The sequence below is a fragment of the Psychrobacter sp. GTC18467 genome, from assembly GCF_055397455.1.
On sequence record NZ_AP038920.1, the window covers coordinates 1,950,290 to 2,007,960 of the forward strand.

At 46.9% G+C, this 57,671-nt stretch carries 42 protein-coding genes, 4 tRNA genes and 3 rRNA genes (2 of these 49 running past the window's edge); 30 read left to right on the forward strand and 19 right to left on the reverse strand.

Annotated elements, in window-relative coordinates; all coding sequences use genetic code 11:
• Positions 1-1,191, reverse strand: the 5' portion of a protein-coding gene (dapE, locus tag ACZ5XY_RS08670; protein WP_464740806.1) for a succinyl-diaminopimelate desuccinylase. 9 nt of this gene lie to the left of the window's left edge; the window shows 1,191 of its 1,200 coding nt (coding positions 1-1,191); its start codon is at positions 1,189-1,191; the stop codon falls past the left edge of the window.
• A 35-nt stretch (positions 1,192-1,226) separates the two neighbouring features.
• Positions 1,227-1,931, reverse strand: coding sequence for a 2OG-Fe(II) oxygenase (locus ACZ5XY_RS08675; protein ID WP_464740808.1), 705 nt, complete (start codon positions 1,929-1,931; stop codon positions 1,227-1,229).
• Between the two features lie 116 nt (positions 1,932-2,047).
• On the opposite strand from ACZ5XY_RS08675, the gene ACZ5XY_RS08680 reads away from it, so the two are divergent.
• The 12 genes from ACZ5XY_RS08680 (at position 2,048) to ACZ5XY_RS08735 (ending at position 14,551) form a co-directional block, all read left to right on the forward strand.
• Positions 2,048-2,923 carry a 23S rRNA (adenine(2030)-N(6))-methyltransferase RlmJ gene (locus ACZ5XY_RS08680; RefSeq protein ID WP_464740810.1) on the forward strand — a complete coding sequence of 292 codons (876 nt, stop codon included), beginning with the start codon at positions 2,048-2,050 and terminating at the stop codon, positions 2,921-2,923.
• Positions 2,924-2,989: 66 nt separating this feature from the next.
• Positions 2,990-3,802, forward strand: coding sequence for a CDP-diacylglycerol--serine O-phosphatidyltransferase (gene pssA / locus ACZ5XY_RS08685; protein ID WP_464743837.1), 813 nt, complete (start codon positions 2,990-2,992; stop codon positions 3,800-3,802).
• Positions 3,803-4,351: 549 nt separating this feature from the next.
• Positions 4,352-5,891 (forward strand): 16S ribosomal RNA (locus ACZ5XY_RS08690).
• 181 nt (positions 5,892-6,072) lie between these two features.
• A tRNA-Ile gene (locus tag ACZ5XY_RS08695) sits at positions 6,073-6,149 on the forward strand.
• Between the two features lie 7 nt (positions 6,150-6,156).
• Positions 6,157-6,232: transfer RNA gene (locus ACZ5XY_RS08700), tRNA-Ala, on the forward strand.
• A gap of 312 nt (positions 6,233-6,544) precedes the next feature.
• Positions 6,545-9,402 (forward strand): 23S ribosomal RNA (locus ACZ5XY_RS08705).
• A 115-nt stretch (positions 9,403-9,517) separates the two neighbouring features.
• Positions 9,518-9,632 (forward strand): 5S ribosomal RNA (gene rrf, locus ACZ5XY_RS08710).
• The 16S, 23S and 5S rRNA genes sit together here with 2 tRNA genes alongside, the layout of an rRNA operon.
• Positions 9,633-9,760: 128 nt before the next feature.
• Positions 9,761-10,174, forward strand: coding sequence for an OsmC family protein (locus ACZ5XY_RS08715; RefSeq protein ID WP_464740812.1), 414 nt, complete (start codon positions 9,761-9,763; stop codon positions 10,172-10,174).
• A gap of 1 nt (position 10,175) precedes the next feature.
• Complete coding sequence (locus ACZ5XY_RS08720; protein ID WP_464740814.1) at positions 10,176-10,646, forward strand: flavodoxin family protein; 471 nt, start codon at positions 10,176-10,178, stop codon at positions 10,644-10,646.
• A gap of 15 nt (positions 10,647-10,661) precedes the next feature.
• On the forward strand, positions 10,662-11,321 hold the full coding sequence (locus ACZ5XY_RS08725; protein ID WP_464740816.1) for a DUF938 domain-containing protein: 660 nt from the start codon (positions 10,662-10,664) through the stop codon (positions 11,319-11,321).
• A gap of 215 nt (positions 11,322-11,536) precedes the next feature.
• Positions 11,537-13,624 carry a catalase gene (locus ACZ5XY_RS08730; protein WP_464740818.1) on the forward strand — a complete coding sequence of 696 codons (2,088 nt, stop codon included), beginning with the start codon at positions 11,537-11,539 and terminating at the stop codon, positions 13,622-13,624.
• 156 nt (positions 13,625-13,780) lie between these two features.
• Positions 13,781-14,551 carry an MBL fold metallo-hydrolase gene (locus tag ACZ5XY_RS08735; protein WP_464740820.1) on the forward strand — a complete coding sequence of 257 codons (771 nt, stop codon included), beginning with the start codon at positions 13,781-13,783 and terminating at the stop codon, positions 14,549-14,551.
• Between the two features lie 85 nt (positions 14,552-14,636).
• Here ACZ5XY_RS08735 and ACZ5XY_RS08740 read toward each other — a convergent pair.
• From ACZ5XY_RS08740 to leuS, 7 genes are all read right to left on the reverse strand, one after another.
• A tRNA-Lys gene (locus ACZ5XY_RS08740) sits at positions 14,637-14,712 on the reverse strand.
• Positions 14,713-14,845: 133 nt separating this feature from the next.
• A tRNA-Lys gene (locus ACZ5XY_RS08745) sits at positions 14,846-14,921 on the reverse strand.
• A gap of 147 nt (positions 14,922-15,068) precedes the next feature.
• Positions 15,069-17,045 carry a MacB family efflux pump subunit gene (locus tag ACZ5XY_RS08750; protein WP_464740822.1) on the reverse strand — a complete coding sequence of 659 codons (1,977 nt, stop codon included), beginning with the start codon at positions 17,043-17,045 and terminating at the stop codon, positions 15,069-15,071.
• Between the two features lie 36 nt (positions 17,046-17,081).
• Positions 17,082-18,527: an efflux RND transporter periplasmic adaptor subunit gene (locus tag ACZ5XY_RS08755; RefSeq protein ID WP_464743839.1), complete on the reverse strand. Its 1,446-nt coding sequence runs from the start codon at positions 18,525-18,527 to the stop codon at positions 17,082-17,084.
• 295 nt (positions 18,528-18,822) lie between these two features.
• Positions 18,823-19,878: a DNA polymerase III subunit delta gene (gene holA / locus ACZ5XY_RS08760; RefSeq protein WP_464740824.1), complete on the reverse strand. Its 1,056-nt coding sequence runs from the start codon at positions 19,876-19,878 to the stop codon at positions 18,823-18,825.
• Positions 19,879-19,888: 10 nt separating this feature from the next.
• Positions 19,889-20,482 carry an LPS-assembly lipoprotein LptE gene (locus ACZ5XY_RS08765; protein WP_464740826.1) on the reverse strand — a complete coding sequence of 198 codons (594 nt, stop codon included), beginning with the start codon at positions 20,480-20,482 and terminating at the stop codon, positions 19,889-19,891.
• A gap of 42 nt (positions 20,483-20,524) precedes the next feature.
• Positions 20,525-23,209 (reverse strand): leucine--tRNA ligase, encoded by a 2,685-nt coding sequence (gene leuS, locus ACZ5XY_RS08770; RefSeq protein WP_464740828.1) that lies wholly within the window; start codon positions 23,207-23,209, stop codon positions 20,525-20,527.
• Positions 23,210-23,370: 161 nt separating this feature from the next.
• Between leuS and ACZ5XY_RS08775 the strand changes: the two genes are divergently transcribed.
• Entirely contained in the window at positions 23,371-23,736 is a 366-nt protein-coding gene (locus ACZ5XY_RS08775; RefSeq protein ID WP_464740830.1) for a Spx/MgsR family RNA polymerase-binding regulatory protein, read from the forward strand.
• A gap of 137 nt (positions 23,737-23,873) precedes the next feature.
• Positions 23,874-24,233, forward strand: a complete 360-nt coding sequence (locus ACZ5XY_RS08780) for a hypothetical protein (RefSeq protein WP_464740832.1) — start codon at positions 23,874-23,876, stop codon at positions 24,231-24,233.
• A 28-nt stretch (positions 24,234-24,261) separates the two neighbouring features.
• Here the strand turns inward: ACZ5XY_RS08780 and ACZ5XY_RS08785 are convergent, their stop codons facing one another.
• The 10 genes from ACZ5XY_RS08785 to ACZ5XY_RS08830 form a co-directional block, all read right to left on the reverse strand.
• Positions 24,262-24,495 (reverse strand): hypothetical protein, encoded by a 234-nt coding sequence (locus ACZ5XY_RS08785; RefSeq protein ID WP_464740834.1) that lies wholly within the window; start codon positions 24,493-24,495, stop codon positions 24,262-24,264.
• Between the two features lie 76 nt (positions 24,496-24,571).
• Complete coding sequence (argB, locus tag ACZ5XY_RS08790) at positions 24,572-25,483, reverse strand: acetylglutamate kinase (RefSeq protein WP_464740836.1); 912 nt, start codon at positions 25,481-25,483, stop codon at positions 24,572-24,574.
• Positions 25,484-25,574: 91 nt separating this feature from the next.
• Positions 25,575-27,257 (reverse strand): phosphohexomutase domain-containing protein, encoded by a 1,683-nt coding sequence (locus tag ACZ5XY_RS08795; protein ID WP_464740838.1) that lies wholly within the window; start codon positions 27,255-27,257, stop codon positions 25,575-25,577.
• Between the two features lie 81 nt (positions 27,258-27,338).
• Entirely contained in the window at positions 27,339-27,800 is a 462-nt protein-coding gene (gene dut, locus ACZ5XY_RS08800; protein ID WP_464740840.1) for a dUTP diphosphatase, read from the reverse strand.
• A gap of 42 nt (positions 27,801-27,842) precedes the next feature.
• Positions 27,843-29,876 (reverse strand): UvrD-helicase domain-containing protein, encoded by a 2,034-nt coding sequence (locus tag ACZ5XY_RS08805; protein WP_464740842.1) that lies wholly within the window; start codon positions 29,874-29,876, stop codon positions 27,843-27,845.
• A gap of 268 nt (positions 29,877-30,144) precedes the next feature.
• Entirely contained in the window at positions 30,145-31,152 is a 1,008-nt protein-coding gene (hemB, locus tag ACZ5XY_RS08810; protein WP_464740844.1) for a porphobilinogen synthase, read from the reverse strand.
• A gap of 147 nt (positions 31,153-31,299) precedes the next feature.
• The gene (locus tag ACZ5XY_RS08815) at positions 31,300-33,075 is read right to left on the reverse strand and encodes an efflux transporter outer membrane subunit (protein ID WP_464740846.1); all 1,776 of its coding nucleotides are present in this window, start codon (positions 33,073-33,075) and stop codon (positions 31,300-31,302) included.
• On the reverse strand, positions 33,072-36,344 hold the full coding sequence (locus tag ACZ5XY_RS08820) for an efflux RND transporter permease subunit (protein ID WP_464740848.1): 3,273 nt from the start codon (positions 36,342-36,344) through the stop codon (positions 33,072-33,074). Before ACZ5XY_RS08820 ends, ACZ5XY_RS08815 begins: the two co-directional genes overlap by 4 nt.
• Before the next feature lie 34 nt (positions 36,345-36,378).
• Positions 36,379-37,764, reverse strand: a complete 1,386-nt coding sequence (locus ACZ5XY_RS08825) for an efflux RND transporter periplasmic adaptor subunit (RefSeq protein ID WP_464740850.1) — start codon at positions 37,762-37,764, stop codon at positions 36,379-36,381.
• 571 nt (positions 37,765-38,335) lie between these two features.
• On the reverse strand, positions 38,336-39,352 hold the full coding sequence (locus ACZ5XY_RS08830) for a polyprenyl synthetase family protein (RefSeq protein WP_464740852.1): 1,017 nt from the start codon (positions 39,350-39,352) through the stop codon (positions 38,336-38,338).
• A gap of 372 nt (positions 39,353-39,724) precedes the next feature.
• Between ACZ5XY_RS08830 and rplU the strand changes: the two genes are divergently transcribed.
• The 16 genes from rplU to ACZ5XY_RS08910 form a co-directional block, all read left to right on the forward strand.
• Positions 39,725-40,036, forward strand: coding sequence for a 50S ribosomal protein L21 (gene rplU, locus ACZ5XY_RS08835; protein ID WP_464740854.1), 312 nt, complete (start codon positions 39,725-39,727; stop codon positions 40,034-40,036).
• A gap of 53 nt (positions 40,037-40,089) precedes the next feature.
• Positions 40,090-40,347, forward strand: coding sequence for a 50S ribosomal protein L27 (gene rpmA / locus ACZ5XY_RS08840; RefSeq protein ID WP_201532977.1), 258 nt, complete (start codon positions 40,090-40,092; stop codon positions 40,345-40,347).
• 406 nt (positions 40,348-40,753) lie between these two features.
• Positions 40,754-41,440: an outer membrane lipoprotein periplasmic chaperone LolA gene (lolA, locus tag ACZ5XY_RS08845; RefSeq protein ID WP_464740856.1), complete on the forward strand. Its 687-nt coding sequence runs from the start codon at positions 40,754-40,756 to the stop codon at positions 41,438-41,440.
• A gap of 745 nt (positions 41,441-42,185) precedes the next feature.
• Positions 42,186-42,794, forward strand: a complete 609-nt coding sequence (gene ndhC, locus ACZ5XY_RS08850) for an NADH-quinone oxidoreductase subunit A (RefSeq protein WP_464740858.1) — start codon at positions 42,186-42,188, stop codon at positions 42,792-42,794.
• A gap of 60 nt (positions 42,795-42,854) precedes the next feature.
• Positions 42,855-43,523: a NuoB/complex I 20 kDa subunit family protein gene (locus ACZ5XY_RS08855; RefSeq protein ID WP_464740860.1), complete on the forward strand. Its 669-nt coding sequence runs from the start codon at positions 42,855-42,857 to the stop codon at positions 43,521-43,523.
• 39 nt (positions 43,524-43,562) lie between these two features.
• Positions 43,563-45,332, forward strand: coding sequence for an NADH-quinone oxidoreductase subunit C/D (gene nuoC / locus ACZ5XY_RS08860; RefSeq protein ID WP_464740862.1), 1,770 nt, complete (start codon positions 43,563-43,565; stop codon positions 45,330-45,332).
• A 150-nt stretch (positions 45,333-45,482) separates the two neighbouring features.
• Positions 45,483-45,992, forward strand: coding sequence for an NADH-quinone oxidoreductase subunit NuoE (gene nuoE / locus ACZ5XY_RS08865; protein ID WP_464740864.1), 510 nt, complete (start codon positions 45,483-45,485; stop codon positions 45,990-45,992).
• A gap of 56 nt (positions 45,993-46,048) precedes the next feature.
• Positions 46,049-47,413, forward strand: a complete 1,365-nt coding sequence (nuoF, locus tag ACZ5XY_RS08870; RefSeq protein WP_464743841.1) for an NADH-quinone oxidoreductase subunit NuoF — start codon at positions 46,049-46,051, stop codon at positions 47,411-47,413.
• A 10-nt stretch (positions 47,414-47,423) separates the two neighbouring features.
• Entirely contained in the window at positions 47,424-50,444 is a 3,021-nt protein-coding gene (nuoG, locus tag ACZ5XY_RS08875; RefSeq protein ID WP_464740866.1) for an NADH-quinone oxidoreductase subunit NuoG, read from the forward strand.
• 1 nt (position 50,445) lies between these two features.
• Positions 50,446-51,489, forward strand: a complete 1,044-nt coding sequence (nuoH, locus tag ACZ5XY_RS08880) for an NADH-quinone oxidoreductase subunit NuoH (protein WP_464740868.1) — start codon at positions 50,446-50,448, stop codon at positions 51,487-51,489.
• Positions 51,490-51,529: 40 nt separating this feature from the next.
• Positions 51,530-52,078 carry an NADH-quinone oxidoreductase subunit NuoI gene (nuoI, locus tag ACZ5XY_RS08885; protein ID WP_464740870.1) on the forward strand — a complete coding sequence of 183 codons (549 nt, stop codon included), beginning with the start codon at positions 51,530-51,532 and terminating at the stop codon, positions 52,076-52,078.
• The gene (gene nuoJ, locus ACZ5XY_RS08890) at positions 52,075-52,710 is read left to right on the forward strand and encodes an NADH-quinone oxidoreductase subunit J (RefSeq protein ID WP_464740872.1); all 636 of its coding nucleotides are present in this window, start codon (positions 52,075-52,077) and stop codon (positions 52,708-52,710) included. The genes nuoI and nuoJ overlap by 4 nt, the downstream gene beginning before the upstream one ends.
• A 35-nt stretch (positions 52,711-52,745) precedes the next feature.
• Positions 52,746-53,111, forward strand: coding sequence for an NADH-quinone oxidoreductase subunit NuoK (gene nuoK / locus ACZ5XY_RS08895; protein ID WP_464743843.1), 366 nt, complete (start codon positions 52,746-52,748; stop codon positions 53,109-53,111).
• A 4-nt stretch (positions 53,112-53,115) separates the two neighbouring features.
• Entirely contained in the window at positions 53,116-54,990 is a 1,875-nt protein-coding gene (gene nuoL, locus ACZ5XY_RS08900) for an NADH-quinone oxidoreductase subunit L (RefSeq protein WP_464740874.1), read from the forward strand.
• A gap of 4 nt (positions 54,991-54,994) precedes the next feature.
• On the forward strand, positions 54,995-56,620 hold the full coding sequence (nuoM, locus tag ACZ5XY_RS08905; RefSeq protein ID WP_464743845.1) for an NADH-quinone oxidoreductase subunit M: 1,626 nt from the start codon (positions 54,995-54,997) through the stop codon (positions 56,618-56,620).
• Positions 56,621-56,622: 2 nt separating this feature from the next.
• Positions 56,623-57,671 carry the 5' portion of an NADH-quinone oxidoreductase subunit N gene (locus ACZ5XY_RS08910; RefSeq protein WP_464740876.1) on the forward strand. Its footprint extends 430 nt past the window's final position, so 1,049 of the gene's 1,479 nt are visible here — the first part of the coding sequence; its start codon is at positions 56,623-56,625; its stop codon lies off the right edge, out of view.

Consider the following 57,671-nt stretch of genomic DNA (forward strand, 5'->3'; position numbering starts at 1 on the left):
TAGCAGCAGGCGCTCTAAAATCCCTTCATAAATTTGCGCCAATTTCCCCAAATCATCGACCTCAACTTTTTCATTAACTTGATGAATGGTGGCGTTACGAACGCCAAGCTCGACCACTTGAGCGCCGGTTGGGGCAATAAACCTGCCGTCCGAGGTGCCGCCTGAGGTGGAAAGCTTAGTTTGAGTTCCGGTAACCGAGTAAATAGCGTCTTGGCAAGCGTTGACCAAATCGCCTTTTGGGGTTAAAAACGGCTCGCCGGATAACGTCCAGTCGATTTGATAACTTGCTTTGGAATTGACAAAGTATTTAGCAAAAATCGCTTGAGTTTTGGTTTTTAGCTCTTCTGCGGTCGTTTCAGTTGAAAAGCGAAAGTTAAAAATTACGGTTAAGGTTTCGGGAATGACATTGGTTGCGCCCGTTCCGCTATTGATATTGGAAATTTGCAACGTGGTTGCTGGAAAATAATCGTTACCGTTATCCCAGTTCGTGGCGGTAAGTTCAGCAAGTGCCGCAAGCATTTCATGAATGGGATTGGTCGCCAAATGTGGGTAGGCAACGTGACCTTGCTTTCCGGTAACCGTTAACACCGCGCCCAATGAGCCGCGACGACCATTTTTAATGATATCGCCTAAAGTATCGGTGCTTGACGGCTCACCAACTAAGCAATAGCTGATTTTTTCTTGCCGAGCTTCGAGCGCTTCAACCACTTTTACCGTACCATTTGTGGCTACACCTTCTTCGTCCGAGGTGATTAATAGCGCAATGGAGCCGTTATGGTTAGGATGATTGGCAACAAAGCGTTCAGCAGCTACGGTAAATGCCGCAATTGCCGTTTTCATATCCGCCGCGCCGCGACCCCAAAGGTAACCCTCATGAACGGTTGGGATGAATGGGTCAAAGCGCCAATGGTTGACATCGCCGGTTGGCACGACATCGGTATGACCAGCAAAACAAATCACGGGATTTTGGTTACCGCGCCTTGCCCAAAGGTTGGTCACTGCTGCATTTTTTCCTGATTGGCTTTCGTTGCCAAATATCATCGTTTCGCAATCAAAGCCAACGGGTTGTAACCGCTCAATCAATAGCTGTTGGCAGCCTTTATCATCGGGCGTGACTGACGCTCGTTCCATCAACTCACAGCTTAATTTTAAAGTCTCACTTTGGTAGTATTCCAAATTATTTTGCGGCATATTTTTCTTCTTATTTACATTTTTACGTTAAGAGCTTATTCAACAAAGGGCACTAAGGTATCGCGGCGCAACCAAGTCGCAATCGAGTAGCGTTTTTTATGGGCAATGGCAACTTGGTGCTGCAAATTGCTGTCAAAAATGACCAAACGATTGGCAAGTGGGCTGAGGCGATGAAGCTGATTTTGCAAATCAACCACTTCAAGCGCGCCGCCATCGGCTGCCGTCCAGTCAGCATTTAAATAAAATACCGCCGAAATCACCCGCTCATCGCGACCTAAAGGATTGTCGCTATGCCATTGATAACCAAATCCGGCAGGATAACAGGCAAAATGCGCTTCACTGTGGCGAATTCCTGCAAATAGGTAACGATTAAACAAGGCGGCAAGCTCATCAATGCTTTGTAAATAATAACTTCCCGCCTTGCAGTCTTTGGTAATCCAGCGGATATTGTCGCCGCGAATTTTGCTTTGGCGAACGCCTGAGGTGAGTTCCGCTGCGCGATAACGGATAAAGCCGCTTTCTTCTTGCAGCGCCGTTAATGCTGCATTAGAAAATACCTCATCAAGGACAATCCAGCCATTATTGGCAAGCTTATCTAACTGCTGCTCGCAAATCAGCTTGTCCCAATCTACCCAAAAGTCAGCGTGATGGGCATAAATTTCAAGTTCCTTAGCCATGATTTGCTTGTTGCTTGGGACAGATTGTGGGGTGACTGTTGCCTGATGGCTCATAGTTGCCATACGTTACTCCGAATATTATTAAGCGATACCATTCAGAATTACCAAAAGCAGCGTTATCTTTTATGGTTTGCTATGCTACCATAGATGCAATTTTTCTGAGTCAAACTTTTATCCTTATGAATTACAAACACGCCTATCATGCCGGAAACTTTGCCGACGTCGTCAAGCATATTTTACTGGTACAATTGTTAAACCAACTTGGTCAAAAAAACAAGCCTTTTTACGTTCTCGACGCTTATGGCGGTCGCGGACTGTATTCGTTAGCAAGTGATGAGGCAAAAAAAACGGGCGAGGCAAAAGGTGGTATTGAGGCGTTATTAGACGCTGAGATTGATGGCGCTCCTGCCGCAGTTCAAGAATATATCTCTGAATTAAAAGTTGCCAAAAAGACGTACGACAAGCATGTTTACCCTGGTTCGCCTTGGTGGATTGCCCATCATATCGAAAAAAATCCGGACAGTGGCGTTCGCGCGGAAGCCTTTGAAGCCAAAGCCAATGAGTTTGATGCGCTTAATTATCAGTTGCATAAGTTGCCCATTGGTATCCATCACCGCGATGCCTTTGAAGGCATTACTGCCGTCATTCCGCCAAAAGAGCGCCGCGGACTGGTTTTGCTCGACCCACCATTTGAGCAAGAGCACAAAGACTTTTCGCGACTGGTCGATTTGCTCGTAGCAAGCTATAAAAAATGGCCACAAGGCGTTTATGCGCTTTGGTTTCCGATTAAAAATATCGAAGCGGTTGAGCTGTTTTATAAAAAAATGAAGCGCACCGAGATTCGCCGGCAACTCGTTTGCGAGCTGAACATTTACCCAACCGATGTTGCCGTTGGACTTAATGGCACTGGAATGCTGATTATCAATCCGCCTTGGCAATTTGACAATCAGGCTCGTGATATTTTGCGCTTTTTACAGCCTATTTTAAAAGCTGCGGACGCGCCAAACTTATCACCGGACAGCGCCACCAATGTTCGCTGGCTTGTTGGCGAATAAGGATTTGTTATGAGCCATCAGCCATCTGACCCACATTTAGAGGTAACGCCAAAACCTGCCGCAAACGTGTCCTCTGAGCAGGATACTAATTCGCATCTTGTCGACCATGACCATCATGACGGACTTACCTTTGAAGTTATCGAAACCGAAGTTGCAGGCGGCAAGCGCGTCATCAGTCGCGGCGTTTATCTAGCGCCCAATTTGATTACCACGCTCTCCTTGCTTTCTGGGTTTTTCTCCATTTTAGCCAGCACCCAAGGCGAATTTTATAAAGCCTCACTTGCCATCTTTTTATCCGCCATTTTAGATGGTATGGATGGCAGGGTTGCAAGGCTGTTAAATGCTCAAAGCCCTTTTGGCGAGCAATACGACTCACTTGCCGACATGCTTGCGTTTGGAGTTGCTCCTGCGATTTTGATTTATAGCTTTGCCTTGCAGCCTTTAGGTCGCATTGGTCTTGGCTGCGCGTTTGTATTCACCGCTTGCGGCGCATTTCGACTTGCGCGCTTTAACGTTCAAGTTGGCACGGTAGACAAAAAGTATTTTATCGGCTTAGCAAGTCCGCTTGCTGCCATCTTAGTGACCACCGCCGTGATGGTTGCTATTGACCACAACGCTTGGGTGGGCAGCTATGACCCGCTCATCACTTTGCTGTTTGCCGCTTGGGTCGTTATCTGTGGTTTGCTGATGGTCAGTAACGTCAAATACTACAGCTTTAAAGAGTTTGACAAGAAAAAAGTGCCCTTTGTTGCCTTAATTATCGGCGTTCTTATTATGAGTATCGTCCTTTATGACATTCCGATTGGCATTTTAGCCATTGGCATCATTTACGCGCTTTCAGGAATTGTCAGCACCATCAAAAGTAAAGCGCAGTCTTAAAATCTAACAAAATCAACGTACTAAAAATTAATTAAAATAACTTTAAAATAACACTTGACCTGCTCATAAACTTCTCTATAATACGCCCCCACAAGGACGGAAGTTGGCAGCGAAAGCCGCTGATCGTTTTAAAGGGTTTAAATTGCCAAGCGTGATTTGAAACAACTTTAAAAGCAATAAAAAAACTTCTTGACTTCAAGATTTAAGCGTCTATAATACGCACCTCACAAGGCAAGCGAACTAACAAATTGGCTAGTTATGATTTTAACCTTGAGAAACAAATTAAAATAAAAGCTTGACAGAGTGTCCGATTGTGATATGATAGATGGCTTGAGCAATACTGGACGACAGATTGCTAACTATTTAACAGCGAACTAAAGAACAACTTGTGTGGATTTTTGCTAAGACAGAATGCTAATACTATTATCATTTAGTTTCAGCAAAGAACTCAAGTTAATTCATACGAATGCGAAAGTAATTTGCTAGTAATTAAATGAGCCAAGATTCGAAGTCATCTTCCTTTAAAGGTTAAAGACTTCATTTAAGATTAAACTGAAGAGTTTGATCATGGCTCAGATTGAACGCTGGCGGCAGGCTTAACACATGCAAGTCGAGCGGTAACAGGAAGAAGCTTGCTTCTTTGCTGACGAGCGGCGGACGGGTGAGTAAAGCTTAGGAATCTACCTAGTAGTGGGGGATAACTTGCCGAAAGGTAAGCTAATACCGCATACGACCTACGGGAGAAAGCAGGGGATCGTAAGACCTTGCGCTATTAGATGAGCCTAAGTCGGATTAGCTAGTTGGTGGGGTAAAGGCCTACCAAGGCGACGATCTGTAGCTGGTCTGAGAGGATGATCAGCCACACCGGGACTGAGACACGGCCCGGACTCCTACGGGAGGCAGCAGTGGGGAATATTGGACAATGGGGGGAACCCTGATCCAGCCATGCCGCGTGTGTGAAGAAGGCCTTTTGGTTGTAAAGCACTTTAAGCAGTGAAGAAGACTCCATGGTTAATACCCATGGACGATGACATTAGCTGCAGAATAAGCACCGGCTAACTCTGTGCCAGCAGCCGCGGTAATACAGAGGGTGCGAGCGTTAATCGGAATTACTGGGCGTAAAGCGAGCGTAGGTGGCTTGATAAGTCAGATGTGAAAGCCCCGGGCTTAACCTGGGAACGGCATCTGAAACTGTCAGGCTAGAGTAGGTGAGAGGAAGGTAGAATTCCAGGTGTAGCGGTGAAATGCGTAGAGATCTGGAGGAATACCGATGGCGAAGGCAGCCTTCTGGCATCATACTGACACTGAGGTTCGAAAGCGTGGGTAGCAAACAGGATTAGATACCCTGGTAGTCCACGCCGTAAACGATGTCTACTAGTCGTTGGGGAACTTGATTCCTTAGTGACGCAGCTAACGCAATAAGTAGACCGCCTGGGGAGTACGGCCGCAAGGTTAAAACTCAAATGAATTGACGGGGGCCCGCACAAGCGGTGGAGCATGTGGTTTAATTCGATGCAACGCGAAGAACCTTACCTGGTCTTGACATACACAGAATCTTGTAGAGATACGAGAGTGCCTTCGGGAATTGTGATACAGGTGCTGCATGGCTGTCGTCAGCTCGTGTCGTGAGATGTTGGGTTAAGTCCCGCAACGAGCGCAACCCTTTTCCTTAGTTACCAGCACTTCGGGTGGGAACTCTAAGGATACTGCCAGTGACAAACTGGAGGAAGGCGGGGACGACGTCAAGTCATCATGGCCCTTACGACCAGGGCTACACACGTGCTACAATGGTAGGTACAGAGGGCAGCAAGCGTGCGAGCGCAAGCGAATCTCAAAAAGCCTATCGTAGTCCAGATTGGAGTCTGCAACTCGACTCCATGAAGTAGGAATCGCTAGTAATCGCGGATCAGAATGCCGCGGTGAATACGTTCCCGGGCCTTGTACACACCGCCCGTCACACCATGGGAGTTGATTGCACCAGAAGTGGGTAGCCTAACGTTTGAGGGCGCTCACCACGGTGTGGTCGATGACTGGGGTGAAGTCGTAACAAGGTAGCCGTAGGGGAACCTGCGGCTGGATCACCTCCTTAATGAAGCATTTGATTGGTAAGAATCCACAACAAGTTGTTCTTTGGTTTAAGCGTTTTAGCTTAAGAGGCTAAGCCTAATTATATGAGAATATAAGAAGGTATTGAGCTTTTAGCCATTTCCCTTTAAGGAAATGTCTCTTGCGCTCGGAGCAAAGCAGTGCTTTGCTTTTATCCTCGCTCAGGGTCTGTAGCTCAGTTGGTTAGAGCACCGTGTTGATAACGCGGGGGTCATAAGTTCAAGTCTTATCAGACCCACCAAACATCTGGGGCCATAGCTCAGTTGGTAGAGCGCCTGCCTTGCACGCAGGAGGTCAGGAGTTCGACTCTCCTTGGCTCCACCACAACGCGAGAGTAAGCTGTAAATAACATAAATAAAGAAAGTATAAACAGAAACAAGAGATTGGAATCGATTTCTTTTTTCTGTTTGATACAGAACCTAATACCTGACGAAGGATTAGGAACTATTTAACAACATAGATATGAGTCTGGGTTAGCAATACTATTTCACGTAGTGTTGTTAACCTGATAATCACCTTTTAATGACATCAGTTGTTATCCCAAGGGGTGATTATCAAAGTAAAGAGAACTGAATCAAGCGTAAACATAGGTGATATCGTTATCATTCAAGACAAACAGACCCTTTGGGGTTGTATGGTCAAGTAATGAAGCGCACATGGTGGATGCCTTGGCAGTCAGAGGCGATGAAAGACGTGACAGCCTGCGATAAGCTTCGGGGAGGCGGCAATATCCTGTGATCCGGAGATTTCTGAATGGGGAAACCCACTTAGCAAAAGCTAGGTATCATATACTTGTATATGAAGCGAACGAGGGGAAGTGAAACATCTCAGTACCCTTAGGAAAAGACATCAAATGAGATTCCCCAAGTAGCGGCGAGCGAACGGGGAGGAGCCGATTGACTCTAGAATAGAAGAACAGCGTGGGAAAGCTGACCGTAGAGGGTGATAGTCCCGTATTTTAAATTCTAGATGAGACATATTAAGTAGAGCGGGACACGAGAAATCCTGTTTGAAGATGGGGGGACCATCCTCCAAGGCTAAATACTCCTGACTGACCGATAGTGAACCAGTACCGTGAGGGAAAGGCGAAAAGAACCCCTGTGAGGGGAGTGAAATAGAACCTGAAACCGTGTGCGTACAAGCAGTGGGAGCACCCTTGAGGTGTGACCGCGTACCTTTTGTATAATGGGTCAGCGACTTATATTCTGTAGCAAGGTTAACCGCATAGGGGAGCCGTAGGGAAACCGAGTCTTAATAGGGCGAGTAGTTGCAGGGTATAGACCCGAAACCGAGTGATCTATCCATGAGCAGGTTGAAAGTGCCGTAACAGGCACCGGAGGACCGAACCCACTGTCGTTGAAAAGCCAGGGGATGACTTGTGGATAGGGGTGAAAGGCTAATCAAACTCGGTGATAGCTGGTTCTCCCCGAAAGCTATTTAGGTAGCGCCTCGGACGAACACCATTGGGGGTAGAGCACTGTTTCGGCTAGGGGGTCATACCGACTTACCAACCCGATGCAAACTCCGAATACCGATGAGTGATATCCGGGAGACACACGGCGGGTGCTAACGTCCGTCGTGGAGAGGGAAACAACCCAGACCGCCAGCTAAGGCCCCAAATTCCTAGTTAAGTGGGAAACGAGGTGGGAAGGCATAGACAGCTAGGAGGTTGGCTTAGAAGCAGCCATCCTTTAAAGAAAGCGTAATAGCTCACTAGTCGAGTCGGCCTGCGCGGAAGATGTAACGGGGCTCAAACTAGGAGCCGAAGCTGCGGATTTGAAAATTGTTTCAAGTGGTAGGGGAGCATTGTGTAAGCCTGTGAAGGTGTGTTGTAAAGCATGCTGGAGGTATCACAAGAGCGAATGCTGACGTGAGTAACGATAATGGGTGTGAAAAGCATCCACGCCGGAAGACCAAGGGTTCCAGTCCAACGTTAATCGGGGCTGGGTGAGTCGACCCCTAAGGCGAGGCCGAAAGGCGTAGTCGATGGGAAATCGGTTAATATTCCGATACTTGTTTATGATGCGATGGAGGGACGGAGAAGGTTATGCCAGCCTAGTGATGGTTATCTAGGTGGAAGGATGTAGGTAGAGTGATTAGGCAAATCCGGTCACTTATATACCGAGATCTGATAGCAAGCTGTACTTGTACAGCGAAGTGGCAAATACCATGCTTCCAGGAAAAGCTTCTAAGCGATAGTCATAAACGAATCGTACCCGAAACCGACACAGGTGGTCAGGTAGAGAATACCAAGGCGCTTGAGAGAACTCTGCTGAAGGAACTAGGCAAAATGGTACCGTAACTTCGGGAGAAGGTACGCTGCTGATGGTGATAGAACTTGCTTCTTGAGCTGTTGGCAGTCGCAGATACCAGGCTGCTGCAACTGTTTATTAAAAACACAGCACTCTGCAAACACGAAAGTGGACGTATAGGGTGTGATGCCTGCCCGGTGCTGGAAGGTTAATTGATGGGCTTAGCGCACGCGAAGGTCTTGATCGAAGCCCCAGTAAACGGCGGCCGTAACTATAACGGTCCTAAGGTAGCGAAATTCCTTGTCGGGTAAGTTCCGACCTGCACGAATGGCATAATGATGGCAGCGCTGTCTCCAGCAGAGACTCAGTGAAATCGAAATCGCAGTGAAGATGCTGTGTACCCGCGGCTAGACGGAAAGACCCCGTGAACCTTTACTACAGCTTTACATTGAACTTTGACCTGACTTGTGCAGGATAGGTGGGAGGCTTTGAAGCAGGAACGCTAGTTCTTGTGGAGCCAACCTTGAAATACCACCCTGGTCATGTTGGGGTTCTAACTTGAGTGTGACAGCACTAAGGACAATGTATGGTGGGTAGTTTGACTGGGGCGGTCTCCTCCTAAAGAGTAACGGAGGAGTACGAAGGTGCGCTCAGAACGGTCGGAAATCGTTCAAAGAGTATAAAGGCAAAAGCGCGCTTAACTGCGAGACCCACAAGTCGAGCAGGTACGAAAGTAGGTCTTAGTGATCCGGTGGTTCTGTATGGAAGGGCCATCGCTCAACGGATAAAAGGTACTCTGGGGATAACAGGCTGATACCGCCCAAGAGTTCATATCGACGGCGGTGTTTGGCACCTCGATGTCGGCTCATCTCATCCTAGGGCTGAAGCAGGTCCTAAGGGTATGGCTGTTCGCCATTTAAAGAGGTACGCGAGCTGGGTTTAGAACGTCGTGAGACAGTTCGGTCCCTATCTACCGTGGGCGTAGGAAATTTGAGAGGATCTGCTCCTAGTACGAGAGGACCAGAGTGGACGAACCGCTGGTGTTCGGGTTGTCATGCCAATGGCATTGCCCGGTAGCTACGTTCGGATGGGATAACCGCTGAAAGCATCTAAGCGGGAAGCCCACCTCAAGATGAGATTTCCCTAAAGAGCCGTTCAAGACTAGGACGTTGATAGGCAGGGTGTGGAAGCGCAGCGATGTGTGGAGCTAACCTGTACTAATTGCTCGTTTGGCTTGACCATACAACACCCAAGTGGTTTGTTGCTGTCTAGATCAAAGATAGTATGTCTGATTCGATATCACCAAAAGTTTGATTCAATCCAAGTTCTCAACCAACCTCATATCTATACCCCCTTTGCTGACGACAACAGCGCGATGGAACCACCTGATCCCTTCCCGAACTCAGAAGTGAAACGTCGCCGCGCCGATGGTAGTGTGGCACTTGCCATGTGAGAGTAGGTCATCGTCAGCGCCCTTTTCAAAAGCCCCCAGCATGAGCTGGGGGCTTTTTTTATGCTGTTAAAATTTTGCATCTTGCTATGAGTTATCTTCTCAACTATGATTAAAGTTATTAATTAAAAACTATCATTGAGACAATTTATGACCACTTCAACCGTGACCTATCAAGGCGACCTTCGAACGTCCGCCATTCATTTGCAGTCAAAAAACGAAATTATTACCGACGCGCCAACCGACAACCACGGCAAAGGTGAGGCATTTTCGCCAACGGATTTACTTGCCACCAGTCTTGCAAGCTGTATGCTCACCATTATCGGTATCAAAGCTCGCGATATGGCGGTTGATATTTCAGGCACTAAGGCTGAAGTTACTAAAATTATGGTAGCTGACCCAAGACGTGTGAGTGAGATTCATATCGTTATTACCTTTAATGATGAGCTGGATGACAAAACGCTGAAAATATTTTATAACACTGCGCTGAATTGTCCGGTTGCCAAAAGTTTGCACTCCAACATTTTACAAAACCTAAGCTTTAGTCAAGCCAACAAGTCATAACATGACCGACCAACCAAAAACCCTACTGATTATTGCGCATTCGCCATCAGCCAACACTCAAAAGTTGGCACAAGCAGCGGTTGCAGGTGCAAGTCATCCAGATATTGCTATTAAAGTAGTTGTAAAGTCGCCGCAAGAGACATTTTTTGAAGATGTCTTGGCAGCTGATGCACTACTGCTGGGAACAACGGAAAATTTGGGCTACATGGCAGGGCTGACTAAAGATTTTTTTGACCGCTGTTACTATCCGGTATTAGAACAAAAGCAAGGGCTGCCCTTTGCCGTTTATATCCGCGCAGGATTTGATGGAACGGGAACGTGCCGAGCGCTAAAAACCATCACTACAGGGCTGCGTTGGAATTTGGTTCTAGAGCCTTTAGTTTTAAAAGGTGATTGGGATGACACTTTTTTAAAGAGCGTCAAAGAACTGTCGATGACTTTAGCAGTTGGCGTTGAGGCAGGAATTTATTAGTTTTTAGAGGTTAAGATGACGTCAAAAAGTCATTTAGGAAATACGGACGTGGATATTTTTTCCAAGCTGCCGTTTTCGCAAGCTTGTGAGAACAATAAATCTGCAATTTTAACAGTGCTACAAAAAGAGCTGCAAACAGCAAAGCGTGTGCTTGAGATTGGCTCAGGGACAGGGCAACACAGCGTTTATTTTGCGTCAAAGCTTAGGCAGCTAATTTGGCAGTGTAGCGATTTGCCGGAAAATATTAGAGCAATTCAAGCTTGGCACCAAGCCTATCCGGCGCCAAATTTGCCGCCAGTTTTAACGCTTGATTTGACCATGATAGATAGTCTTGCTCAAAATAAGACGCAACTGCCGCAATATGACGCTATTTTTACTGCAAACACCTTACATATTGTTCCTTGGTCGTTGGTTGAGCAGTTATTCAGTTTGGCAGCAGTTCAGCTTGTCAATTTCGGTAAGCTGATTATCTATGGTCCTTTTAATGAGCAAGGTCAATTCACAAGTGCAGGAAATGCAAATTTCGATGCCATGCTAAGGTCGCGTAATTCCCAAAGTGGTATTCGAGATAAAGGCAAAGTTATTACTTTAGCCCGTCAAAAAGGTTTTGCCTTGTCAGCCCAGTATGCCATGCCAGTAAACAACCAAATGTTAGTTTTCCAAAAAACAGCATAACAATATTAAGTTTGCTGGGTAAGTTTGAACTTTAAAAAAAGAAATATTCTCTAAGTCCTTGTTAAAGTATGTAATTTTTAACTAAACGTTAACAACAATCAAAATTTTTTTATTTAAGATAAATAGGTGCTAGTCACTAGCATAGGTAAGCTAGCATTTATTCCTGCCAAACAATAACAAAAATTTTGAATTAATAACAATAGCTAGGACGAATGATGAAAACAAATCCTGCTCATACTGACCCCGCCAAAACTATGAATATGTCACGCGGTAACGGTGGTGAGCCCCACCAACGCGCTGATAATGATGGCAAAGCGCTCACTACCCAACAAGGGGTAGTGATTTCCGATGACCAAAATTCGCTAAGAGCAAACCCACGAGGTCCAACCTTACTTGAAGATTTTGTCCTTCGTGAGAAAATAACTCACTTTGACCATGAGCGCATTCCAGAGCGCGTGGTTCATGCTAGAGGCAGCGCCGCTCACGGTTATTTTGAATTAACCGAGTCGCTTGCAGACTATACCACCGCTAAAATTTTGACTGAAACCGGCAAACAAACGCCGCTATTTACCCGCTTTTCAACGGTTGCTGGTAATAAGGGCTCGAAAGATACCCCACGAGACGTTCGCGGATTTGCCGTAAAAATTTATACCGAAGAGGGCAATTGGGATATTGTCGGTAACAATATGCCAATTTTCTTTATTCAAGATGCCATGAAATTTCCTGATTTGGTTCACGCGGTTAAACCTGAGCCAGATCGCGGTTTCCCGCAAGCAGCTTCTGCCCACGATACCTTTTGGGACTTTGTGTCGCTGACTCCAGAAACGATGCATAATGTTATTTGGCTCATGAGCGATCGGGCGCTACCACGCAGCTTTAGCATGATGGAAGGCTTTGGCATCCACAGCTATCGCTTAATTAATAAAGACGGTAAAAGCACCTTTGTTCGTTTTCACTGGAAACCGGTCAATGGCGTTCAATCGCTTATTTGGGACGAAGCGGTCAAAATTTCCGGTGCCGACCCTGATTATAACCGCCGCGATTTGTTTGAATCGATTGCGCAGGGGCATTTTCCTGAGTGGGAATTTGGCGTTCAGCTATTCACTGAAGAGGAGGCCCTAAAGTTCCCGTTTGACCATTTAGATGCCACCAAATTAATTCCTGAAGAACTGGTTCCGGTAAAAATCGTTGGTAAAATGGTGCTTAACCGCTATCCGGACAACTTTTTTTCTGAAACCGAGCAAGTGGCGTTTTGTCCCTCACATTTGCCGCCAGGGATTGATTTTAGTAACGACCCGCTGTTACAAGGTCGACTGTTCAGCTATCTTGACACTCAACTTTTCAGACTTGGGTCGCCAAACTTCGCTCAAATTCCAATCAACGCGCCAAAATGTCCCTTTGCCAACAATCAGCAAGACGGCTATATGCAAATGCAAGTCCCAAAAACTCGAGCGCTATATAATCCCCAAAGTCTTGATTCTGCCCGGCCGCGTGAAAGTGTTAATCGTGGCTTTGAATCATTCCCTGAAAGGCTTGATGACGGCGTTAAAGGTCGGGTTCGCGCTGAAAGCTTTGCTGACCACTACAGTCAGCCGCGAATGTTTTATAAAAGCCAAACTGCGGCTGAACAAGCGCATATCGCTTCTGCCTATACGTTTGAATTGAGTAAAGTCGATACGCCGCATGTCCGCACCCGAATGCTGGGTCATCTGCGCCATATTGATGAGGACTTAGCCCACCGCGTGGCCACCGCGCTTGGTATGGAGCTGCCTGAGCCTGCCGAAGCGGCGGCGCCAGTTCAAGACTTACCAACATCAAAACCACTTCAAACCATCGGTCGAACCCCAAAATCGTTAAAAAGTCGTTTGGTTGGGATTTTAGTGGCTAAAGGCTCAAAACATAGCGAAATCAAAAAATTTGAAGATGCGGCGATGAAAGAGGGCGCTATGGTTAAAATCGTTGCGGCAACCAAAGAGGTTATCCTTGATGATGGCACGCGAATTCAAGCCGATGAGCGTTTATCAGGAGCGCCATCCGTATTATTTGATGCGGTTGTGAGCATTATTATGCCGGATGAAGCTCAAAAGCTTGCTAAGGACAGCGCCGCTCAAGATTGGTTCACCGATGCTTACGCGCACTGTAAAGCCATTGCTTACTGCGGCGCAACCGATGAATTTATCTTAAGCAAACTGCCGATTGAAAAAGACAGCTTTATCACGCCATTAGCAGATTTAGACGGCTTTATTGATAATGCCAAATCAAGATTTTGGGAGCGTGAGCCAAAGGTTCGCGACCTTGCTTAATTGATAAACATTAATCAGCGAAAAAAACTCAGCCAAGCGCTGGGTTTTTTATTCTAAAAGCAAAATAACTGTAGATGATTGAGTCATTTAAAATCAAAAAGTGAGTGGCGGTCTTGATTATAATAAAAACAAGTGTTTTATCAGGGACGATTTGCAATGTTTGACACCATTATTACCTTAGAGGGTCATATTCAAAGCATGTATTTGGCGGTGTACCCTGATAAGCTCTTGCTGCTTGACGGTGGCTGCCGGTCAGATGCTCAAATGGTGCTTGATTTTATTCAAGTTAAGTTAAAGCGGCCAATCAGCGATTTAAAAGTGGTGGTGGTGAGTCATATGCACCCAGACCATGCCGGCGGTGCGCTTGAGCTTAAACAAGCAACCGGCTGCCAAATTATCAGTTCAGCGCGATTGTCACCGTGGTATGGCGGCATTGGCGGTCGAATGATGCATCTGGTTGATATAGGGCTGGCTTATTATGTCGCCCATCGGCAACAAAAGCCGCTTAAAAACTTATGGTATCCGGCAACGCTGACGCCGGATAAAACGGTTTGCGATGGCGATACGCTGCCGTTATTTGACGATTGGCAAGTTTTTGAAACGGAGGGTCATACCGACCGCGATTTGTCATTATTGCATAAGCCAAGCGCTCAAGTTTATACCGCCGATTTAATCATTAAACTGCGCCATAAATTTGTCGCGCCATTTCCGATTTATGACCCCAAAGTTTATATTGAGTCGCTGCAAAAAATTAAGGCGCTAAAGCCTTCTTGCGTGTTGATGGCGCATGGCGGTAAATTATTTATTGATGATGCCACGTTTGACCAATTGATTATCAATGCGCCAAAACAGCCGCGAACGGTCAAAGATACCGTTATTCATAAACTGTTTTGGCGCGGCGGCTCGAAAGGCATTTTTAAGCCTTAGTATTAGCCATTGCTACTTTTTAATGACATAAAAAAACCCAACCAAAATAGCGGCTGGGCTTTATAACTCGACATATAAGAATAGATGGTGGGCCGTCCGCGACTCGAACGCGGGACCAATAGATTAAAAGTCTACTGCTCTACCAACTGAGCTAACGGCCCTAAGAGACGTTAAAAAATTGCACTGCAATTTTAGTCTCGCAAGAATAATTTTCTTAAAAGAAAATCGTTTAAAACTAAACTTATTAAGTTAATACCGAGTAGGGTAAAATACTTAACAAGCGTACTACTAAAATGGTGGGCCGTCCGCGACTCGAACGCGGGACCAATAGATTAAAAGTCTACTGCTCTACCAACTGAGCTAACGGCCCTGAAAAGCGCTAAAACATTTAGCTGTATCGCTAATCGTGAGAGCACATTATATATATTCTTGACACAATTACAACCCCGAATCGCAAAAAAAACTAAGTTTTTTTAAAATAATTTATATTTTAGCAAAATATCAGCTTTGAGCGCCCTTAATCACGTGATAACGCATCTACAGGGTCAAGCCTTGCAGCATTGCGCGCCGGTAAAAAGCCAAAAACGACGCCGATGAGCGTTGAACATAAAAAAGCCGCGATGATGGACGTTGGCGAGTAAATGACCTGAAAGCTGTCGCCACCAATGCGGTTAATCAGCTCGCCAATGGCATAAGCAAGACCAATGCCAAGAAGACCACCCAAAATACAAACCAAAATAGCCTCAATTAAAAACTGCTGCATGATGTCGCTTTGACGCGCGCCGACCGCCATGCGAACGCCAATTTCGTTGGTGCGCTCAGTGACCGAAACGAGCATGATATTCATGACCCCAATACCGCCGACAATCAATGAAATAATGGCGATAGAGGAAATCAGCAGCGTCATGGTGGTGGTGGTCGCCTCAATGGTTTGGCGAATGGAGTCAGAGTTACGAATCCGAAAATCATCGGTGCCGTGGCGGCTTTCAATCAGCGTTGAAATGGCAGATTCGGCCGCGCTTGAGGAGATGTTATTATCAATCAGCGCAATGAAGCTTTCGATATAAGGGGTGCCTTTAATCCGCGACATCATGGTGGTGTAGGGCATATAAATGGTCGGGGTGTCAGCGTTGCGGGCAAATCCTGAATTGTTGGGTTCAAGAATGCCGATGACGCGACCAGGGACGCTACCGATAAGCAGCACCTCACCAATAGGGTTTGGGTTGTCGGGAAAAAAGGTGTTTTTAGCGTTGTTGTCAATGATAAGGTCTTGAGTTCGGCGTAAAATGCTTTGCTCATCAAAGCCTTGACCTTGGGCTAAAGTTTCGCCGCTGACTGCCAAATAGTCTTGACCTACGCCGCTCACGCTTGCCGCTTCTTCAATATTTCGGTAGCGAATGTTCATGTTGCTGCTTAACTGCGGGCTGACGCTGACGATATAAGGCTGGTCGGCGACAGCTTGGGCGTCTTGCGGCGTTAAGTTTTTATCATTATATTGCCGCCTTGGGTCGCCAAAGGGGTAGCCGTCATTGACGGTGATGGTGTTGGTGCCAAGGGAGCTGATGTCATTTAAAATTTGCGTTTGCGAGCCTTTACCAAGTCCCACAACAGAAACGACCGAGGTAATGCCAATGATGATGCCAAGCATGGTAAGCAGCGTTCGCATTTTATGAGCGCGCATGGCAAGCAGCGACATTTTAAAGGCTTCAAATAAGCGGTCGATAAAGCTACCCACCGCACTTTTTTGATGGCGCTGTAATACGGGCATCGGTGCTGCTTGGTCAGTTTTTCGATGACCGGTTAAGTAATCTTTAAGAATTAAACCGTCTTTGATTTCAATGACGCGGTCGGCTTGCTCGGCAATGCTTGGGTCGTGAGTGACCATAATGATGGTGTGACCGGCGTCATTTAAATCGCGCAAAATTTGCATGACGTCGGCGCCTGATTTGCTGTCAAGCGCTCCTGTGGGTTCGTCTGCTAAAATAATATCGCCGCCGTTCATCAGTGCCCGAGCGATGGAAACGCGCTGCTGCTGACCGCCGGACAATTGGCTGGGTCGGTTGCCCGTTTTGTCGCCAAGACCTAAATCGCTGAGCAGTTTTTTAGCGCGATCGCTTCGGGCTTGGTTGTCCATGCCGGCGTAAACGGCAGGGACGGCAACGTTGTCCTCAGCGTTAATGTCGCCAAGCAAGTGATAGCGCTGAAAAATAAAGCCAAAATGTTCGCGGCGCAATTTGGCAAGCTCGTCAGCATCCAAGCGGCTGACCGATTTGCCAAAGATTTGATAGTCGCCGGCGCTGGCTTTATCAAGGCAGCCCAAAATGTTCATGAGCGTCGATTTACCAGAACCCGATTGCCCAATGATGGCGACCATCTCGCCTTGATAAATGCTCAAATCAATGCCGTGAAGCACGCGGATGGTTTGCTCGCCGGCTTGAAACTCTTTAATCAGCCCCTTGACCTGCATTAGCGGCGCTTGGTTTTGCTTACTCATTTACTTTTGCCTATCATTCACGCGATTTATCATCAATTAAAACATTCTAGGACCACGACCGCGATTGCCGCCTTTACCTTGAGCGGAACCCTCTTCGCCTAACACGACTTCATCACCGGCTTTTAGACCGCTTAGAATTTGCGCATTGACGCGGTTATTGATGCCAACGGTGACGGGCGTATCAACAACGCTGCCATCAGATTTTAAAACGCGAACCATATATTTGTTAGCATCGGTTGATTTGTTAGTTTTAACGGCTTGGCGGTTGTTGGCATCGGCGTTATTAGCATTGCCTTCTTTATTGTTTCCTGAATTATTGTTTCCTGAGTTGTTTCCTGATTTTGCTGAGCGGTTTCCACGACCAGATTTGCCACCAGAAAAAGGCTGCAATGCTGCAGAAGGAATCAATAAGGCGTTTTTAGCTTGGTTGACGATAACGTAAACTTGAGCGGTCATGTCAATGCGAAAGCGGCGCTCATTGTTAGGTACTTCAATGTAACCGACATAATAAATCGCTGAATCGGTGGAGCTGGTTTCGCTGATGACCTCGGGCGCAGGCTCGATGGCTTTGAGCGTGGCGTCGTATTTTTGATCGGGATTGCCAATGATATTAAAATAAACCGGCATTCCGGCTTGAACGTTAATCACGTCCGCTTCAGAAATTTGAGCGTTGATGCGAACGGTGGACAAATCGGCTAGGGTGACGATAGTTGGCGCGGACTGGTTGGCGTTGACCGTCGTGCCTTGTTCAGTGGTGATAGAAACGACCGTTCCTGCCATCGGCGCGCGAATGGTGGTGTAGCTTAAATCCTCTTGAGCGGTGCTGACGTTGGTTTGTGATTTTTTAAGGGCAGCGCGTTGGCTGTTGATATTGGCGCGGGTGGTCGCAATCGCCGCTTTTGCCGAATCTATGGCGGCAAGTGCATTGGCAACGGCAGCTTTTGCGGTATCGACTTTGGTTGCTTGGGTCGCAAACTCTTGCTTGGAGATGGCATCGATATCAAGCAGAGATTGCAAACGGTCAAAGTCCGACTGGGCTTGTTTAAGCTCCGACTGCCGACTTGCCAAATCCGCCTGAGCACTTTTTAAGCTTGCCTCACGGCTTTGCAGTTCCGCTTGGGCGCTTTCAATGGCGGCTTGGCTTTGCTCAAGGCTGGCTTGCTCGTTGCTTAAGTTGTTTTTTTGGGTGACTTGGTCAATTTGTGCAATCAAATCACCTTTTTGAACCTCATCGCCGACCTCAACAAACAAGCGCTTGACCTCACCTGACACCTGAGCGCCGACATCGACCGTGTTAAGCGCTTTGACTTTTCCTGATGCCATGACGTTATTTTCAATATCGCCAATCTCCGCCGTTGCCGTCAAATAGTTGGGCGCCTCTTCTTTGGGCTTAAACATTTTATAAAGCACCATTGCTAAAATAACCGCAATTAGCGCCAACAAACCCCATTTGATGAGCGATTTTTTCTTGATGTTTTGCATAACAACCACTGTCATTCCAAATCAGTTCCCACAAATTTTAGCGATAGCTTTGGCTTAATCATCAATCGCTGCGATAGGGCAAGCCAAATTGTTTAATTAAACCGTTATTCAAATAAGCTATACTAAAGACTTGAGCGGCAAAAGGGAATGGCTATTAGTTTGCGAAAGGTTAAGGGTCAAATCAGGCTAACACTACCGCTAATATCAGCTTCAGCAGTCAGGAAAAAGAGAGCTGCAAAAAGGTTGACTGTAATCAACGAGGAATAAAAAATGAAAAAGAGCGCAAAGCCACGCTTTAAAAATGCTGCGATGGTAAAAATAGCGATTTTCCAGTGACCAGGAGCGCTGATTGCAGCAACAGCTCCCACGGATTTTGGGCAATCACGCCTTTTACTGCCAAATCACAACGATAAAGCAAATCAAGCCAAAGCGCGGTTTGCTCGCGTGATTGACGGCGGCAAGCGTTTTGATAAAGTCCTTGCTTGCTGCGCCAAATGCCAAGCGATTGCGGGTCTTTGCCATCCATCAGCGCCATAATAGCTCGCATATCTTTGCTGATTGCCCAAAGCACCAGCGTGGTTGGCTCATCGCTGTCTTGAAGCGCTTGCATGATTTTGACCACTTGAACGCTATTTCCTGCAAGCATCGCATCAGACAAATCAAAAACGCTAAACTGAGCGTCGCTCACAAGGGCAGCTTGCAAGTCTTCAATATCGATAGCAACAGGATGGCTTGGCGTATCATTTGAGGGCTTGGCGGCAATTTGCGGCGCAAACAAATAAGACAGCCGCCAAAGCGTTTGGTAAGCAGCAAGCAAGTGGTGCTCGGTGTGCGACATGAGCAGCTGCCAAGCATCACTTGATAAGCGCAGCCCAAAGCGCTCAGCTTTTAACTGTAAGATTTGTTGCCGTTGCCGCTCGTCATAAAGATTGCAATCAATGATATGACCAAACTTTGAAAAAGGCGCCAGCCATTTGCTGGCTTGGCTTTTTTTATCGATTTTTGGCAGCAGCCAAAGCAGGCTGTGCGAGCGCTCATCAATGTCACTTGCAAAGCGTTCAATCTCGCTGATGATGGTTTTGTCCGGTTTATGATTGCCCGTGACAATCAAGGCGCTGGCGTCATCAAACAGCGACTGCGTTCCAAGCTCGCTCATGACTTCATGCCAGCTTTTTACCGAAACCAACTCAAAGCGCTTGATGCTACGAGCTTCAGCCTGCCAATGGGTTCGCAGCCCATCAATGAGCCACTGCTGCAACAATGGCTCATCCCCTTGAGCAAGCCAAAGCCCTGCCGTTGCCACCTTTGGCTGCGACAGTTTGGCATAAGCTTGGATAAAAGAGTGCTGCATCGCTTACAAATTAAGGCTGAATCACAGGTGTTGCCGCAGATTTAGCAGCTTTAGGCGGCGTATTTGGCAAGCCAATCGCCACGTATTGGTCGCTAATCCGCCGCGCTAAACTGTCATAAAGCCAATCGCGGATTTGGCTGCCTTGTTGGTCTTCGGTGCTTACCGAAGCTTCGTTATATTGATAACTGCGCTCAACTTGGATAGGGTTGCTGAGCGTGACCGGCTCGCCATTTTGCAGCGTTTGGTAGGTGACATCCGCTGACAATACCAAGCGAATCTCGGTTAATACGCCAACCAGTTCATAGCGGCGAAATTGAACGTTTTTCACCGTAATGGCGGCAAGCGGCTCGGTAGGCAAGCTGTTACTTGAAACGCTCATGCCATCAATAACATCGACCCCAAAAGCTTCAAGCCGTTTAGATAATGGCAGCTTTAATGGAAAGGCGGTTTTGTTATCTTCGATGTTAATGACTGTTTTCGCCACATCAAAATGCAGCGGCGCCTCAAACCCGCGCAGATGAAAGCCGCAGCCGGTTAAGCCAAAAGAGCTTGTCGCTAAAACGGCGGCAACAAACGCTGCTTTTATCAAGGTTTGAGGGTTCATTGAGCTGTCCTTTTTAAGCTGTCCTTGTTAAATAGTGCCAAATTAACCGGCAACGACGATATTAACCAGTTTATTAGGAACGACGATTTCTTTTTTAATCTCGCCGGTTAAAAACTTCGCCACGCCCTCAATCGCTCGAGCTTGTGCTTTAAGCGTTTCGCTGTCGGTGTTGGGCGCTACTTCCATTTTACCGCGAACTTTACCATTGACTTGAACGACCATGGTAATGCTGTCTTGAACCAACGCCGATTTATCAAGCTCAGGGTAAACCAGCGTTTTGGTGTCGATGCCAAGCTCTTCAAGCAAATGCTCACCCACGTGCGGCGCATAAACGCTAAGCATAATGAGCAAATCAATGAGTGCTTCGTGTTTGGCGGTCAAGTCATCAAAATTTTTAGCAGGGTTCTCAGCATTAAAGCTGGCAAGCTCGTTGGCAAGTTCCATCAGGCTTGAAACTGGCGTATTCAGTGCTAAGCGGTCGCCCAAATCACTGTCGATTTTGGCAATGGTTTCGTGCGTTTTTCGGCGCAAGTTTTTTGCAGATTTTGACAAGTTGTCTTTGTTAATGTTGCCTTGGTTGATGCTATCAAGCTCAATGCCCGCGTCTTTAAGCGCTTGTAAATGCTCGCTCGCAATTCGCCAAACTTTTTTTACAAAGTTATAAGGACCTTTTAGCGCATCATCTGACCACTCTAAAGTTTGGTCGGCAGGGGCGGTAAATAGCGTGTAAAGGCGAACGGTATCCGCGCCGTATTGGTCAATGGTGGTTTGTGGGTCGACGCCGTTGTTTTTTGACTTGGACATTTTTTCAATTTTGCCAATGGTTACAGGCTGACCGTCTGATTTTAGCACCGCGCTTATGGGCTGACCACGGTCATTGTAATCAATATCAATGTCTTGCGGGAAATAATAGGTGGTGCTGCCATCAGGGTTTGAGCGATAAAACGTTCCGGCAAGCACCATGCCTTGGGTCATCAAGTTAGCAAATGGCTCATCGCCCATGACCAGTGACTCATCGCGCATCAGCTTATGGAAAAAGCGCGCGTAAAGCAGGTGCATGACCGCGTGCTCAACGCCGCCGATATATTGGTCAACCGGAAGCCATTTGTTCGCCGCAGATTTATTGACCATGCTTTGGTCGTCGTTTGGACTGGCAAAGCGCGCGTAATACCAACTGGATTCAACAAACGTGTCAAAAGTGTCGGTTTCGCGGCGCGCCTCATTGCCGCATTTTGGGCACTGGGTATTAACAAATTCAGGGAGGTCTTTTAATGGGTTGCCGCGACCATCGGGAACGACGTTAGTTGGCAAAACGACCGGCAAATCAGCTTCGTCAACCGGAACCGTACCGCAGTGCTCACAATTTACCATGGGGATTGGGCAGCCCCAATAGCGCTGGCGCGATACGCCCCAATCACGAAGGCGGTACTGAATTTTTTTGTTGGCAAGTCCCATCGGCTCAAGCTTGGCAAGCATTGCCGCAAACGCTTCCTCAAAATTCATTCCGGTGAAGTCGCCTGAATTGACCAACGTGTTACGCTCCGTATAAGCGCGGTTGTCGTCATCGGCAGCTTTATCGGCAAAATAATTATCCGGAATATCAATCACTTGCTTGATGGGTAAATTATATTTTGTGGCAAATTCATAATCGCGCTCATCATGCGCCGGAACTGCCATCACCGCGCCCGAGCCATAGCTCATCAGCACGTAGTTGGCAACCCAAACGGGCACTTTTTCGCCGGTTAACGGATGGGTCACGCTAAAGCCGGTTGCCATGCCGACTTTTTCAGCTTTTGCCAAATCGGCTTCGGCTACCGAGCCTTTTTTACATTCGGCGCAGAATTTTGCAATTTCTACATTTTTTTCTGCCGCCATTTGCGCGAGGGGATGCTCAGCAGCAACTGCTACGTAAGTCACGCCCATTAAGGTATCGGGGCGCGTGGTGAACACATCAAGCGTGCCGTCCTCACCGTTGATATGATACGGGAAATGAACTTCCATCCCCGCGCTGCGACCGATCCAATTGCGTTGCATGGTGATGACTTCTGATGGCCAATGACCTTCTAGTTTGTCCAAATCATCAAGCAGCTCGTCGGCATAATCGGTAATGTTAAAGTAGTACATCGGAATGTCGCGTTTCTCAACCGGAGCGCCGCTACGCCAGCCTTTACCGTCAATGACCTGCTCGTTGGCAAGAACAGTATTGTCCACCGGATCCCAGTTAACGGTCGCAAGCTTTTTATAAACCAAGCCTTTTTTATACAATTGCAAAAATAACCACTGCTCCCAGCGGTAATAATCAGGGCTACAAGTGGCAAATTCGCGTGACCAATCGATGGACAATCCGAGCAATTTTAACTGAGCGCGCATGTTGTCAATGTTGGCATAAGTCCAAGCCGCAGGCGGCGTTTGGTTGGCAATTGCGGCATTTTCAGCAGGCAAGCCAAACGCATCCCAACCCATGGGCTGCATAACCTCAAAGCCTTTTAAGCGGTAATAGCGGCTTAAGACGTCAGAGATGGTATAATTGCGAACGTGACCCATATGCAGCTTGCCGCTTGGATACGGGAACATCGAGAGCATATAGCGCGAAGGCTTATTACTTGGCGAATTGTCCACCTCAAAACGCTTGTCAGCTGCCCATTTGGCTTGCTGAGCGGCTTCGATTAAGCTTGGTTGATACAGATGATTGGCGGGAGTTACAGAATCGGTGACGTTGCTGCTCATAATTGGCTCAATTTGGAAAATAAAAAATTCAAAAAAAATACTGCCATAGCATAGCGTAATTTGGCAAAAATTGCGACGCTCTCATGCGGCTCAAAAGCAGTTGTCGCTAAAAAATTATTTTAGATTAAACTAAAAACCCAGATGAAATAAGGAAAAGTATCATGACCCTCACCGTTTACGGCATCAAAAATTGCAGCAGTGTCAAAAAAGCGCTGACTATTTTAGACGAGCAGCAAATCCCTTACGACTTTTTTGATTTTAAAAAGCAAGCCATGACAAACGATTTGCTTGATAAATTTATTAAAGAGTTTGGCATGGATAAGGTGCTGAACAAACGCAGCACGACTTGGCGAAAACTCAGTAATGAGGAAAAAGACGCCGCAAGCTGTGATGACAATACCGCCAAAGACTTGATGATTGCTCAGCCAAACTTAATTAAGCGTCCGATTATTTTAGGACGCGATAACACTAAAACCATCGCTACCATTGGCTTTGATCATGACGCCATAATTGCTGCAATTTCGTAACGACTGCGCTTATTTAGCCAAATTTAGTTTATGATAACAGAACAGTTGTAACCTTAATTGGTTGACTCTATTCAATTTTTTTAACCGTTTTAAAATTTGCTTAAGTCAACCTACGAAACTAAATCAAGGGGGTTGTCATGAAAGCAGTAATGTTAAGTGCCATGCTCATTGCCGCAGCTAGCGTAGGAGTAAATGCGCAAGCTGCGGAAAGCTCGACCAAAATTACCTTTGCCAAAAACAGCTATTGCGGCAATTTTGCCGGAAATATCAAAAACGGCAAACTGTTTCGGTTATGGTTGAGTCCTGACCAAAACCTTGTGATTCGCAATGTTGGCGATGACCAAATTCGCGTGGCTTATGTCAATGGTCCTAAAGGTCGCCTTGATGGCGATTATTATGAGGATTTTAGTAGCTTTTATACGCAAAATAAAGGCAATCACTTCATCAAGGTTTACGGCAACACAAGCTATTCAAATATCGAGATTTGCGCGTATTAATCCAAGTGTAAGCAAAGTAAAGCCTGAACTAAACCCCGCGAAGCTCGGGCTTTATTATTCCTAAGACAAACCAAATCACACTAAATCCCCAAATAATCAGCACATAAAAGCGGATTTGCTCCGCCGTCCAATCAAGGGCAAACCATTCAATCATAAAAAAGGATTTCCAGCCTTCAATCCAGCGCGCGCCGCCAAAGCCAATAATCCACCAACAATAAAGGCTCTCAATAGCAAACAGGATGAACCAAAGCCAAAGCGGCATGACAGCCTCCTAACAGTTTTGAGCGCGCTTTTAATAAGGGATTAAAGCGACACTAAACAGGCAGTTAATCGAAAAATTAGCTGCGCGCTTTTTCCAAATCGCGGCTGATTAGCGTTCCCACCCCTTCATTGGTAAAGATTTCAAGCAAAGTGGCATGCGGGACGCGACCATCAACAATCACCGCACTTTTCACCCCGCCACGAACGGCATCAAGGGCGCATTGAATTTTAGGAATCATACCGCCTGAAATCGTGCCATCTTCAATCAGCGCATCGACTTTGGTCGGCGTCAGTCCGGTGACCACGTTGCCATCGCGACCTAGAACGCCTTTGATGTTGGTTAAGAGCATCAATTTTTCGGCTTCCAAAAACTCAGCAACTTTTCCGGCGACCAAATCGGCATTGATGTTGTAGGTGTTGCCGTCAGAATCAACGCCAAGTGGTGCAATTACAGGGATAAAATCAGCAGCAATCAACATATGAATGACGTCTTTATTGACGCTAACCACATCACCAACAAAGCCCAAATCAATCGGTGTGGCGTTGCCTTTGTCATCATTTTTATACATCAAAAGTTTTTTGGCGCGGATTAAATTGGCATCTTTTCCGGTAAGCCCAATGGCGCGACCACCGTGTTTATTAATAAGGCTGACGATAGATTTGTTCACGTTGCCGCCAAGCACCATCTCGACCACGTCCATGGTCGCTTTGTCGGTGACGCGCATGCCATCGATGCGATCAGATTGCCGCCCCAACTCTTTGAGTAAATTATCGACCTGAGGACCACCGCCGTGAACCACGACTGGATGCAAGCCGACGGTTTTTAGCAGTACGATATCGCGGGCAAACGAGCTTTCAAGCTCAGGGTCGGTCATGGCATTACCACCGTATTTAACCACAATCAGCTTATCCTCAAAGCGCTGAATGTAGGGCAGGGCGGTGGTGAGTACCTCAGCGGTGATTTTTGCGTCATCTAAATTAAGCGACATCCTAGCTCCTTTTAAAGTATTCCAAACTTTTAGTTAAATTAAAATAGAATTACTATACCTGAAAAAATGGTTTTTCCCAATGCTATAACTTTTAGCATTCGGGCAAAAGCCCTGCAATTTTTTGTGCCAAATCGACATCAAACCATTGGCAAAGCGCCACAAATCGCGAGCGGATTTCAAGTAAATCCGCCACGCTGTCGCCAGCAAAGCGAACGGTTAAACTGTGACTGGTGTTGGATTTACGAAGCACGCCAAAGCCGCGCGCAAAGTCAAGGCGAACGCCATCAATGCAACTTAATATCGTACCTTTTGGCAGCAATTGCTGCGCCTGTGACTTTGAAATATTGATTTTGGGGCAATCGGTGCAATCACAAAGCTGAATGACGCTTGCCTCTGTATCAAAACTTGCAATCATGGCTTGTAACTGTTGGCAAAATAATGCCAAATGGCTCACGATTGAGCAGGCAAGCGGCTGTTGGTAAGCGCTTGCGCCAAGTGGCAAATAATGGTCGGCGGTACTGACCATTAACGGTAGCGATTGGGTGATGTCGGTTAATTGATAGCGGTTTTGTGATTTGGGTTCGCCCCAATTGTCCGTTAGGCTTTTTAATTGAATTTGAAGGCGTTGGCTGTCTTGATAAGCTTGATAACGTTGGTTATTTAGCCAAAAAAGCAGCCGTAAACTGGCATAAATCGCGTCATCATAACGGATAAATAAGCCGTCATTAAAAATGAAATGCCCTGACAGCTCGCCTGCAAATACGGCGCTATCTTGGCGTTTATCAAGCTCTTGACGCAAAATACTGCTTCCGGTTCGGGTCATCACAGGGATTGCTCCCAAGTTTTGCAGCAATTTTGGCAAATGATGTGAGCATTTAATATCAAATAAAACTTGCTTGCTATCCCTCGCATTTAGCTCGGTTTGGCAGGACAGCGCGGCATTGGCAAGTAAATATAGCAAATGGTCGGGCGCCACCACTTTACCGCGATTGTCCACAATCATCAGGCGGTCGCCATCGCCATCAAAGGCAAGCCCTAAATCAGCCTCAAGAACGATGACTGATTGTTGAAGCTCAGCTAAGCGGTTCGGCTCGGTTGGGTCAGGATTACCGTTCGGAAATTTGCCGTCGGGAATGTCATTTATCAAGATAACCCGCCGACAAAACCGTGAAAATAGCACTTTTGCAATGCCACTTGCTGCGCCATTCATGCAGTCGATAACGATGGTGAAGAGCAGTTTTGAGTCGGATTTTGGATAAAGTTTGGTAAAAACTTGGGCTAAAGCGTTTATATAGGTATCAAAAACCCTTTGGGTAGGCAGATAAACCACGTTTTGAGCATTTAAAGTTAGCTTTTGCGGCGTGGCAGTTAAGCTTTGAAAAAGCGCGCTAATATCGGCTTCACTGGCAGAATTATTTTCAATAATCCATTTAATACCAAGGGTGTTTTTATCCGAATGGCTTGCAGTTACCATAATGCCGTGACCGTCAAACTGCTGCGCCCAAAATGCCATCATCGGTGTGGTGACAAGCCCTAAAATTTTAATCTTAAAACCAAAACTTGCCAAAGTTTTTGCTAAATTTTTTGCAATATCGTCGCTTTTTAACCGAACATCAAAGCCGATAACGATGATTTGACCGTCAAAGTTTAACTTATTAAACAGCTTGGCAAAGGCAACTCCCAACGCAAAAATAAAATTGTCGGTAAACTGCTCATGATGACCGCGAATGTCATAGGCGCGAAATAAGGAGCGTTGGTCGCGAAAGGTTGGCATGACGCGCTCCTTATGCTAAAGGTTTATCTAAAGATAATATATTAACCCAATTTTCTTATAAATAGTGTCGGTAAATGTTAACTACTGCCGACCTGAATGCCCAAAACCGCCGGCGCCGCGAGCGCTTTCATTACTAAAGTCGTCAACGAGTTCAAATTCAGGTCTAGCAACTGGAACGACAATATATTGCGCCATGCGCTCAAACGGCTGCAATTCAAAGTCGCTGTTGCTGCGGTTCCAAATGCTCACCAAAAGTTCACCTTGGTAGTCGGCATCAATCAGCCCAACCAAATTGCCAAGGACGATGCCCCGCTTATGACCAAGCCCTGAGCGCGGTAAAATCATGCCGGCAAAATTGGGGTCGGCGATATAAACGGCAAGCCCTGTGCCAATCAGCTGCGTGCTGCCGGCTTTAATGGTGATGGGCGCATCGATGCAGGCGCGCAAATCAATCCCCGCAGAACCTTCGGTGGCGCGCGTTGGCAGCATGTCTTTATGGTCGAGCAGCTTTGGGTTTAATACTTTGACTTGAACAGCTTTCATGGTTTTCCTTATTCTTTGGAGAGTTAAATCAGCCAACGGCAATTAGCGGTTGCCCAAAAGCGCTCGAATATTGGCTAAATATTCATCAGCAACTTTTTCAGGGTCTTTTTGCGCGGTTTTCTTTTTGGCTTTGGCAGGCCAATCGATGTGGTCATCGGGCAACTCGTCTAAAAACCGCGACTCGGACGTGGTTCGCATTTGACCACCGGCGCGGCGCTGAGCGGCAAGGGTCAAGGTCAGCTCTTGACGGGCGCGAGTGATGCCCACATACATCAAGCGCCGCTCTTCTTCGACCGTCTCGCCAATGATAGAATTGCGGTGCGGGAGCATTTCTTCTTCAAGCCCCATGATATAAACGTAGTTAAATTCAAGACCTTTTGCCGCGTGCAAGGTCATTAAATTAACCTTATTAGTATTTTCTTCTTCTTGCTGCTGCTCAAGCATATCAAGAAGCACCAGCTTGCGAATGACGTTATCAATGGTTTTGTCGTCCTCGTCCTCAGCGCGGTTAATCAGCGCTTGAATACTGGCGTAAAGCGTGTCGATATTGTCCAAGCGGTTTTTTTCTTGCTGCGGCGTTTTGGCGTCCGCGCGAACAAAATCAATGTAGCCGGTTTCATCAATCATTTGCCGAACCACCGGCACAGGATCAGCGTGACCGTCAAGCTCGCGGGTATAATGCTCAATAAAATCGCCAAATTCTTTTAAGGTACTAAAAGCTTTGCTTGGTAACACATGCGAAAGCCCAGAATGACTACAAGCCGCTAAAAGGGAGATGCTATGCTCTTGAGCAAACAGTCCCAATTTTTCAAGCGTGGCAGGTCCCATGCCACGCTTTGGTGTGTTAATAATCCGTAAAAAGGCGCTGTCGTCCTCAGGGTTTAAAATGAGGCGCAAATAGCCCATGATGTCTTTGATTTCGCTTTTGGCAAAAAACGACTGACCGCCGGACAATTTATAAGGCACTTGCAATTGCCGAAGCTGAGCCTCAAGCATTCGCGCTTGAAAGTTGCTTCGATACAGCACGGCGTAATCTTCCCATTCTTTGCCATAACGCAATTTATGAGTAACGATTTCTTTTGCCACGCGCTCGGCTTCGTCATCATCGTTTCGGCAGTTGATGATGCGGATTTTTTCGCCATGACCTTTATCCGACCACAGTTTTTTCTCAAATAAATGCTCGTTATTGGTAATCACCGCGTTGGCAGCGGTCAAAATGCGGTTGGTTGAGCGGTAATTTTGCTCAAGTTTAATCACTTTTAACTTGGGAAAATCTTCTTTGAGCAGCGCCATATTTTCAGGTTTGGCGCCGCGCCAAGCGTAAATCGACTGGTCATCATCGCCAACCACGGTAAAGCGACCTTGAACGCCAACCAAGTTTTTAATCATTTCGTATTGCGCGGTATTGGTATCTTGGTATTCATCGACCAACAAATAGCGGATTCGGTTTTGCCATTTGTCCCGAAGCTCACGATTTTCGCGTAAAATTTTGGTCGGCAAAACAATCAAATCATCAAAATCAACGGCATTATAAGCCCGCAAATTGCGCTCATATAACGCATAAAGCGTGGCAAAAATCATATCCTCAGGGTCAGTTAATGTCTCTGCTGCTTGGGCAGGTTCGATCAAATCGTTTTTCCAATCTGAAATCATTTTAATAGCTTTACCAACCAGCTCGCGACTTTCTGCGCCTGATAAGTTATCGCGCATCATGAGCTCCATCAAAAGCCGCTTGCTGTCATCGCTGTCCATGATGGTAAAGTTGCCTTTAAGCGGCGTGTGCAGCAGCTCATAGCGCAAAAATTGCAGCCCAAATTGGTGAAAGGTGGACACGGTCAAACCGCGCATTTTATCGCTTGATAGCAGCTTGCCAACGCGAGCTTTCATTTCGCGAGCGGCTTTATTGGTAAAGGTAACGGCGGTGATGCGCTCGGCTGGAATGTTGCAATCTTCAATCAAATGGGCGATTTTTCGAGTGATGACCGAGGTCTTTCCTGAGCCTGCGCCAGCAAGTACCAGTAGCGGTCCTGAAACGTAAAGCATCGCTTCTTGTTGTTTGGGATTGAGTTGACTCATAACGATTTTCCGTTGTTACAAAAAAGCCAAATTTAGGCAAAATGATCAGCTCATTTTACCGCTAGGCTTTAAAAGATAGGTGAAATAAGGGTAATAAAATAGATGGGTTAGCGTTTCGCTTTGGGTAGTTATTATAAAGCAAATCGGCAAGGTTTTGCGTACTTATGCCGCAAGCATTTTGATAGGGCTTTGATTAATAGAGCTTTGATTAAAAAACAAAAAACGCCAATCTAAAATTGACGTTTTTATTTTATTAAAAGTTAAAGATTTAAGCGTTATTCAATTGCCGCGCGGCTTCCAAGGCAAAATAAGTCAAGATACCATCGGCGCCGGCGCGGCGGAAACCTATTAATGATTCTAAAATCACCGCATCGGTCAGCCAACCGTTTTGAATGGCTGCCATGTGCATGGCGTATTCACCGGAAACTTGATAAGCAAAAGTGGGAACGCCAAAGGTATCTTTAACCTCGCGGATTAAATCAAGGTACGGCTGACCCGGTTTAATCATTACCATGTCCGCGCCTTCAGCAATGTCTAAGGCAACTTCGTGCAAGGCTTCGGCGCGATTGCCAAAGTCCATTTGGTACTGCTTTTTATGACCGCCTTTTAGGTTGCCGGCGCTACCAACCGCATCGCGGAAAGGTCCATAATAAGCAGAAGCATATTTGGCAGAATATGCCATAAGCGCGGTATTGGCAAAGCCTTCAGCTTCAAAGGCATCGCGCATGGCTTTGATTCGACCGTCCATCATGTCGCTTGGGGAGATGATGTCGGCGCCGGCGCGAGCATGAACGAGGGCTTGCTTAACAAGAACGTCAACGGTTGGGTCATTAACCACGTAGCCTGTGTCATCAAGCAAGCCGTCTTGACCGTGCGAGGTGTAAGGGTCGAGCGCCACATCGGTCATCACCACCATTTCAGGGATGGCATCTTTGACCGCTTTAATAGTACGAGCAGTTAAGCCATTGTCATCATAAGCGATTTTACCATCCGGCGTTTTTAAGCTGTTGTCGATGACAGGGAAAATGTCGATGGTGGTGACGCCCTCACTCAGCAGTTCTTTAGCAAATTTAATCAGCAAATCAATCGATAAGCGCTCAACGCCGGGCATACTTTTGATGGCTTCGCGCTGATTGCTGCCCTCTAACACAAAAACAGGGGCAATAAAGTGTTTTGGGTGCAATTCCACCTCCCGAATCATCGCGCGAACATTGTCGTTATAACGCAAGCGGCGTAGGCGAGTGGCGGGGAATTGGCGGTTAAAGGTGTAGCTCATAAGAGTTCCTAATCGTTATTTAGGTGGGATATTGTTATTGATTTTAAAATTAGCCAATCTACTATACTAAAAATAGGGTCTTAAAAGCAAAAAGCCCCACCGATTTGGCAGGGCTTTTTCGTCATCGATGGCATTTATGCTAACTGATTACTGACCAACGATTGGGGTAACTGGCGCTTGATCCACTGGCGTTTCTTGAATTACTGTACCGACTGTAGCGTCCGGTTTACCATCTTTGGTAACGTCAACCACTGCTTTTGGCTCAAATTCAGCTTTGGCAGGTAATTTGGCTTGCTTAATGGCGACCGCTTCAGGTAGCGTTGCCACACGAGCTGAGCTTGCGGCTTCCACGGCGTAAGCGGCTTTGGCTTCAGCGCCGCCGTTGCCGCGGTTTTGGTTGCCAATTTGCGCAAGGTTGGTATATTGCGATACCGGAATCACTTTTGGAATATCAAGGTTGGCCCCACCGCCAAGCGCTTGATAAAGCTCAATTTGGCTGATAATTTTTTGCAATTCCAAGTTTAAAATGCCCTGCTGAGTGGTAAACAGCGAGCGCTGAGCATCAAGCACGTCCAAATAGTTGGCAATTCCGGCTTTAAATCTGGCATCAGCAATTTGATAGGTTTGCTCAAAGTTATCTTGCAAGCGGTATTGGGCGTTTAACTGCTCGCCTAAGGTTGCGCGCGTGGCAAGAACGTCGGACACTTCTTTAAACGCCGTTTGAATCGACTTTTCATAGTTGGTTAAGGCTTGCTGACGTTCAACTTGAGCAACTTCATAGTTGGCGTTCAATCTGCCACCATCAAAAATCGGCACGCTTAAATTTGGACCAATCGACCAGCCAAACGAGCCGCTTTTAAACAAGTCACTTAAGCTTGAGCTGCTAAGCCCAACGCTGCTGGCAAGGCTAATGGTTGGGTAGTAATTGGCACGGGCGACATCAATATTGGCGCCGGCAGCTTTTAAATTGTACTCGGCTTGCAAAATATCCGGTCGGAAGCGCAGAAGCTCACTTGGAAGCCCTGCGCTAAAGATGCTGTGGTTGGTGATGTTGCTGACCGCAGGCGTTGGCATCAAATTGCTTGGAATCGGCGCGCCAATCAAATATTGCAAGGCGTTTTGCGCGGTTAAAATGCTGCTTTGTGCCTGCAATACCGCAAGGCGCGCGTTTTCAAGTGAGGCACTGGCTTGCAGGGAGGGCAGTTTGGGGTCAATTCCGGCCTCAAAGCGTTTGTTGGCAATAAACAACGAGCGCTCGCGGCTTTCAACGGTGGCTTCAGCAAGCTTTAATTGCGCCAAGCTATAGCTTAAATTGGCATAGCTTTGGGCAATATTACTAATCAGGCTGATTTGGGTGGCGTCTTTTGCGGCGGTGGTTGCCAAAAAGTTTTGCAACGCTTGGTCTTTTAAGCTTGCAATTTTACCCCAAAAATCAAGCTCATAGCTTGACAGTCCTAGATTGACATTATAGCTATTGCCAGTTTGACCGCGTTGGCGCGCGCGGGACACACCCGCACTGCCGTTGATGCTTGGCAAATCATTAATGTCGGTGATTTGATATTGCGCCCGCGCTTTTTCGATAGCAAGGCTGGCGTTTTTAAAGTCTTTATTGTTACTCAGACCTAAGGCAATCAGCCCTTTTAAGCGCTCATCGCTATAAAAGTTTTGCCAGCGCTGCGCGGCAAGACTGGGCTCATCAGCGCGGCTGGTGGTTTCTTTATCCAGCGCATTAAACGGCTTTTCAACCGGCAAGTTAGGTTCTGCCAAAACAGGGCTTTTGTCCGCCTTTGGGATGGTTTGACACGCCGCCATAGTGAGGGCAAGCGCGCTTAACGCCAGCAGGCGACCGCCAGTTTTGCCAATCGCTGAAGCATGGGCAGCTTTTGGTAACAAAGTTGGTAAAATCATGGGTCGAGAACTCATTTTGTATTGTCTCCAAGGCTTACAGGCGGAAAACTGGTTGCAGGCGTGCTGATAGGATAGTCATCACGAGTTTTTTCTAAATCCACGGGCGCAGGCGCAATAGGCTCATTGGGAGTGCCGCCGTTGCCGCCATCATTTGGTGGGTTGTCATATTTGAATGGAAACATCCCGCGAACCCAAATGTAGAACATCGGAATAAAGAAAATTCCTAAGAAGGTGGCGCTAACCACACCCCCAAGAACGCTGGTGCCAATTGCGTTTTGGCTGCCAGAGCCGGCACCGGTTGCTACAAATAATGGCACAACACCGATACCAAAGGCAAGTGAGGTCATGATAATTGGGCGCAATCGTTGCCTTGCTGCCGTCATGACCGCCTCGCGAAGGCTATAACCTGCTTCTTGGTGTTCTTTGGCAAATTCAATAATCAAAATGGCGTTTTTGGCAGAAAGTCCAACCACGGTTAACAATCCCACTTGCAAATAAACGTCGTTGGCAAAGTCGCGCAGCCACGTAAAGATGGCGGCTCCTAAGACCCCAAGTGGAATCACCAAAAGCACCGAAAACGGAATTGACCAGCTTTCATAAAGTGCCGCTAAGCACAAGAATACCACAAGAATAGAAAGCGCATAGAGCATCGGAGCTTGCGCGCCGGATTTTTGTTCCTCTAAAGACAATCCCGTCCATTCAAAGCCCACGCCATCAGGAAGCTTAGCCACCATTTCTTCCATGGCGTCCATTGCCACACCGGTACTTAAACCAGGAGCGGCGCTACCTTGAATGTTCATTGAGGGTAAGCTGTTATATCGGGTCAGCCTTGGCGACCCTGATTGCCATTCGCTGCTTGAAAACGCATCAAAGGAAATCATATTGCCGGCGTCATTGCGGACATACCATTTGCCAATGTCTTCAGGGTTGGTTCGGCTGCTTGGGATACCTTGAACGAATACCCGTTTAATGCGGCCGCGGTCAACGAAGTCATTGATATATCCTGAACCCCAAGCCGTTGAAATCACGCTGTTGATATTGGCAAGTGATAACCCATAAGCGGCAGCTTGCTCTTGGTTGATATTGACTTTGAGCTGCGGCGCGTCCTCTTGACCGTTGGGGCGAACTCCAGTGACTTTATCACTTTGCGCGGCCATGCCAAGAAGCATATTTCGCGCCTCAAGTAGCCCATCATGACCGATATTGCCCACATCTTGCAGCATCATATCAAAGCCACTGGCATTACCAAGTTCGGTAATCGCAGGCGGCACAATGGCAAACACTTGAGCTTCATTTAATTGGGTGAAAAAATAGCCCATCGCGCGACCAGCAACCGCTTGTGCGGTATTTTCATCGCCTTTTCGGTCAGCCCAATCGGTTAGACGCACAAACGCCAATCCCATATTTTGACCTTGACCAGAAAAACTAAAGCCGGCAACGGTAAATACCGAGGCAATGTTGTCTTTTTCTTGGGTGTTATAATAGGTGTTAACTTTATCAAGAACCGCTTGGGTTTCATCAAGCGTTGACCCTGCCGGCAATTGCACTAGCGTAAACATAATGCCTTGGTCTTCTTCGGGCAAAAATGAGCTTGGAATACGCAGAAAAATAACCGCCATAATGCCAATAATTGCCGCATAAGCAATGGCATAAAGCCATTTATGAGCAAAGCTTTTGCCCACAAAGTTTTCATAACCGTGGCTTAGGCGATAAAAGGTGCGGTTAAACCAACCAAAAAAGCCTTTTTGATTTTCTTGATTGGCTTTGTCATGACTTTTACTACGCTTTAGCAAGGTCACGCAAAGGGCAGGGGTGAATACCAATGCCACAAGTGCGGACAGCACCATACTGGTAATCAAGGTGATGGAGAACTGACGGTAGATGACGCCGGTTGAGCCACCAAAAAATGCCATTGGCACAAACACGGCGGACAAAATCAGCGCGATACCAATAACGATTTTACTGATTTCGCCCATCGATTGAATGGTCGCCGCTTTGACCGAAATGTCGGGATTTTCTTCTAAAATCCGCTCGACGTTTTCAACAACGACGATGGCGTCATCAACCAAAAGACCGATGGAAAGCACGAGGGCAAACATGGTCAACACGTTGATACTAAAGCCTGCTGCGTACAATACCGCAAAGGTGCCAAGCAAGACGACAGGAACGGCAAGCGTTGGAATGATGGTAGCGCGCCAGTTTTGTAAGAAAATAAACATGACGATAAAAACCAAAACAATGGCTTCAATCAGCGTATGAACCACTTGGTCAATCGACAAGCGTACAAACGGCGTCGTGTCATAAGGCACAACCGTGGTTAGCCCTTTAGGGAAGTTTTGTTCAAGCTCTGCCATTCGCGCGCCAACGGCTTCGCGAGTCTCAAGCGCGTTGGCACCACCTGCCAGTGAAATCCCAAGCCCTGCGGCTTCTTGACCGTTGTATAACGAAATTACACTGTAGTTTTCTGAGCCAATTTCAACATCAGCGACATCACCTAAGCGAACTTGAGCGCCAGATTGGTCGGTTTTGAGCAAAATATTGCGAAACTCTTCAGGGGTTTGCAGATAGCTTTGCACAGTGACCGTCGCGTTAATCACTTGACGGTCGGTATCGGCAGGGGCTTGCCCCAATTGACCGGCGGAGATTTGCGCGTTTTGCGAGCGAACGGCGTTAACCACATCTGACGGTACAAGGCTATAGCTACGAAGTTTGGCAGGGTCAAGCCAAATGCGCATGGCATAAGACGACCCAAACACTTGAACTTCACCCACCCCTTCAACGCGGCTTAACTGATCAACGACGTTTGAGTTGATATAATCGGCGATGTCTTGGCGATCCATCTCGCCATTTTCTGAAATAAAGCCTTGAACCATCAAAAAGCTGCTTGATGATTTGTTGACGTTGACCCCTTGGCGCTGAACTTCTTGCGGCAAAGCGCTCATTGCCGCTTGCAGCTTGTTTTGCACCTGAACTTGCGCCGTATCAGGATCGGTGCCGTTTTCAAAGGTCAAAGTGACCGAGGCGCCGCCGTTTGATGAACTTGACGATGACATATACATGAGACCATCAAGACCTTTCATCCGCTGCTCAATAATTTGCACCACAGAGTCTTCAACGGTTTGCGCGTTCGCACCAGGGTAGTTGGCACTGACAGAAATCGTTGGTGGGGCAATTCTTGGGTACTGCTCAATCGGCAAATTGACGACTGAGATAATCCCAAGCAACATGACTAAAATAGCCATCACCCAAGCAAAAATAGGGCGATCAATAAAAAAACGTGACATAGTTTATTCCTAAGTCTTCCTATCTTGAGTGGGATTAATTGGCAGCAGACTTATCTTTTGTAGCTGTAGCTGTGTCTTTAGCCGCTTGCTTTGGCGTTTTTGCGCCGGCTTGAGCTTCACGGGTTGCCGCCTCTTTTTTCTCAGGGCTGGCGTTTGGGTCCTCAAGCGGCTTGACCACCACTTCTTGTTCTGGCTTGACTTTTGAGCCACCGATGACCACCACTTGGTCGCCATTAGTTAAACCATCGGTGACCACCCATTTGTCTTCATAAGTGCCATCAATCGTGACAGGACGAACTTGGATTTTGTTGTTGGCATCCACAATATAAACCTGAGTATCACCTTTAGGTGTCCGCATGACGGCGCTTTGCGGGATAAGGGCAGCATTTGGTACCACGCTTTGAATCAGTCTTGCATTGACGTACATGCCAGGAAGCAAAACGCCATTGTCATTGGGGAATACCGCCCGCAAGGTCACCGCGCCCGTTGACTCATCAACTTTGGCTTCAGCAAGCGCAAGCTTACCTTGAACCGGATATACCGAGCCGTCTTCAAGCACAAGCTCAACCGAATTCATGCCTTCTTGAGCCTTGCCACTGGCAAGTTGTTGGCGCAGTTTTAGCAATTCTGATGAGGATTGACTGATATCCACATAAATAGGGTCAAGGCTTGAAATCGTCACCAGTGCATTAGGCTGACCGGCACTCACCAATGCCCCTGCGGTAACTGACGAGCGCTCAGTGCGCCCAGAAATCGGTGCGCGAACGATGGTTCGGTTTAAATCCAAAGTGCTGGCTTCAAGACCAGATTTTGCCGTTTGAATTCCGGCTTTAGCACTGGCTATTCCGGCTTCGGTTTGCCCGATTGCCGCACGAGCGCTTTCCACCGCCGCTTGCGCCGTTCGGACTTGGGTCATTGCTTGGTCATATTGCTGCTTTGAAATCGCATCAATATCAATCAAGCCTTTTAAACGGTTTAAATCATTTTGCGCTTGGGCAAGCGAGGCTTGACGGCTGGCAAGCTCAGCTTTGGCGTTGGCATTGTTGGCAACCGCTGTTTGATAATTTGCTTGAGCTTGCTCAATGGCTGCCTGACCGCTGCTGATGGACGAGGTATAATTGTCGGTGTTAATGCGATACAGCGGCTGACCTTTTTTGACAAAGCTGCCTTCACGGAACAACACCTCATCAATGATGCCAGTGACCTGTGGTCGAACGTCAGCCGTTTGATAGGCGGTGGTTCGACCTGAAAAGTTTTGAACTTGAGGTACAGTGCCAAGGGTTATGGTTTGAACATTGACCACCGCCGGCGGCATCTGCTGCTGAGCGGCGGCGCTGCCGTCTTCTTTTTTGTCACAGCCAACCAACGCGGCGCTTGATAATACAGCTGCGATTATAAGCGCAAGATATGAGTGCTTCATCAATGTCCTCGGCGATAAAAAAAATCAAGAAAAAAAAGTGCAGAATACATAAGGTTTTGCGTCGTTATCAGTAAGTTTTGCAGGAGTATCGGTTTACTGCCTCAAATTGCCAGCCTAAGGTAAAGACAGCGCTGAGCATCATCAAAGCAGCAACAACCGGATAAGTAAATTTAATTCAATCAAGTATTATAAACTATAGGGATAACCCCACAGTCAAGCCAAAAACTTAGCGAAGCTGTGAACTTAAAGTGCTTTTTAAATTTTTGATTAAAAAAACTGTCGTAATTACAAGCATTACATGAAAAAACGCTCAGGAAACTTTAGCAAGATTTATTGCCGCAAAATTGTTAAGAATTGTTATATCAAAGCTTTTTGGTCGGGATTTTATAAAAAAAGGGCTTAACTCATGCTTTGTAGCGACTTTGGCAAAATTTGCAAGTGAAAAATATGCTCAGTATCGTTTAGCTTGTTTTTACAGCTGATTAGAAAAGATGAACAGCTTAAAAAAAGACTTCTTGTTGCAGAAGTCTTTGAAAGCATAAATTAAAACTTAGGGTCAAATAAACCGTGGTTAAATCAACCTTGATACCGCAAGTTGGGTCAAATCCATCAACCCTTGACGGTATTGATTATCAGGAAGCTTTGATAAGGCAGCTTGGGCAAGCTTGGTTTCTTCCAAAGCGCGCTGTTTGCAATACTCAAGCGACCCCGACTCGCGAACCAAACGGATTAAGCCCTCATTGTCATCGGTTTTGCCCGTTTGCACCGCGATTCTAAGTTTATTAAAGCCATCCGGATTGCTGTTTTTTAACAATTCAAGCGCTTTAATGGTCGGCAACGTCGGCTTACCTTCTGCCAAATCATCGCCCAAGTTTTTACCCATCACCGCGCTGTCGCCGCTATAGTCCAAAACGTCATCAATGATTTGAAAGGCATTGCCAAAATGCTGACCAAAATCGGCAAGGGGTGCTAAATACTGCTCTTGACCCTGCAAAATTGCCGCCCCTTGCGTTGCCATCATAAACAGCCGCGACGTTTTACCATCAATAATTCGCAAATAATCGCTTTCGGTGGCTTCAGGGTTGTGCTGATGCTGCAACTGAAGCACCTCACCTTCAGCAATATCACAAGTGCCGTCAGAAAACAGCTGCAATAATGGCAAGCTTTGAAAGCCAACCAGTAAGTTAAAGGCGCGAGCAATCAGATAATCGCCCACCAAAACGGCGGTTGCATTGTCCCAAGTGGCGTTTGCGGTTGGTTTGCCGCGGCGCTGACCGGACTCATCAATCACATCATCATGAACCAGCGTTGCTGTGTGCAGCATCTCCGTAATTGCTGCCAAATGCATCGCCGGATGCGACGGCGCGTCCTCAAACATCCGCGAACAAAGCAGGGTAATCAGCGGTCGCATCCGCTTGCCGCCGGCGTTAATCACGTGGTTAGAAACGCTCATCACCAATTGGACTTTGGAATTGAGGCTACCAAAAACCTGCTTGTCCATAATGGCAAAGTCGTCGCTGACGATACTTTGAATGTCGCTATAGCTGACGGCTTTGGGCGAATCAGCCGCTAATAAAGTTGTGGTCATAATCACCGGTCAAATATCAAAAGTAAAAAAAGAAAAAAGTCATCCACTAAAAAGTCGTGGTTATAAGAATAAGTTACCGGTTTTATCATAGCATAGCCGGCAAGCTTGCCGCATCTATTAAGCCGGAATAAAACTTGTCAAGAAAGATAAAAGATAAGCTACCGCAAATAAAACTGCCTACATCTTGCATCGCCTGCCAAAAAGCGCGCGAATTTAAAATAAATCAGCCGTTTGCTTGACTAAAAAGCCTAAGCTTGACTTGCTTTTATCCCAAAAATTTCGTAAAATCTTGCCTTTATTTTTCCCTGTCGTGACCGTTTAAAGTGTGGGTATCACACCTACCACGGCACTCGGGTTAAGCGGAGTCAAACAATGTACGCAGTAATCAAAAGTGGTGGTAAACAGCACCGTGTGGCCGTCGATGAGTTGCTTAAAGTTGAACTACTCAAAGCAGAAAAAGGCGCAACCTTAACGCTTGACGACGTATTAATGGTCGTAAATGGCGATGACATCAAAATCGGTCAGCCAGTTGTTGAAGGCGCAACCGTTGACGTTGAAGTGGTTGACCACGGTCGCGGCGACAAAATCCGCATCGTTAAACACCGCCGCCGTAAGCACTACCACAAAGAGCAAGGTCACCGTCAGTGGTACACCTTGTTAAAAATCAAAGCGATTAACGCTTAATTATTTACTTTTAAATAATTGCTCAAACGCTAAATTAACAAGGAGATAATCTTATGGCACATAAAAAAGCTGCCGGTTCTACCCGTAACGGTCGTGACTCAAACCCAAAAATGCTTGGCGTTAAAGTATTTGGCGGTCAAGAAGTTGTTGCTGGCAACATCATCGTGCGTCAGCGCGGCACCGAATTCCACGCTGGCGAAGGCGTTGGCATGGGTCGTGACCACACGCTATTTGCTTTAAATGACGGTGTGGTTAAATTTGCCACCAAAGGTCGTTTAAACCGCCGTTATGTGACGGTTGAAGGCGAATAAGCCAAAATTGCTACGATAACTCGTAGGATAAAAAAGCCCTTATCATTGTTTGATAGGGGCTTTTTTTATGAGACTTAAAAAGCTATAACTTAGCTTTATTATGGCTTAACTTTACAAGGTTGGCGATTGTGACTGAAAAGGCTTTGAAGGCGCGCTTCAAGTTACAAGCGCGTATGGCAATAGCAGTAATCATTGCAAATTTCGACTAGGCGCGTAATAAAAAAACTGGCAAACTTGTGGCTATCAAATCTTGTAAGTAAATATTTAGCTTATTTTTTATTCGCTTTAATAGTCAGCTGCCCACAAGAGCCTGATGGGTTTAACGAAACCTTAGTTTGAGAACCTAGTTTAAAAGCGATGATTTATTTCAGTAAGGCGACATCCTTACAACTTAGAAGGAAGGACAATGACTCATTTAAAAAACTCTTTAACGGTAAAACAAAAACTAATGACGGGCGCTTTAACTGGCGTGATCATGACCTCAATAGGCATTGCCGCACCAATGATGGTAGTCAGCCAAAGCGCGAACGCGGCAGCTGCTGACAGTCTAACCGCCGCTAAGCGTTTAAATAGCTTGCTTGCTAATACCAAAAGCATGAGTGCTAATTTTACCCAAACCACCAAAGGCGCAAAAAGTGGCACGTTTAAAGGCTCAATGAGCGTTCAACGCCCCAATAACTTTCGCTGGGAAACCAAATCGCCCTCAGAGCAGTTAATCGTGGCAAATGGCAATATGCTTTGGGTTTATGACAAAGACTTGGAACAAGCCACCAAGCAAAGCGTTGACAATCAAGTGGGCAACACGCCTGCGCTACTGTTGTCCGGCGACCCAAGCAAGATTGATAAAAACTTTAAAATCACTCAGCCTTACAGCAACAAAAACTACTATGTGCTGTATCCAAAATCAGGCGATGCCAATTTTAAAAACTTATCCATCAGCTTTAATGGCGGCAAGCCGGTGATGATGGTATTGAATGATTCGCTTGGGCAAACGACTTCTATCAAGTTTAGCAATATCAAATTGAACCCAAGCATCAGCGCGGCTCAGTTTAAATTTATCCCGCCAAAAGGTGTTGACGTTATCAATCAGTAATTATGAGCGCTGGCAATAAAAAGTTATAAAAAATAAAAAACAGGTCAATTTCGACCTGTTTTTTTGTGGGTAAGGCTTTGCGCGATTTTGGGTACTAAGATTGTCCAAAGTTCGGCTGACGATAGGTTGCAATTGATACAAATTGGTTTACAATATGGGTAAATTTTTTCGCATGTCCAAAGGGATGTCTAAGCGCTAATTGGTAATTATTTTTACAATCAAGCACTTATCATAAATGGCATGATGATGAAGGTTTTAGGAGCGATGAGCTTAGCGCTTTTTTTCTTACAAAAAATATATTTTGTAGCATAAAAACCGTAGGTCGTCCGGCAAGTCCTAGCTTTTAGACGTCGATGTGCGTATAGTGAACAAACAATTTTGTGCCAGTTGTCAAAGGATGAGTCAGCCTGTCTTAATGAGTTATTAAATCAATTAAGTAATTGTCTATGATATTGATTTAATAAGGTTATTTGTGCTGAAACTTTCGATATTTGGCGACCAGCTCTTATCTATAGTACCTTTATAGATCCTCTTATTTTAGCGTTGACGACTTGATGTTTTGGCTGCTTTGTCATATCGGTGAAATCTTGACCGCAACCAAAATCGTACCGCTTTGATAAGTCGCAAGTTGGCGCTCAATCTTCCTCTTGATAACTGGTCATTACCAACACAAAGCTTGTGTTTGTCAGGGTTTGGCATTTATAAACGAGTGCTTAAACCTTGATGAGGTGAGGAGCCCGTAATCATGACTGCCTTTAATTGGTCAGCAGTAGCATTTATTTTAGCCGCAATCGGCTTAGTCGTATTTATGCTTGTGGTGCCGCGCCTGTTAGGTGGCAAATCACAAGGTATGCAAAAAGAAGAAATCTTTGAGGCGGGCGTTGTCGGAGCTGGCAATGCCCGTATTCGTTTGTCTGCCAAATTTTATTTGGTGGCGATTTTCTTTGTGATTTTCGATTTAGAAGCGCTTTACTTGTATGCTTATGCCGTTTCCGTTCGAGAAACAGGTTGGGCGGGCTTTATTGCCGCGGCGACCTTTATCATTGATTTGCTGATTGGTTTGGTTTATGCGCTAAACTTAGGGGCACTCAATTGGGCACCGGCTGATAAATTGCGTAAAAAAGCGCGACTGTATGCCAAGCCTGAAGGGTTTGATTTGGCAGCAATCACTGAGTTTGATGGCGTTCATGAATTGGTGGTTGACCCCACAGGTAAAGTTCCTGCTCAGTCCTCAGGTCAAATCAACGTGTCCAACAACATTGAAGCCAACCGCCGTCATCTTGAGCGCATTGACCATATTAATACCACGGGAAATATTACCACGGTGGATTTTGCAGCGCCTGCTAACAAGTAAGGGCAGCGTCAATATAACGATTATAGGCGCAAGCCTGACAGTAATAAACGGTGGTCTGATATGAAATATACCTTAACAAAAGCTAATCCTGATGCGGATGTCTATCCTGCGCAGTCGCGGCAAACGGTTGAAGACCCGACAGAAAGCGAAGTCAATAAAAACGTCTTTATGGGGCGGCTTGAAGATTTAATCCATTCAACAGCCAACTGGGGTCGCAAGCACTCGCTTTGGCCGTTTAACTTTGGAACGTCGTGCTGCTATGTGGAATATGCCACCACGTTGACCGCGGTTCATGATTTGTCCCGATTTGGGGCAGAAGTTATCCGAGCCTCCCCACGGCAAGCGGACGTGATGATTGTGGCAGGGACTTGTTTTATTAAAATGGCGCCGGTCATTCAGCGCCTTTATGAGCAAATGCTTGAGCCCAAATGGGTCATTTCTATGGGTGCTTGTGCCAACTCAGGCGGCATGTACGATATTTATTCGGTCGTTCAAGGTGTTGATAAGATTATTCCGGTGGACGTTTATATCCCCGGTTGCCCGCCGCGACCTGAAGCGCTGATTCAAGCGTTAATGCTGCTTCAAGAGTCCATCACTAAAGAGCGCCGGCCACTTGGCATTCATATGAAAGACCAAGGTATTTATCAGCCGCAAATGCTGCCTGAGCGCGACCGCAAACAGGCTGACCGCATTGCAGTAAAAAACCTGCGCAGCCCCGACAGTATTTAATTGATTTCGCTTATTGCGTGAAAAAGGAAAGGTTCATTCATGGTCACGGTCGTTGAAAATTCAGAGTTGCAGTCGCTGCCTGCGGTTATCACTGAGCTTGAACAAGCGTTTTCAGGAAGATTTGTCGTTCAGCACACCGTGGATAACATCCCAACGGTTTGGGTTGCCCGCGAAGACATTCACGAAGTCTTATTGTTTTTACGAAAACTGCCCAAGCCTTATGTGATGATGTTTGACTTATCGGCGATGGATGAGCGCTTGCGTCAGCACCGTCAAGGCTTGCCTGACAGCGACTTTACCGTGTTTTATCATTTAATGTCGCTTGAGCGCAACAGTGATATTCGGGTGAAAGTGGCGCTTAGCGAAGATGATTTAAGTTTGCCAACCGCGACCAATATTTGGCCCAATGCCAACTGGTATGAGCGCGAAGTTTGGGATATGTTTGGCATTGTTTTTGACGGTCATCCGCATTTAACGCGAATTTTATTGCCAAAATATTGGGAAGGTCACCCTTTAAGAAAAGAATATCACGCCCGCGCGACTGAATTTACCCCGTATTTTTTAAACGCCGCCAAGCAGCAATTTGAGCAAGAAAACTTGCGCTTTGTGCCAGAAGAATGGGGAATGAAGCGCTCAGGTCGTGACGAAGACTTTATGTTTTTGAACATTGGTCCAAACCACCCCTCAGCTCACGGGGCGTTTCGTTTGGTGCTGCAATTGGACGGCGAGGAAGTCGTTGATTGTATCCCTGATATTGGCTATCACCACCGCGGCGCTGAAAAAATGGCGGAGCGGCAAACGTGGCACTCTTATATTCCTTATACCGACCGGATTGATTATTTGGGCGGGGTGATGAATGAATTGCCTTATGTGATGTCGGTTGAAAAACTTGCCGGAATTACCGTTCCGCCGCGCGCGGAAGTCATTCGGGTGATGATGAGCGAGTTTTTTAGAATTACCAATAACTTATTGTACGTCGGCACCTTTATTCAAGACGCAGGCGGGATGACGCCGGTCTTTTATATGTTTACCGACCGCCAAAAAGCTTATGACGTGATTGAAGCGGTCACCGGTTACCGGATGCATCCGGCGTGGTTCCGAATTGGCGGAACAGCAGCGGACTTGCCGATTGGTTGGCAAAAACTGGTTCGCGAGTTTTTAGATTGGATGCCCAAGCGCTTGGATGAATATACCAAAGCGGCGCTACAAAACAGCGTATTAAAAGGCAGAACTCAAAACGTGGCTCAGTATAATGCCAAGCAAGCGCTTGCTTGGGGCGTGACCGGCGCCGGACTTCGCGCTACCGGCATCGATTTTGACCTTCGAAAAGCCCGACCTTATATGGGCTATGAAAATTACGACTTTGAAATTCCAGTCGGTTACAACGGTGATGCTTACGACCGCTGTATGGTTAAGATGGAAGAGATGCGTCAATCATTACGCATTATCCGTCAGTGCTTGGACAATATGCCGCAAGGTCCTTATAAAGCCAATCATCCACTTGCCGTTCCGCCGCCAAAAGACAGAACGCTCAATGACATTGAAACCTTGATTAACCACTTTTTATCGGTATCTTGGGGTCCTGTAATGCCAGCGGGCGAGTGCACCACCATTGTTGAGGCGACCAAAGGGCTGAACAGTTATTACATCACCTCAGACCGCTCGACGATGAGTTATCGAACCCGAATCAGAACGCCGACGTTTGCTCATATTCAGCAGATGCCCTCAGTGATTAACGGGTCGTTGGTGTCCGATGCCATTATGTATTTGGCATCGATTGATATTGTGATGGCGGATTGTGACCGTTAATAAATACCGTTTGTCAAAGCAATGACGCTCAAAGTAACTTTGCTAAAGTAATGTAGTTAAAAGCAAGCAAGCTCAAAGAAACAAAGCTAAATGGCAGCCGCCTGAGCCAAAATTAAGCAGTTCTTCTCCGGGTGAGGATAGAGAAAAAATATGAAGATTGTGACTGATAAAGCGCCCAAAGTTGATGTGGCAAGTATTTTGACAGGGGATGAAATTGCAGCAATTCATGAATTTATGCATCACTATCCGCATGCCCGAGCCGCCTCGCTTGATGCGCTAAAAATCGTTCAAAAGCGTAATGGCTGGGTCGATGACGCGCAAGTCAACGCCATTGCCAATATGCTAGACATTCCGGTGACCGATATTGATGGCGTGGCAACCTTTTTTAACCGAATTTACCGTCAGCCCGTTGGTCGCCATGTGATTTTGATTTGCGACTCCATTGCTTGTTATTTGACCGGTTATGAAGCCTTAACCGCCGCTTTAAAAGCCGAGCTTGGTATTGATTACGGTCAAACAACGCCCGATGGCAGATTTACCTTATTGCCGATTTGCTGCCTTGGCAACTGCGACAAAGGTCCTGCCGTTTTGATTGATGAAGACACTTACGGCCCTGTGATGCCTGAGGAAGTCGCCCAATTATTGGAGCTTTACGCATGAGTCTTAACGTAGCCGAACAAATTGCCCAACGCCAAAAGGGTCTTGCCCCAAGCCAATTGAACAATCAGCGCATCCCGATTTATGGCGATAAAGCCACGGCAACAAGCGAAACTAAGCCGTTAACGTGGCGCTTAGCCCACCATGATGCCGTTCTTGATTTTAAAACCCATGAGTCACTTCGCGGTTTTGAAGCGTTAAAAATGGCATTGAATCAATCTGCTGAAACAACGCTAAACACCATTAAAGAAGCGGTGGTAAAAGGTCGCGGTGGTGCAGGATTCCCTGCCGGTATTAAATGGTCACTGATGGCGCCGCCAGATGGAGGGCCACGATACCTACTTTGTAACGCTGATGAGATGGAACCGGGAACGTTTAAAGACCGGCTGTTGATGGAGCGCCTACCGTTTCAATTGATTGAAGGGATGATTATTTCCGCCTACGCCATTGGCGCAACGGCAGGGTATATCTTTATTCGCGGCGAGTATATTTTAGCCGCTGAGCGTTTAAACGCCGCCATTGATGAAATGCTTGCCAACAATATGCTTGGCGATAACATTTTAGGAACCAATTTTAGCTTTGATTTGCACGTTCACACCGGCGCTGGGCGTTATATTTGCGGTGAAGAAACGGCGCTGATTAATTGCTTGGAAGGTCGTAGGGCTAACCCGCGAACCAAGCCGCCATTTCCTCAAGTTGCCGGCGCTTGGGGTCGCCCAACGGTGGTGAACAACGTTGAAACTTTAAATAACGTTCCGGCGATTATTTTGCATGGCAGCAAGTGGTATCAAGATTTACCCAAAGCCAAAGGTAAAACCGAAACCCCCGGAACGAAATTGTTTGGCTGCTCGGGTCTTGTTAATGACGGCGGACTTTGGGAGTTGCCCTTTGGCTATACTGCTCGTGAAATCATTGAAGACTTTGCAGGCGGCATGAAAGATGGCCGAAAATTAAAAGCTTGGCTGCCAGGCGGCGCATCAACCGACTTTTTAACGGCTGAGCATTTAGACGTTATCATGGATTTTGACACCATTCAAAAAGCCGGAAGCCGAATGGGAACAGGGCTGATTATGGTGGTTGACGAAGAGCAAGACATGGTCGCGCTGCTTCGCAATTTAGAAATCTTTTTTCAGCGCGAATCTTGCGGTTGGTGTACGCCGTGCCGTGATGGTCTGCCTTGGGGCGTCAAACTGTTGACCGCGATTAATGATGGTGAAGGTCAAGAAGGCGATATTGAAAAGCTTGAAGGGCTAACCCGCGACTTATGGATTGGTAAGACCTTTTGCGCCCACGCTCCAGGAGCAATGGAGCCGTTAATGAGCGCGATTAAGTATTTCCGACCTGAATTTGAGCAAAAAATCGCCCGAGCGGTTGGGGTTTCAGCCATTGATGCTGCAGCTCAAGCGCCCCTAGGCGAACAATAAGGAGAGCGGCATGGCAGTCATTCATATTGATGGAACTACGGTTGAGGTCGATGGCGCTGACAACTTGCTGCAGGCGTGTTTGTCCTTGGGCATTGATGTGCCGTATTTTTGTTACCATCCGGCGCTCGGCTCGGTTGGGTCGTGCCGTCAGTGCGCGGTGAAGCAGTACCAAAATGCGGAGGATTTAGAAGCTGGTCGCGGTCGCCTTGTTATGTCATGTATGGTTGCGCCCACCGATGATATGTATATTTCGGTGACCGATGACGAGGCCAAAGCGTTTCGTAAGTCGATGGTTGAGCTGCTCATGACCAACCACCCGCACGATTGCCCAACTTGTGAAGAGGGCGGTCATTGTCATTTGCAAGACATGACTTATATGTCCGGTCACAATGAGCGCCGCTACCGCTTTACCAAGCGCACCCATTACAACCAAGATTTAGGGCCATTTATTGCCCACGAAATGAACCGCTGTATCGCTTGTTATCGCTGCGTTCGTTTTTATAAAGACTATGCTGGCGGCGAGGATTTGGGCGTTTATGCGTCAAACAACCGCGTTTATTTTGGTCGCGACAAAGACGGTCAGTTTGAAAGCGAGTTTTCAGGAAACTTAACTGAAGTTTGTCCAACTGGCGTTTTCACTGATAAAACTCACTCCGACCGCTATAACAGAAAGTGGGACATGCAGTACGCGCCAAGCATTTGTCATGGCTGCTCAGCAGGTTGTAACATTTCAGCCGGTGAGCGCTACGGCGAGCTGCGCCGAATTGAAAACCGCTACAATGGCGACGTTAACGGCTATTTTTTATGTGACCGCGGTCGTTTTGGCTACGGTTACGTCAACCGCGCTGACCGTCCAGTTCAAGCGGTAGCCCAAAGTAACGGCGCTTGGTCGCAAGTTGGCATTGATTATGCCCTTGACCGCGCCGTTAGTGAAGTCATTGATAAAAAAGTGGTTGGGATTGGCTCGCCGCGAGCAAGTCTTGAAACGAACTTTGCCTTAAAAACCATGGTTGGTTTTGAGAATTTTTCAACGGGGCTAAATCACGAGCAGCAAGCCTTGATGGAAAAAACCATTGAAGTGCTGCAATCTGAAGGCATTTACAACCCAAGCTTAAAAGAAGTTGAAGACCATGACGCGGTATTGGTTTTGGGTGAAGATATTACCCAAACATCCTCACGTGTCGCCTTAGCCATTCGGCAATCGGCAAAAAATAAAGCCATTGAAATGGCAGCAGCGACCAAAACTCAGCCTTGGCTTGCTGAACCGGTCATGCGAATTGCGCAAGGGGCGAAAAGTCCAGTTTACGTCATTGATGTGGCGCAAACAAAACTTGATGATATTAGTAAAATCAGCTGCGTGGCAACCCCTGAAGATATTATCGCCCTTGGCTTTAAAATCGCTGAAGAAATTAACACTTTCAACGATGATTTAGCTGCGATTGACGCGCCAAATATTGATGATACCGCCGATGCAATGACCTCGCTTGCTCAGCAAATTGCTTATGATTTAATCATTGCCAATCGACCCCTTGTGGTATCTGGAAGCAGCTTATCGTCTATTGCACTCATTGAAGCGGCCGCGCAAATCTCGCAAGCGCTCACCCAAAAACGTGAAGCGATTAAAGCAACCGAAGCGGAGCAAGTAAAAGCGCATAATGACAAAGTTCGCGCCGCCCAAGCAAAACAAGCCGCAACGCCGCAATTAGAGGATGATATCGAGCTTGCTGCTAAACCTGAAAAATCTGAAGTTGCTGGTGATAAAGACGTTCAAGACGATACGGAGCGTGACCCCGCAAGCGCCCTTGAATTAAAAGAAGTCAATACGCGCTACCATGGTCAAGCCGGAACGTATTTAACCGCTCCTGATGCCAACAGTTTAGGCGTTTGCTTGCTTGGCGGTCAGTCGGCTGAAGAATTATTAGCAGCTGATTTTGATGTATTAATCGTTGCTGAAAACCAATTGACCAATGTCATCGAGCCGCAAAAGTTGGCGCAATTATTGGCGGAAAAAACGGTTATTGTTTTAGACCATCAGCATTTTGATTGGCATGACGCGGCGGCAATGGTACTTCCTGCCGCAAGCTTTGCTGAAGCTGATGGCACCTTGGTGTCCGCTGAAGGCCGAGCTCAGCGCTTTTTCCAAGTCTATGACAACAATTATTACCACCCCAATAGCGCGATTAAAGAAAGCTGGCGCTGGCTTCATGCCATTCATAGCACCAGTTTGGGTCGCGGCATCGACTGGACTCAGCTTGATGATGTGATTCAAGCCTTGGTGAGCACGCATCCAAAACTGGTGGGCATTAAAAACGCGGCGCCGGATGCTGATTTTCGAATTACGGGGCTAAAAATCGCCCGTGAGCCGCGCCGCTATTCTGGTCGGACGGCAATGCGAGCGCCAATTTCTGTTCATGAGCCGATGCAGCCAAAAGATTTAGATACCAGTTTGACGTTTTCAATGGAAGGCTATAGCGGAACAAAAACGCCAAGCGCGATGATTCCGTTTGCCCAATTCCCCGGTTGGAACTCACCACAAGCTTGGAACAAATACCAAGATAAAGTGGGCGGCAGCTTAAAACAAGGCGACCCTGGCGTTCGCTTGTTTGACAGCGTTGAGCGTTTGCCGCGCCGTCAATATGTTGCTCCTGATGCTTCAAATCGAACGACTGATTTACAACAAGGTCAAGCAAAGCTGGTTCCGCTTTATAATATTTTTGCAAGTGCGGAGATGGCATCACGAAGCCCTGTTGTGGCATCACAGTTGCCTACTGCCACTTGGAAGATTGGGGTTGAGGACGCTCAAAATTGGCAAGTTAATGAGGGCGATTATTTAGAAATCGCGGTCAATCAGCAAGCGATGACGCTTCCGGTTCAAGTCGTGCCGTATTTGGCAGAAGGCTGTATTGGTTATCCGGTCGGTCAAGTGGAAATTTTGCATCACGCCATGCCGGCAAGCGTTCGCAAAGTTGCCGCGCCAAGCATTGATTCTGACCGCGCGGACTTTGCGCCAACGACTATTCAAGAGGTTTAAGATGACTGTGACGCGAATTATTCCTGAAGTGCCAAGCTTTTTGGCAGCGAGTTTGAGCGCTGAAACGTGGTCAATCTTGTTTATGGTCATTCAAGCCATTGTGATTTTTTTGGTGGTGGTGATTACCGCGGCATTGATGATTGTTTATGAGCGCCGAATGCTGGCGCTTTGGCAAGACCGCTATGGTCCAAACCGCGTAGGGCCGTTTGGCTCTTTGCAATTGATTGCCGATATGCTCAAAATCTTTTTTAAAGAAGATTGGACGCCCAACTTTACCGATAAGTTTATTTTTACCCTTGCGCCTGCGGTGGCCATGTTCACCGCCTTAGCTTCCTTTGCCATTATTCCGGTGTCGCCAACCTTAGGTGTTGCCGATTGGGACATTGGGATTTTATTTTTCTTTGCCATGGCAGGGATTGCGGTTTATGCGGTGATGTTTGGTGGTTGGGCGTCAGCAAATAAGTTCTCCTTACTTGGGGGACTACGCTCAGCTGCGCAAACCATCAGCTATGAAGTGTTCTTAGGCTTGTCACTCATGGGCGTAGTGGCGCTTACCGGCTCATTTAACCTGCGCGCGATTGTTGAAGCCCAAGTGGATGGCTGGTTTATTATTCCGCAGTTTTTTGGCTTTTTAACCTTTGTGGTGGCAGGCGTTGCGGTCACTCACCGTCATCCGTTTGACCAACCAGAAGCCGAGCAAGAGCTTGCTGAGGGTTATCACGTTGAATATTCGGGAATGAAATTTGGGATGTTCTTTATTGGCGAGTACGTCAACGTGGTATTGATTTCAGCGCTGATGACGTGCTTGTTTTTTGGGGGCTGGCTTGCGCCATTTAACCTCAACATTCCGTTTGTGCCGCCGGCGTTTTGGTTCATTATTAAGACCCTGTTTTTTATGACCATGTTTATTTTGGCGCGCGGCTCACTGATGCGGCCTCGCTACGATCAGGTGATGAATTTTGGCTGGAAGGTTTGTTTGCCGGTAACGCTAATTAACTTATTGGTCACAGCAGCGGTCATTTTACTGTTTTTCCCAAAGCTATAACTTATCCGGCTTGAAAGATGTTGATAAGGATTGCAATCCTATGTTTACGACGATAAAAAAGACGGTCATTGGGATATTTACCATTGTCCGCAGTATGTGGATGGTCAATAGCCACGCCTTACGGCCGCGCGATACCATTTTATACCCAGAGGTTCCGGTTCCGGTGCCGCCAAGGTTTCGTGGTCGCATTATTTTAACCCGTGACCCCGATGGTGATGAGCGCTGCGTGGCTTGTAACCTTTGCGCGGTGGCGTGTCCGGTGGCTTGTATTTCCCTGCAAAAAGCTGAGCGCGAAGATGGTCGCTGGTATCCTGAATTTTTTCGGATTAACTTTTCGCGCTGTATTTTTTGCGGGATGTGTGAAGAGGCTTGCCCAACGACCGCCATTCAGCTGACGCCGGATTTTGAGCTTGGGGAATATGTCCGCCAAAATTTGGTTTATGAAAAAGAGCATTTGCTGATTTCAGGGCCTGGAAAATATCCGGATTATAACTATTATCGCGTAACCGGAATGGCAATTGCGGATAAACCTAAAGGCGCGGCGCAAAACGAAGCGGCACCGATTGATTTAAGGAGCCTATTGCCATGATGAATTTGCTTAACAATCCTGATTTGGTTGGGTTTTATGCGTTGGCTGCGGTGGCGATTTTTGCAAGTTTGCGCGTGGTGATTCACGCCAATCCGGTTCATGCTATTTTATCGATGATTGTGTCTTTGCTTGCGGTTGCCGGAATCTTTTTTATTTTAGGAGCGCCGTTTGCAGGAGCGCTTGAAATTGTCGTTTATGCCGGTGCGATTTTGGTGTTGTTCGTTTTTGTGATCATGATGCTCAACCTTGGCATGCGCAATGAGTTGATTGAAGAAAGCTGGCTTGATGCCAAAACTTGGGCGGTGCCAACGGGGCTGACCATTATTGTTGCGGTGATTATTTTTGCCATGCTTGCGATGGGTCACAATGATGCGGCAGTGATTGGGGGCGTTGGTGTTCCTGCCAAAGCGGTCGGAACGGTGCTCTTTAGTCACTATATTATGATTGTTGAAATTTCAGCGTTATTGCTGTTAGCAGCTTTGGTTGCGGCGTATCATTTGGGAAAAAAATCGCTTAGTGATGCCATTATCGATGATGTGAACGCAAATCAAGGCGCAGAGTTTCATTATTCTGAGGTTGACCCGCAAGAGTTTGTGGGGTTGAAAAAAGCGCCGCGTAAGGAGTTCGACTGATGGTACAAGCTGTAAGCGCGGCGGAAATGAGCGCCATGCCGTTTGCTCATGAGGTGATAGGACAAGCGCCTATTATCGAGGCGCAAAATGTGCTTGGGGTCATTCCGATGAGCCACGGGCTAATTTTAGCCGGAATTTTATTTGCCATTGGTCTTTGTGGGGTGATGGTTCGGCGCAATTTTTTATTTATGCTGATGAGCCTTGAAATTATGATGAACGCCGCCGCGCTTGCCTTTGTGGTTGCCGGTAGCCGCTGGGTCAATCCTGATGGTCAGGTGATGTTTATTTTAATTTTGACCTTGGCTGCCGCTGAGGCATCCATTGGGCTTGCCATATTGTTGCAGTTTTATCATAAGCGTGGTCACTTAGATGTCGACAGCGCCAACGAGATGAAAGGATGATGTCATGAGTTTATTACCATTCACCTTTATATTTCCGCTCGTTGGCTTTTTAATTTTAGCCTTTTTGCGTGACAAACTGTCTGAGACGGTGGCAACCATTGTCGGCGTTGGCAGTATGCTCTTGTCTGCCCTTTGTGCGCTTTATGCAAGTTTTGAGTTTTTAACTACCGAGCCTGCCGGCGCGGTGGTTGAGATGCCGCTTTGGACGTGGTTTCAAGTGGGCGATTTTGCACCAAGCTTTGGGCTGAGTTTTGATGGCTTGGCATTGACCATGACCGGCGTCATTACCGGCGTGGGCTTTTTAATTCATTTGTTTGCGTCATGGTATATGCGCGGCGAGTCTGGATTTGCGCGCTTTTTTAGCTATATGAACCTGTTTGTGGCAAGTATGCTGCTGCTCGTTTTAGGGGATAACTTATTGTTGTTATACCTTGGCTGGGAAGGCGTTGGGATTTGTTCATACTTGCTGATTGGTTTTTACTTTGCTGACCGTGCGAATGGTCGGGCAGCGATTAAAGCCTTTACCGTGACCCGCGTTGGTGATGTATTTTTAGCGTTTGGACTGTTTTTATTGTTCCGCGAATTTGGAACGCTCAACATTCAAGAAATCATTACCCGAGCGCCTGAAATATTTAGCATCAATAACCCAACGATGGTGTTAACCACAATGATGCTCGTTGGCGGCGCCATGGGCAAATCGGCGCAGATTCCACTGCATACGTGGCTTGCCGATGCGATGGCAGGTCCTACGCCGGTATCAGCTTTGATTCACGCCGCAACGATGGTCACGGCTGGTGTTTATTTAATTGCCAGAATGCATCCGCTGTTTTTATTAACGCCTGAAGTTTTACTGTATTGGGTTGGCGCGGTTGGCGCAATTACCCTTGTGGTTGCCGGATTTTGTGCCCTTGCGCAAACCGATATTAAACGAATTCTTGCTTATTCAACCATGAGCCAAATTGGTTATATGTTCTTGGCACTTGGGGTTGGCGCTTGGCAAGGGGCAATTTTCCACTTAATGACCCACGCGTTTTTTAAAGCGTTGTTGTTCTTGTCGTCAGGGGCGGTCATTTTAGCCGTTCACCATGAGCAAGATATCTTTAAAATGGGTGGGCTTCGTAAGAAAATCCCTCTGGTTTTTTGGTGTTATTTGATTGGTGGTGGGGCGCTTGCGGCAATTCCTTGGGTTACCGTTGGTTTTTATTCCAAAGAAGCCATTTTATGGGAAACCTTTGCCACCGGTCATCAAGTGCTGTTTTATATGGGCGTGTTTGGCGCATTTTTAACCGCCATTTATACCTTTAGAATGATTTGGATTATTTTCTTTGGTGAAGAAAGAACGAAAGCTCATAAACTTACAGGCGTGTCATATTGGTTGCCGTTGGTGATTTTGCTGGTGCTATCTACCGGTGTTGGGGCGCTGATTGTGCCACCACTGCACAATGTGCTGCCAGAAAGCTATGGTTATTTGCTTGAGGCTGCCGGAAATGCTCATGATAAGCATACGGCTGAATTTATCGCGATGGGCGCGATGGTTGCAGGATTGATTATTGCAGCGCTGTTGTACGTGGTGGATAAAGGTCGGATGCTGATGCGCTTTAAGTCGTCAAAATTTGGCGGCGCGCTGTATCACTTTAGCTATCATGGCATGGGCTTTGATGCGCTTTACGATATTATTTTTGTGAAACCCTTTTTGATGATTGGTCGCTTGGTGAAAGCTGACCCTGTCGATAAGACTTGGAATATTTTGCCGATGCTGGCGTCAGCGGGCAATAAGATGCTGTCTTTGACACAATCTGGGTCACTTCGCGGTTATGCAGCCAGCTTTGGGTTGGGTGCAGCTGTCCTGTTGGTGCTGGTAATGATGACGGTGGTATAAGATGATGGAGTTACAACAAACATGGCTGCTGCCGGCGCTGATTGCCATCCCGTTTATTGCAGGGCTGCTGTGCTGGCTTGTTGAGCGGGTCAATAAACGCTTGCCGCGCTGGATTGCGCTCATTGGCATGATAATTACCTTTGCGCTATCTTTAGTGCTTTGGCAGCAAGGCGGCTTTACCGGACTCAGTCAGCAGTCGATTACGCCGGATGCGTCAGCGCCTTGGATGGCACAGTTTAGTGTGCCTTGGATTCCAAGCTTTGGCATTAGCTTTCATTTGGCGATGGATGGCTTGTCGCTGTTGATGGTGGCATTGACCGGATTTTTGGGCGTGGCGGCGGTTGCCTGTTCTTGGAATGAAATTCAGCGCCGAGTTGGGTTTTTCCATTTAAACTTGCTTTGGAGCTTAGGCGGCGTTATTGGCGTTTTTCTTGCCATTGACTTGTTTTTATTCTTCTTCTTTTGGGAGATGATGCTCGTTCCAATTTACTTTTTGATTGCCCTTTGGGGTCATGATGTGGTCGGCGGCAAAAGTAAAGAATACGCGGCAACGAAGTTTTTTATTTATACCCAAGCCTCAGGGCTAATCATGCTGATTGGTATTTTGATTTTGGTCATTATCAATTATGCCACTCGCGGTGTGGTCAGCTTTAATTACAATGATTTGATTGGGGTGCCACTTGGCGGTTGGGAATATCCCATCATGCTGTGCTTTTTTATTGGCTTTGCGGTTAAATTACCGATTATGCCATTTCATGGCTGGCTTCCGGATGCTCACGCGCAAGCCCCAACCGCAGGTTCGGTGGATTTGGCAGGGGTGTTGATCAAAACAGCAGCTTACGGTTTATTGCGTTTTGTGTTGCCGTTGTTTCCGGCAGCCTCGCAAGAGTTTGCGCCGATTGCCATCACCCTTGGAACGATTGGTATTTTCTACGGCGCTTGGCTTGCCTTTATGCAAACCGATATGAAGCGCTTGCTTGCTTATACCAGTATTTCGCATATGGGCTTTGTGGTGCTGGCGATTTATACCGGAACGCTGCTAAGCCTGCAAGGGTTGATGGTGCAAATGCTGGCGCATGGCTTAAGTTCGGCGGCGTTGTTTATTATGGCAGGTCAGTTGTACGAGCGCTTGCATACTCGTGATTTAACCTTGATGGGCGGAATGTGGGGTCAGTTCCGTTATTATGCGCCGATGCTGATGTTCTTTTGTGCCGCGCTGCTTGGTATTCCGGGGACGGGTAACTTTATTGGCGAGTTTATGATTTTACTTGGCTCGTTTGCCACGTATCCGGTGTTTGTGGTTCTGGCAACCATCAGCTTGGTCTTAGCAGGGCTTTACTCGCTGATTTTGATTTATCGCGCGTTATTTGGCGTAAACAACATTCCTGAGGTCGCCCTTCACGAAACTAAGTCCCATGGCTTGCCAAGCCGCCGCTTAAAAGATTTGGGCAAACGTGAATTAACCTTACTTCTTGTACTTGCTGCCGGACTGGTTTGGCTTGGATTGTACCCGCAGCCGGTGCTTGATACCTCAAGTCATGCGATGCAGTGGATTAATAATGCTTATGTTAATAATCAAGCAATGCAAATTGATATGTCGCAATTGCTTGATGCAGTGGAGGCGCGCTAATCATGACTGAGTTTACAATGACTGATTTGATGGGGCTCATGCCTTTTGCGCCAATCATTGCGGTGGTCATCACGATACTTTTGGTGATGATTTCCATCACGATAAAGCGCTCACATGTGGTGACCGCAACGATTACCGTGGCTGGATTAAATATTGGGTTATTTACCTTAATCGGGCAGATGGCAGGGCTGATTAGTCGCGGCACGACGCTACCAAACGCTGAGCAGTTATTTGTCATGGACAATTTTGCTCAGTTTAATATGGTGGTGATTTTTATCTGTGCGCTGGCGTGTTGTACGCTGGCTTACGCTTATCTTGCCAATTTAAATGACAATAAAGACGAGCTGTATTTACTGCTGTTATTATCAACAGCAGGGGCGCTGCTCATGGTTTGCGCTCAGCATATGGCGGCGTTTTTCATGAGTCTTGAGCTGTTATCGGTTCCGCTTTACGGTCTTCTGTCATACACTTACTTACGCAATAAGTCGCTTGAATCGGGACTTAAATATTTGGTCTTGTCGGCAACCGCTTCAGCCACCATTTTAATGGGAATGGCATTTATTTATGCTGAAGTGGGAACGCTAAGCTTTAAACCCATCAGCATGATGCTGGTTAATATCTTTGAGTCGCCCATGCTGGTGTTAGGAACGGCGATGATGGTGTTTGGTATTGGCTTTAAATTGTCCGCAGCGCCATTTCATACTTGGACGCCGGACGTTTACGAAGGTGCGCCGGCGCCGATTGCCACTTACTTAGCTTCCGTGTCAAAAGTGGCGATGATGGCACTTGCCATTCGCTTTTTGGTGGATTCCGCCTTGCTTGCGTTACCAGCAGTGCAGATGCTGTTAATGGTCATGGCAACCTTGTCTATTTTGGCCGGTAACTTACTTGCCGTTCGCCAAACCAGTCTTAAGCGCTTATTGGGTTACTCATCCATCTCGCATATGGGCTATGTTTTAGTGGTCATCGTCAGCATTGGCGCGGCAGCGGACAGCATTTCAAGCATGTATATGGCGGTTTATGCGTTGACCTCAATCGGTGCGTTTGGGGT

Coding starts and splice junctions, on each gene's coding strand:
- ACZ5XY_RS08675 (WP_464740808.1), bottom strand. CDS start 1,931: ATGGCAACTATGAGCCATCAGGCAACAGTCACCCCACAATCTGTCCCA.
- ACZ5XY_RS08680 (WP_464740810.1), top strand. CDS start 2,048: ATGAATTACAAACACGCCTATCATGCCGGAAACTTTGCCGACGTCGTC.
- ACZ5XY_RS08715 (WP_464740812.1), top strand. CDS start 9,761: ATGACCACTTCAACCGTGACCTATCAAGGCGACCTTCGAACGTCCGCC.
- ACZ5XY_RS08720 (WP_464740814.1), top strand. CDS start 10,176: ATGACCGACCAACCAAAAACCCTACTGATTATTGCGCATTCGCCATCA.
- ACZ5XY_RS08725 (WP_464740816.1), top strand. CDS start 10,662: ATGACGTCAAAAAGTCATTTAGGAAATACGGACGTGGATATTTTTTCC.
- ACZ5XY_RS08730 (WP_464740818.1), top strand. CDS start 11,537: ATGAAAACAAATCCTGCTCATACTGACCCCGCCAAAACTATGAATATG.
- ACZ5XY_RS08735 (WP_464740820.1), top strand. CDS start 13,781: ATGTTTGACACCATTATTACCTTAGAGGGTCATATTCAAAGCATGTAT.
- ACZ5XY_RS08750 (WP_464740822.1), bottom strand. CDS start 17,045: ATGAGTAAGCAAAACCAAGCGCCGCTAATGCAGGTCAAGGGGCTGATT.
- ACZ5XY_RS08755 (WP_464743839.1), bottom strand. CDS start 18,527: ATGCAAAACATCAAGAAAAAATCGCTCATCAAATGGGGTTTGTTGGCG.
- holA (WP_464740824.1), bottom strand. CDS start 19,878: ATGCAGCACTCTTTTATCCAAGCTTATGCCAAACTGTCGCAGCCAAAG.
- ACZ5XY_RS08765 (WP_464740826.1), bottom strand. CDS start 20,482: ATGAACCCTCAAACCTTGATAAAAGCAGCGTTTGTTGCCGCCGTTTTA.
- leuS (WP_464740828.1), bottom strand. CDS start 23,209: ATGAGCAGCAACGTCACCGATTCTGTAACTCCCGCCAATCATCTGTAT.
- ACZ5XY_RS08775 (WP_464740830.1), top strand. CDS start 23,371: ATGACCCTCACCGTTTACGGCATCAAAAATTGCAGCAGTGTCAAAAAA.
- ACZ5XY_RS08780 (WP_464740832.1), top strand. CDS start 23,874: ATGAAAGCAGTAATGTTAAGTGCCATGCTCATTGCCGCAGCTAGCGTA.
- ACZ5XY_RS08785 (WP_464740834.1), bottom strand. CDS start 24,495: ATGCCGCTTTGGCTTTGGTTCATCCTGTTTGCTATTGAGAGCCTTTAT.
- argB (WP_464740836.1), bottom strand. CDS start 25,483: ATGTCGCTTAATTTAGATGACGCAAAAATCACCGCTGAGGTACTCACC.
- ACZ5XY_RS08795 (WP_464740838.1), bottom strand. CDS start 27,257: ATGCCAACCTTTCGCGACCAACGCTCCTTATTTCGCGCCTATGACATT.
- dut (WP_464740840.1), bottom strand. CDS start 27,800: ATGAAAGCTGTTCAAGTCAAAGTATTAAACCCAAAGCTGCTCGACCAT.
- ACZ5XY_RS08805 (WP_464740842.1), bottom strand. CDS start 29,876: ATGAGTCAACTCAATCCCAAACAACAAGAAGCGATGCTTTACGTTTCA.
- hemB (WP_464740844.1), bottom strand. CDS start 31,152: ATGAGCTACACCTTTAACCGCCAATTCCCCGCCACTCGCCTACGCCGC.
- ACZ5XY_RS08815 (WP_464740846.1), bottom strand. CDS start 33,075: ATGAGTTCTCGACCCATGATTTTACCAACTTTGTTACCAAAAGCTGCC.
- ACZ5XY_RS08820 (WP_464740848.1), bottom strand. CDS start 36,344: ATGTCACGTTTTTTTATTGATCGCCCTATTTTTGCTTGGGTGATGGCT.
- ACZ5XY_RS08825 (WP_464740850.1), bottom strand. CDS start 37,764: ATGAAGCACTCATATCTTGCGCTTATAATCGCAGCTGTATTATCAAGC.
- ACZ5XY_RS08830 (WP_464740852.1), bottom strand. CDS start 39,352: ATGACCACAACTTTATTAGCGGCTGATTCGCCCAAAGCCGTCAGCTAT.
- rplU (WP_464740854.1), top strand. CDS start 39,725: ATGTACGCAGTAATCAAAAGTGGTGGTAAACAGCACCGTGTGGCCGTC.
- rpmA (WP_201532977.1), top strand. CDS start 40,090: ATGGCACATAAAAAAGCTGCCGGTTCTACCCGTAACGGTCGTGACTCA.
- lolA (WP_464740856.1), top strand. CDS start 40,754: ATGACTCATTTAAAAAACTCTTTAACGGTAAAACAAAAACTAATGACG.
- ndhC (WP_464740858.1), top strand. CDS start 42,186: ATGACTGCCTTTAATTGGTCAGCAGTAGCATTTATTTTAGCCGCAATC.
- ACZ5XY_RS08855 (WP_464740860.1), top strand. CDS start 42,855: ATGAAATATACCTTAACAAAAGCTAATCCTGATGCGGATGTCTATCCT.
- nuoC (WP_464740862.1), top strand. CDS start 43,563: ATGGTCACGGTCGTTGAAAATTCAGAGTTGCAGTCGCTGCCTGCGGTT.
- nuoE (WP_464740864.1), top strand. CDS start 45,483: ATGAAGATTGTGACTGATAAAGCGCCCAAAGTTGATGTGGCAAGTATT.
- nuoG (WP_464740866.1), top strand. CDS start 47,424: ATGGCAGTCATTCATATTGATGGAACTACGGTTGAGGTCGATGGCGCT.
- nuoH (WP_464740868.1), top strand. CDS start 50,446: ATGACTGTGACGCGAATTATTCCTGAAGTGCCAAGCTTTTTGGCAGCG.
- nuoI (WP_464740870.1), top strand. CDS start 51,530: ATGTTTACGACGATAAAAAAGACGGTCATTGGGATATTTACCATTGTC.
- nuoJ (WP_464740872.1), top strand. CDS start 52,075: ATGATGAATTTGCTTAACAATCCTGATTTGGTTGGGTTTTATGCGTTG.
- nuoK (WP_464743843.1), top strand. CDS start 52,746: ATGCCGTTTGCTCATGAGGTGATAGGACAAGCGCCTATTATCGAGGCG.
- nuoL (WP_464740874.1), top strand. CDS start 53,116: ATGAGTTTATTACCATTCACCTTTATATTTCCGCTCGTTGGCTTTTTA.
- nuoM (WP_464743845.1), top strand. CDS start 54,995: ATGGAGTTACAACAAACATGGCTGCTGCCGGCGCTGATTGCCATCCCG.